This is a genomic window from Lysinibacillus sp. UBA5994 (assembly GCF_002429725.1).
Taxonomy (GTDB): domain Bacteria; phylum Bacillota; class Bacilli; order Bacillales_A; family Planococcaceae; genus Lysinibacillus; species Lysinibacillus capsici.
In genome coordinates, this window is record NZ_DJAU01000031.1 from 1 (window position 1) to 57,671 (window position 57,671).

52 protein-coding genes, 1 pseudogene, 1 riboswitch and 1 other annotated feature (1 of these 55 running past the window's edge) are annotated in these 57,671 nt (G+C 37.4%); of the genes and pseudogenes, 15 read left to right on the forward strand and 38 right to left on the reverse strand.

Translation table 11 applies throughout. The features are described from left to right. Window positions 1–59 precede the first annotated feature (59 nt). From argS to speB, 5 genes are all read right to left on the reverse strand, one after another. Window positions 60–1,727: an arginine--tRNA ligase gene (gene argS / locus B3D98_RS10775; protein WP_048393759.1), complete on the reverse strand. Its 1,668-nt coding sequence runs from the start codon at window positions 1,725–1,727 to the stop codon at window positions 60–62. Further along, window positions 1,727–2,158, reverse strand: a complete 432-nt coding sequence (locus B3D98_RS10780) for a DUF1934 domain-containing protein (RefSeq protein WP_288582938.1) — start codon at window positions 2,156–2,158, stop codon at window positions 1,727–1,729. The genes argS and B3D98_RS10780 overlap by 1 nt, the downstream gene beginning before the upstream one ends. A gap of 157 nt (window positions 2,159–2,315) precedes the next feature. After that, window positions 2,316–2,948 carry a membrane protein insertase YidC gene (gene yidC, locus B3D98_RS10785; protein ID WP_288582940.1) on the reverse strand — a complete coding sequence of 211 codons (633 nt, stop codon included), beginning with the start codon at window positions 2,946–2,948 and terminating at the stop codon, window positions 2,316–2,318. Between the two features lie 24 nt (window positions 2,949–2,972). After that, window positions 2,973–3,248 (reverse strand): hypothetical protein, encoded by a 276-nt coding sequence (locus tag B3D98_RS10790; RefSeq protein WP_288582941.1) that lies wholly within the window; start codon window positions 3,246–3,248, stop codon window positions 2,973–2,975. 164 nt (window positions 3,249–3,412) lie between these two features. Continuing rightward, on the reverse strand, window positions 3,413–4,285 hold the full coding sequence (speB, locus tag B3D98_RS10795; protein ID WP_004231519.1) for an agmatinase: 873 nt from the start codon (window positions 4,283–4,285) through the stop codon (window positions 3,413–3,415). A 301-nt stretch (window positions 4,286–4,586) separates the two neighbouring features. Here speB and B3D98_RS10800 point away from each other — a divergent pair, with 301 nt between their 5' ends. Next, entirely contained in the window at window positions 4,587–6,641 is a 2,055-nt protein-coding gene (locus tag B3D98_RS10800; RefSeq protein ID WP_048393764.1) for a transglycosylase domain-containing protein, read from the forward strand. A 353-nt stretch (window positions 6,642–6,994) separates the two neighbouring features. Here the strand turns inward: B3D98_RS10800 and B3D98_RS10805 are convergent, their stop codons facing one another. Next, window positions 6,995–7,513 carry a YwhD family protein gene (locus B3D98_RS10805; RefSeq protein ID WP_004231517.1) on the reverse strand — a complete coding sequence of 173 codons (519 nt, stop codon included), beginning with the start codon at window positions 7,511–7,513 and terminating at the stop codon, window positions 6,995–6,997. A gap of 166 nt (window positions 7,514–7,679) precedes the next feature. On the opposite strand from B3D98_RS10805, the gene B3D98_RS10810 reads away from it, so the two are divergent. Both B3D98_RS10810 and B3D98_RS10815 read left to right on the forward strand, forming a co-directional pair. Continuing rightward, window positions 7,680–7,865, forward strand: coding sequence for a 2-hydroxymuconate tautomerase (locus B3D98_RS10810; RefSeq protein WP_004231516.1), 186 nt, complete (start codon window positions 7,680–7,682; stop codon window positions 7,863–7,865). A gap of 121 nt (window positions 7,866–7,986) precedes the next feature. Further along, on the forward strand, window positions 7,987–8,655 hold the full coding sequence (locus B3D98_RS10815) for a class A sortase (RefSeq protein ID WP_054548575.1): 669 nt from the start codon (window positions 7,987–7,989) through the stop codon (window positions 8,653–8,655). A gap of 55 nt (window positions 8,656–8,710) precedes the next feature. Here the strand turns inward: B3D98_RS10815 and B3D98_RS10820 are convergent, their stop codons facing one another. From B3D98_RS10820 to B3D98_RS10830, 3 genes are all read right to left on the reverse strand, one after another. Continuing rightward, window positions 8,711–13,936, reverse strand: coding sequence for a collagen binding domain-containing protein (locus B3D98_RS10820; RefSeq protein ID WP_288582948.1), 5,226 nt, complete (start codon window positions 13,934–13,936; stop codon window positions 8,711–8,713). A 354-nt stretch (window positions 13,937–14,290) separates the two neighbouring features. After that, the gene (locus B3D98_RS10825) at window positions 14,291–15,598 is read right to left on the reverse strand and encodes an HD domain-containing protein (RefSeq protein ID WP_004227654.1); all 1,308 of its coding nucleotides are present in this window, start codon (window positions 15,596–15,598) and stop codon (window positions 14,291–14,293) included. 201 nt (window positions 15,599–15,799) lie between these two features. Then, on the reverse strand, window positions 15,800–16,024 hold the full coding sequence (locus tag B3D98_RS10830; protein ID WP_004227652.1) for a DUF1450 domain-containing protein: 225 nt from the start codon (window positions 16,022–16,024) through the stop codon (window positions 15,800–15,802). A gap of 235 nt (window positions 16,025–16,259) precedes the next feature. Between B3D98_RS10830 and B3D98_RS10835 the strand changes: the two genes are divergently transcribed. Continuing rightward, complete coding sequence (locus tag B3D98_RS10835; RefSeq protein WP_004227650.1) at window positions 16,260–16,910, forward strand: RsfA family transcriptional regulator; 651 nt, start codon at window positions 16,260–16,262, stop codon at window positions 16,908–16,910. Between the two features lie 36 nt (window positions 16,911–16,946). Here B3D98_RS10835 and B3D98_RS10840 read toward each other — a convergent pair whose 3' ends face one another. Next, window positions 16,947–17,780: a lipoate--protein ligase family protein gene (locus B3D98_RS10840; protein WP_288582954.1), complete on the reverse strand. Its 834-nt coding sequence runs from the start codon at window positions 17,778–17,780 to the stop codon at window positions 16,947–16,949. Window positions 17,781–17,936: 156 nt separating this feature from the next. On the opposite strand from B3D98_RS10840, the gene hemQ reads away from it, so the two are divergent. After that, on the forward strand, window positions 17,937–18,686 hold the full coding sequence (gene hemQ, locus B3D98_RS10845) for a hydrogen peroxide-dependent heme synthase (RefSeq protein ID WP_036078203.1): 750 nt from the start codon (window positions 17,937–17,939) through the stop codon (window positions 18,684–18,686). Between the two features lie 462 nt (window positions 18,687–19,148). On the opposite strand, the gene B3D98_RS10850 is transcribed toward hemQ, so the two are convergent. Beyond that, complete coding sequence (locus B3D98_RS10850) at window positions 19,149–19,319, reverse strand: hypothetical protein (RefSeq protein ID WP_004227634.1); 171 nt, start codon at window positions 19,317–19,319, stop codon at window positions 19,149–19,151. Between the two features lie 245 nt (window positions 19,320–19,564). Between B3D98_RS10850 and B3D98_RS10855 the strand changes: the two genes are divergently transcribed. Both B3D98_RS10855 and gerQ read left to right on the forward strand, forming a co-directional pair. Then, on the forward strand, window positions 19,565–19,990 hold the full coding sequence (locus B3D98_RS10855) for a cell wall hydrolase (protein ID WP_004227631.1): 426 nt from the start codon (window positions 19,565–19,567) through the stop codon (window positions 19,988–19,990). A gap of 22 nt (window positions 19,991–20,012) precedes the next feature. Next, complete coding sequence (gene gerQ / locus B3D98_RS10860) at window positions 20,013–20,348, forward strand: spore coat protein GerQ (protein ID WP_004227629.1); 336 nt, start codon at window positions 20,013–20,015, stop codon at window positions 20,346–20,348. A gap of 82 nt (window positions 20,349–20,430) precedes the next feature. Here gerQ and B3D98_RS10865 read toward each other — a convergent pair whose 3' ends face one another. The 5 genes from B3D98_RS10865 to B3D98_RS10885 all read right to left on the reverse strand — a co-directional run bounded on the left by B3D98_RS10865 (window position 20,431) and on the right by B3D98_RS10885 (window position 23,372). Then, the gene (locus B3D98_RS10865; RefSeq protein WP_103117407.1) at window positions 20,431–21,606 is read right to left on the reverse strand and encodes a M20 family metallopeptidase; all 1,176 of its coding nucleotides are present in this window, start codon (window positions 21,604–21,606) and stop codon (window positions 20,431–20,433) included. Window positions 21,607–21,769: 163 nt separating this feature from the next. Continuing rightward, window positions 21,770–22,150 carry a DUF423 domain-containing protein gene (locus tag B3D98_RS10870; RefSeq protein ID WP_103117406.1) on the reverse strand — a complete coding sequence of 127 codons (381 nt, stop codon included), beginning with the start codon at window positions 22,148–22,150 and terminating at the stop codon, window positions 21,770–21,772. Window positions 22,151–22,176: 26 nt separating this feature from the next. Then, window positions 22,177–22,443: a YwdI family protein gene (locus tag B3D98_RS10875; protein ID WP_288582960.1), complete on the reverse strand. Its 267-nt coding sequence runs from the start codon at window positions 22,441–22,443 to the stop codon at window positions 22,177–22,179. Next, complete coding sequence (locus tag B3D98_RS10880) at window positions 22,443–22,619, reverse strand: uracil-DNA glycosylase (protein WP_288582961.1); 177 nt, start codon at window positions 22,617–22,619, stop codon at window positions 22,443–22,445. The genes B3D98_RS10875 and B3D98_RS10880 overlap by 1 nt, the downstream gene beginning before the upstream one ends. Window positions 22,620–22,694: 75 nt before the next feature. Next, window positions 22,695–23,372 (reverse strand): uracil-DNA glycosylase, encoded by a 678-nt coding sequence (locus tag B3D98_RS10885; protein ID WP_288582963.1) that lies wholly within the window; start codon window positions 23,370–23,372, stop codon window positions 22,695–22,697. A 175-nt stretch (window positions 23,373–23,547) separates the two neighbouring features. Here B3D98_RS10885 and thiD point away from each other — a divergent pair, with 175 nt between their 5' ends. Further along, window positions 23,548–24,378 (forward strand): bifunctional hydroxymethylpyrimidine kinase/phosphomethylpyrimidine kinase, encoded by an 831-nt coding sequence (gene thiD / locus B3D98_RS10890; RefSeq protein ID WP_281216980.1) that lies wholly within the window; start codon window positions 23,548–23,550, stop codon window positions 24,376–24,378. Window positions 24,379–24,423: 45 nt separating this feature from the next. Here the strand turns inward: thiD and B3D98_RS10895 are convergent, their stop codons facing one another. Then, window positions 24,424–24,972, reverse strand: a complete 549-nt coding sequence (locus B3D98_RS10895; protein ID WP_054548581.1) for an acyl-CoA thioesterase — start codon at window positions 24,970–24,972, stop codon at window positions 24,424–24,426. 196 nt (window positions 24,973–25,168) lie between these two features. On the opposite strand from B3D98_RS10895, the gene B3D98_RS10900 reads away from it, so the two are divergent. From B3D98_RS10900 to bshB2, 3 genes are all read left to right on the forward strand, one after another. After that, window positions 25,169–25,450 carry a hypothetical protein gene (locus tag B3D98_RS10900; RefSeq protein ID WP_048393429.1) on the forward strand — a complete coding sequence of 94 codons (282 nt, stop codon included), beginning with the start codon at window positions 25,169–25,171 and terminating at the stop codon, window positions 25,448–25,450. Window positions 25,451–26,010: 560 nt separating this feature from the next. After that, window positions 26,011–26,361 carry a YojF family protein gene (locus B3D98_RS10905; RefSeq protein ID WP_004225428.1) on the forward strand — a complete coding sequence of 117 codons (351 nt, stop codon included), beginning with the start codon at window positions 26,011–26,013 and terminating at the stop codon, window positions 26,359–26,361. Between the two features lie 13 nt (window positions 26,362–26,374). After that, complete coding sequence (gene bshB2, locus B3D98_RS10910; RefSeq protein WP_048393426.1) at window positions 26,375–27,064, forward strand: bacillithiol biosynthesis deacetylase BshB2; 690 nt, start codon at window positions 26,375–26,377, stop codon at window positions 27,062–27,064. 41 nt (window positions 27,065–27,105) lie between these two features. On the opposite strand, the gene B3D98_RS10915 is transcribed toward bshB2, so the two are convergent. Then, on the reverse strand, window positions 27,106–27,849 hold the full coding sequence (locus tag B3D98_RS10915; RefSeq protein WP_054549126.1) for a TerC family protein: 744 nt from the start codon (window positions 27,847–27,849) through the stop codon (window positions 27,106–27,108). 289 nt (window positions 27,850–28,138) lie between these two features. Between B3D98_RS10915 and ilvA the strand changes: the two genes are divergently transcribed. Beyond that, window positions 28,139–29,401, forward strand: coding sequence for a threonine ammonia-lyase IlvA (gene ilvA, locus B3D98_RS10920; RefSeq protein ID WP_259949396.1), 1,263 nt, complete (start codon window positions 28,139–28,141; stop codon window positions 29,399–29,401). Between the two features lie 519 nt (window positions 29,402–29,920). Here ilvA and B3D98_RS10925 read toward each other — a convergent pair. The 3 genes and pseudogenes from B3D98_RS10925 to B3D98_RS10935 form a co-directional block, all read right to left on the reverse strand. Beyond that, window positions 29,921–30,715, reverse strand: a complete 795-nt coding sequence (locus B3D98_RS10925) for an ABC transporter ATP-binding protein (RefSeq protein WP_288582969.1) — start codon at window positions 30,713–30,715, stop codon at window positions 29,921–29,923. Then, window positions 30,708–31,737: pseudogene (locus tag B3D98_RS10930) on the reverse strand (ABC transporter permease). The gene B3D98_RS10925 and the pseudogene B3D98_RS10930 overlap by 8 nt, the downstream one beginning before the upstream one ends. An 84-nt stretch (window positions 31,738–31,821) precedes the next feature. Beyond that, window positions 31,822–32,844: an ABC transporter substrate-binding protein gene (locus tag B3D98_RS10935; protein WP_054549123.1), complete on the reverse strand. Its 1,023-nt coding sequence runs from the start codon at window positions 32,842–32,844 to the stop codon at window positions 31,822–31,824. Between the two features lie 321 nt (window positions 32,845–33,165). Further along, window positions 33,166–33,210, forward strand: a riboswitch (PreQ1 riboswitch). Between the two features lie 6 nt (window positions 33,211–33,216). Between B3D98_RS10935 and B3D98_RS10940 the strand changes: the two genes are divergently transcribed. Then, entirely contained in the window at window positions 33,217–33,699 is a 483-nt protein-coding gene (locus B3D98_RS10940; protein ID WP_048393417.1) for a QueT transporter family protein, read from the forward strand. A gap of 68 nt (window positions 33,700–33,767) precedes the next feature. Then, window positions 33,768–33,967: a binding site (T-box leader), on the forward strand. A gap of 58 nt (window positions 33,968–34,025) precedes the next feature. Continuing rightward, a complete protein-coding gene (trpB, locus tag B3D98_RS10945; protein ID WP_288582972.1) occupies window positions 34,026–35,189 on the forward strand; it encodes a tryptophan synthase subunit beta in 1,164 nt (387 codons plus the stop codon). Between the two features lie 43 nt (window positions 35,190–35,232). Here trpB and B3D98_RS10950 read toward each other — a convergent pair whose 3' ends face one another. From B3D98_RS10950 to B3D98_RS10960, 3 genes are all read right to left on the reverse strand, one after another. Next, a complete protein-coding gene (locus tag B3D98_RS10950; RefSeq protein ID WP_054549133.1) occupies window positions 35,233–36,852 on the reverse strand; it encodes a long-chain fatty acid--CoA ligase in 1,620 nt (539 codons plus the stop codon). 188 nt (window positions 36,853–37,040) lie between these two features. Continuing rightward, complete coding sequence (locus tag B3D98_RS10955; RefSeq protein WP_004225462.1) at window positions 37,041–37,994, reverse strand: L-threonine 3-dehydrogenase; 954 nt, start codon at window positions 37,992–37,994, stop codon at window positions 37,041–37,043. A 351-nt stretch (window positions 37,995–38,345) separates the two neighbouring features. Then, window positions 38,346–40,016 carry a methyl-accepting chemotaxis protein gene (locus B3D98_RS10960; protein ID WP_054549121.1) on the reverse strand — a complete coding sequence of 557 codons (1,671 nt, stop codon included), beginning with the start codon at window positions 40,014–40,016 and terminating at the stop codon, window positions 38,346–38,348. A 234-nt stretch (window positions 40,017–40,250) separates the two neighbouring features. Here B3D98_RS10960 and B3D98_RS10965 point away from each other — a divergent pair, with 234 nt between their 5' ends. After that, a complete protein-coding gene (locus B3D98_RS10965; RefSeq protein ID WP_281216983.1) occupies window positions 40,251–41,426 on the forward strand; it encodes an FtsW/RodA/SpoVE family cell cycle protein in 1,176 nt (391 codons plus the stop codon). Window positions 41,427–41,483: 57 nt separating this feature from the next. Here B3D98_RS10965 and B3D98_RS10970 read toward each other — a convergent pair whose 3' ends face one another. The 14 genes from B3D98_RS10970 to B3D98_RS11035 all read right to left on the reverse strand — a co-directional run. Beyond that, window positions 41,484–42,464 carry an N-acetylglucosamine kinase gene (locus B3D98_RS10970; protein ID WP_288582973.1) on the reverse strand — a complete coding sequence of 327 codons (981 nt, stop codon included), beginning with the start codon at window positions 42,462–42,464 and terminating at the stop codon, window positions 41,484–41,486. A 12-nt stretch (window positions 42,465–42,476) separates the two neighbouring features. Next, a complete protein-coding gene (locus tag B3D98_RS10975; RefSeq protein WP_288582975.1) occupies window positions 42,477–43,478 on the reverse strand; it encodes an asparaginase in 1,002 nt (333 codons plus the stop codon). A gap of 18 nt (window positions 43,479–43,496) precedes the next feature. Then, a complete protein-coding gene (locus tag B3D98_RS10980; protein WP_048393408.1) occupies window positions 43,497–44,648 on the reverse strand; it encodes an ROK family transcriptional regulator in 1,152 nt (383 codons plus the stop codon). A 14-nt stretch (window positions 44,649–44,662) separates the two neighbouring features. Further along, window positions 44,663–45,544, reverse strand: coding sequence for a sugar phosphate isomerase/epimerase family protein (locus tag B3D98_RS10985; RefSeq protein ID WP_048393406.1), 882 nt, complete (start codon window positions 45,542–45,544; stop codon window positions 44,663–44,665). Between the two features lies 1 nt (window position 45,545). Continuing rightward, entirely contained in the window at window positions 45,546–46,604 is a 1,059-nt protein-coding gene (locus tag B3D98_RS10990) for a Gfo/Idh/MocA family protein (protein WP_048393404.1), read from the reverse strand. Between the two features lie 13 nt (window positions 46,605–46,617). Beyond that, on the reverse strand, window positions 46,618–47,496 hold the full coding sequence (locus B3D98_RS10995; RefSeq protein WP_048393402.1) for a sugar phosphate isomerase/epimerase family protein: 879 nt from the start codon (window positions 47,494–47,496) through the stop codon (window positions 46,618–46,620). Between the two features lie 18 nt (window positions 47,497–47,514). Further along, a complete protein-coding gene (locus B3D98_RS11000) occupies window positions 47,515–48,480 on the reverse strand; it encodes an ABC transporter ATP-binding protein (protein ID WP_054549116.1) in 966 nt (321 codons plus the stop codon). After that, entirely contained in the window at window positions 48,473–49,465 is a 993-nt protein-coding gene (locus tag B3D98_RS11005) for an ABC transporter ATP-binding protein (protein WP_054549115.1), read from the reverse strand. Before B3D98_RS11005 ends, B3D98_RS11000 begins: the two co-directional genes overlap by 8 nt. Before the next feature lie 11 nt (window positions 49,466–49,476). Beyond that, window positions 49,477–50,373 carry an ABC transporter permease gene (locus B3D98_RS11010; protein ID WP_288582981.1) on the reverse strand — a complete coding sequence of 299 codons (897 nt, stop codon included), beginning with the start codon at window positions 50,371–50,373 and terminating at the stop codon, window positions 49,477–49,479. Between the two features lie 13 nt (window positions 50,374–50,386). Beyond that, window positions 50,387–51,310: a nickel ABC transporter permease gene (nikB, locus tag B3D98_RS11015; RefSeq protein ID WP_288582982.1), complete on the reverse strand. Its 924-nt coding sequence runs from the start codon at window positions 51,308–51,310 to the stop codon at window positions 50,387–50,389. A 66-nt stretch (window positions 51,311–51,376) separates the two neighbouring features. Then, window positions 51,377–52,960, reverse strand: a complete 1,584-nt coding sequence (locus B3D98_RS11020) for a glutathione ABC transporter substrate-binding protein (protein ID WP_103117391.1) — start codon at window positions 52,958–52,960, stop codon at window positions 51,377–51,379. A gap of 482 nt (window positions 52,961–53,442) precedes the next feature. Beyond that, complete coding sequence (locus B3D98_RS11025; RefSeq protein ID WP_288582985.1) at window positions 53,443–54,795, reverse strand: aspartate aminotransferase family protein; 1,353 nt, start codon at window positions 54,793–54,795, stop codon at window positions 53,443–53,445. Between the two features lie 24 nt (window positions 54,796–54,819). After that, the gene (locus B3D98_RS11030) at window positions 54,820–56,349 is read right to left on the reverse strand and encodes a CoA-acylating methylmalonate-semialdehyde dehydrogenase (RefSeq protein ID WP_288582987.1); all 1,530 of its coding nucleotides are present in this window, start codon (window positions 56,347–56,349) and stop codon (window positions 54,820–54,822) included. Window positions 56,350–56,372: 23 nt separating this feature from the next. Further along, a protein-coding gene (locus tag B3D98_RS11035; RefSeq protein ID WP_048393384.1) for an amino acid permease crosses the window boundary here: on the reverse strand, window positions 56,373–57,671 show its 3' portion. 114 nt of this gene lie beyond the right edge of the window; only the last 1,299 of its 1,413 coding nucleotides appear in the window; the start codon falls outside the window, past its right edge; its stop codon occupies window positions 56,373–56,375.

Below are 57,671 nucleotides of genomic sequence, written 5' to 3' on the forward strand. Positions count from 1 at the left end.
TTTTCAAAAGATACAAAAAAAGCCCCTAACACTTTTCATGTTAGGAGCCTAAAGTTTAATTACATTTTTTCAGGTGCAGATACGCCGATTAAGCGTAATGCGTTCGCAATTGTTGTGCGGACAGCCGTAATTAATGCTAAACGAGCCTCTGTTAACTCTTTATTTGAAGCATCTAATACTTTTTCTGCATTATAGAAGCTGTGGAATGCAGCTGCTGTTTCTTGAATATAGTTTGCGATACGGTGCGGTGTGCGGTGTTTCGCTGCTTCCGCTACCACTTTCGGGAAATCACCAATCTTTTTCAGTAAATCAATTTCCTTTTCTGCTGTTAATAAATTGAGATGTTCTGTTGTAGCAGCAAAGCCTTGTTCATTTGCTGAACGTAAAATAGATGAAATACGTGCATGCGCATATTGTGCATAGTACACAGGGTTTTCATTAGATTGTGATACTGCAAGGTCAAGATCAAAGTCCATATGAGAATCGCCAGCTGTTTTTACAAAGAAGTAACGAACTGCGTCAAGACCAACCTCTTCTACAAGCTCACGCATAGTTACTGCATTCCCTGTACGCTTAGACATTTTGAATTTTTCTCCGTTTTTATAAAGCTGAACCATTTGAATAACTTCCACTTCTAACGTATCTCGATCATAACCAAGTGCTTGAATCGCTGCTTTCATACGTGGAATATATCCGTGATGATCAGCTCCCCAAATATTGATTAATTTATCGAAGCCACGGACAATTTTGTCTTCGTGATAGGCAATATCTGGTGTTAAATATGTGAATGACCCATCATTTTTAATTAGCACACGATCTTTATCATCACCAAATGTTGTAGAGCGGAACCAAGTAGCACCATCCTCTTCAAACACATGTCCATTAGCTTTTAATTTATCTAAAGCTACTTCGATTTTCCCGTTTTCATATAGAGACGTTTCAGAATACCAGACATCAAAATTTACACGGAAGTTTGCTAGGTCTGTTTTTAATTTATCTAATTCTAAAGCTAAACCGTGCTGACGGAAGAAGGCAAAACGCTCATCATCTGATTTTGCTAAAATTGCATCCCCATGCTCTTTTGCTAATTTACCCGCAATATCAATAATATCTTGCCCATGATAGCCGTCTTCTGGCATTTCAGCTTCCATTCCTAATGCTTGTTTATAACGAGCTTCTAATGAATAAGCTAAGTTATTAATTTGATTACCTGCATCATTAATATAATATTCACGAGAGACACTGTAACCAGCCATATCCAACACATTACATAAGGAATCACCAACAGAAGCGCCACGAGCATGACCTAGGTGAAGATCTCCAGTAGGATTTGCTGAAACGAACTCCACTTGAATCTTTTCCCCAGCACCAGCATTTGAGCGGCCATAGTCCGTACCTTGCTCAAGCACCTGTGTCACTACCTCTGTTAGGAAATCTTTACGCACTGTGATATTCATGAAGCCTGGGCCAGCAATATCAATCTTTTCAATATCAGTGCCTGATGGATCAAGATTTTCTAAAATAGCTTCGGCGATAGCACGTGGTGGCTTTTTAGCTAACTTCGTTAATTGCATCGCAATGTTTGTTGCATAGTCACCATTTGCTTTATCCTTTGGTGTTTCTAGGTGAATCGATAATTCTGTGCCAGCCTCAACGAGACCAGCTTTTTCAACAGCCTGCACGATCGCTGCTTTAATAGCCTGTTGTACTTGTTCTACTGCGTTCATCATTGTACCTCCGTAAATGTAATATCTAATGTATAGTTGCCAACGGATTGCCCACCCATTAGTAAATCGTACTGTACATGGAAATCTCCGCTTGTTGCCAGTTTTGTAAACGTCATATTTTTCGTATCAATCACAAGGGGCATAGAACCGAACTCACTTTCATAATGCCCTTTTTGTTGTTCGATTATGTTCAGCGGTAATCGCATATTAACCGCTCCAGTACGCATAATTAGTGCCTTCTCATGACCTAACTCCATCGTTGTGCGGACGATTTTATCCTCCTGCACATCATCATATTTCAAATACAAGCTTCCTGCCTTTTCAAGTAGCTGCCCTTTGAGCCACATTTCATAACTTTCGGACTCCCCATCACTTGGACGAATGGTAGAAATGAGCTTTATGTTCACATGCGATCTTACTTCGTTCGCCATAACGGATGCCCCTTTTTAAGTCTTTTACTATAACCTTTTTATTATAGGATGAATACTTATGGTTTTTCAAGATAGAAGTGATGTAAAGCTCCTCAACAAGTTTATTCGAGAAAATAAAAACCCTCTCCTTCCAATAACGGAAAGAGAGGATTTCATTTTATCTATACCATTTTTTTATAATCAATTGTTGAACTATTAACAATAAAGCACTAACAGTCCAATAGATCGGGATAATCGCTGGATTGAACAGACTAAAAATGAGGATCATGAGAGGATTAATAAATACCATTATCTTCATATTTAATGGTTGACTTTTCTCTAGGGCTATACAACTTTGAATGAAATAAATCAAACAAGCAATCATCGAAACCCCAATATTAATCGTCCCTAAATTCATCCAAAGGAAATTTTCACTGGCAATCACTGAATCTAGCTTAATCGCGTAGTACAGTGAAAATAATATCGGTAATTGAATAATGATTGGTAAACAACCTAGTAAAGAGCTTTTCAATGAATCTGAAGTTAGCTCTTGGATTTGTTGCTGTACCATTCTTTTTTCAGATTCGCTTTGACTATTTTTATATTTGTCTGTAAGCGCATTTAATTCAGGCTTAATGGTAGTCATTAATTCTTTTGAGTGCTTTTGGTGTTTTGCCGATCGAATAAATAACGGCATAAGAATTAATCTAACTGCAATCGTAATACCAATGACACTAAGTGCGTAGCTACCTGTAAAAGAATGGATGAAATGAATGAGGTTAATAATAGGTTGTGCTAAAAATGTTAACAATGGTTGTCCTCCTAGTTTTAAAGTTTAAATCAAACTAGGAGCTACACTTTCTTCCTCATTGTCTTCGGATATTCTAATACATAGAACAAACCACGTTAGCATAGGTGGAGTCCAAGTATTCGTGATATTATAGTCAACTTCAAACTCCTCGTCTTTCACATCTTGAACGGTTATTTTATTGACGAGATACAGATGCAAATGAACACTTAATACAGTTAAAACCAAAGATGCTAATAGCCAAAAGTATTCCATTGTACTGAAAAAAATGAAAAAATCATTCATGAGAAGTGACCAAATCATAATACTCCTCCTCCCTTTATTAAAATTGAAGAAACATACATTTTACCTAACTTATCTACGCTACAAAGTAAAATAAGTTTCAATTTTATGCTAAGGCTCATTCTTCATTTCAAAAATATAAAATGGGGCTAGCTCATAGCTAAACCCCATTCAACCAATCTTATTTATTTTACCCAGCCTAAAATCATTTCCCGTAATAATTTTGAAGCTGTGTTTGCTGTCATTTCTGAAGAATCGTAGATCGGTGCTACTTCAACTAGGTCGAAACCTACTACATTTACACCACTTGCTGCAATAGCATGGATGGAAGCGAGCAATTCTTTCGAAGTAATACCACCACAGTCTACTGTACCAGTGCCTGGTGCGTGTGCTGGATCTAAAACATCGATATCAATTGTTACATACACATTGCGTCCAGCTAGTGTTGGTAGGACCTCTTTTAACGGTTCAAGTACTTCAAATTTTGAAATATGCATGCCGTTTTCCTTTGCCCATTCAAATTCCTCTTTCATACCTGAACGGATACCAAATGAATAGACATTTTTTGGTCCTATATGTTCCGCAATTTTACGGATTGGTGTGGAGTGCGAAAGTGGCTCTCCCTCATATTCCACACGTAAATCCGTATGTGCATCAAAGTGAATAATAGCAAGATCATCATATTTAGCTGATACAGCCTTCATTACTGGCCAAGACACTAGATGCTCGCCACCCATGCCGACAGGAATCTTGCCATCTGCTAATAATTTCTCTATAAATTTCTCAATTTCATCTAAAGAACGCTGTGCATTACCGAATGGTAGTGGAATATCCCCTGCATCAAAGTACTTTACTTCCTCAAGCTCACGATCTAGATATGGACTGTACTCTTCAAGACCAATGGATACCTCACGGATACGCTGTGGACCGAAACGTGATCCTGGACGGTAACTTACTGTCCAATCCATTGGCATACCATAAATTACTGCCTGTGCGTCGTCATATGTAGGATGACTTTTTATAAAAACATTTCCTGAATAAGCTTCATCAAATCTCATTGCTAGCCCTCCATATATTTAATCATCATTTTTCGTCTTCTTCTATTATGGCTTACAGGATTGTAATGAAACCTGTATCCTTTTATCCTCGTATACATTATTGGAACCTCTAGCAAATTTCGATTAAAATCTACAAGGTGCGATTTTTTTGTCGAATGCCAGCATTTCAAGTAGTACAAAAAAAGTATAGATGTTTTTGAATAAAGTGCAATAGTTTTTAGTTAGAATTTCGATTAAAGATGAATGTTCGAACACATACTAAAGCTAAGTTCGAAGTTGTGAGAAAACGAGGTGAAGTCGGATGAAACGAAAAAGCTATCATCGAAAGCAACAACGTGTAAAGCGCACACGCAAAAGCCTTACGTTATTCGTGGCCTTTACATCTGCAATTGTCGTAGCGTTTGTCGCACTCCGCATCTATGTTCAAGTGGCTGGTGCACCGCCTTTAACCGTACCAAAGGCTTCTATTTTCTTAGATGAAAATGAGAACCAAATTGGGGATCACTTTACAAATCAACGACGATATTGGGTCGGCCTCGATGAGATGTCACCTTATTTAAAGGAAGCAGTTGTTGCTGTTGAAGATAAAGATTTCTATCAACATGGCGGTTTCGACTATTCACGTATTGCTGGTGCCATTTTAGTGGACATTAAGGCTGGCGGTAAGGTTCAAGGAGCTAGTACCATTACGCAACAATATGCTCGTAACCTTTATCTATCCCATGAAAAGTCTTGGACACGTAAATTAAACGAAGCCCTGTATGCTTATAGATTAGAAGTTTTTTATGACAAGGACGAAATACTAGAGGGCTATTTGAATACGGTATATTACGGTCATGGCATGTATGGAGTAGAAGCTGCAAGTCGTTTTTATTTCGGAAAATCTGCTAGTGATTTAACGCTTGCTGAAGCAGCAATGCTAACAGGCGTACCAAAAGGACCAAGTATTTACTCACCAATTGCTAATTTAGATAAGGCTACCAATCGTCAACACGTTATTTTAAAACTTATGGCAGACCAAGGTGCCATTACACAAGAAGAAAAAACGCGTGCTGAAAATGAACAGCTCGTCTTAAAAAATGATAGCTGGGTTGCAACCAAATCTGTTGCTCCATATTTCCTGGATGTGGCTTGGCAAGAAGCCAGTGAAATCTTAAAATCAAAAAACCTTGATATTAGTGAAGGTGGCTGGACAATTCAAACAACGCTTAATCTGGAGCATCAAAAAGCAGCTGAAGAAGCAGTAGCCAAAAATATGCCTGCCAATGATCTGCAATCTGCGTTTGTAAGTATGGAATCTAAAACAGGAGCTGTCACTGCACTAGTTGGTGGTCGTGATTATTCAGTAAGCTCATTTAACCGAGTTACACAAGCCAAACGTCAACCAGGCTCTACGATTAAGCCGATCTTATATGCAGCGGCGCTAGAAAATGGTTACACGCCACTAACTTTTTTAGATGTTGGTGAAACAACTTTTACGTATGATAATGGGCGTGGCACTTATGCACCTAAAAACGTCAACGGTCAATTTGCAGATCATGATATGACGATGGCACAAGCTATTGCTATCTCAGATAATATTTACGCAGTAAAAACCTTAGAGGACATTGGCTTCAAAGAGTTTCATGATATGGCAAACCGTTTTAATGTAGGAATTGGTGCGAAGGATAATTTATCCATTGCACTAGGAACGATTGAAACGACATTATACGAAATGACAAATGCATATAATATTTTGGCGTCGCAAGGACAGCAAACAACACCAACAACCATTGTATCCATTAAAAATGCACATGGAGATGTTATTTATGAAAACAAAGATGTAGCAAGCAAAGCTGAAACAGCCATTTCTAAAGAAAATGCATACATCTTAACAGAAATGATGACAGGTATTTTTGATCCTGTTTTCAGTGACTATTCACCCGCTACAGGAATCAGTATTCGTTCACGTATGACACACACATATGCTGCTAAATCAGGTTCTACGAATAGTGATCAATGGTTAATTGGTTTTACTCCAAAACTAACTGCTGGTGTATGGAATGGCTATGATCAGGGTAAAAACCTTACCACGAAGGAAGATACTGCTGCAACAAAGCAAATCTGGATTGACTTTATGGAAACTGTCAACAAAGGTACAAAAAATGAGGATTTCAAAAAACCTAAAGGTGTAGAGGGCGTTGTCATTGATATTGAAACAGGTAAATTAGCGACTGACGCTTGTCCTAAACAACGTCTAGTCTATGTAGAGTCGAAGGATGTACCTACTGAAAAATGTACAAACTTCGATATTCTCGACAGTAATACATGGGGAGAATTTTGGAATATGCTACCATTCTCTATATTCAAGGACTAAAAACAAGATAATTTCGGAAACCTTTTTAATCCTAATACGTTTTAGCTATGAAGGCTCTCGACAAAGTAACTGATATACTAAAAATAAGAAAAGCTTTCTCTTCCCCGGAGACGTGTCCGTGGGAACAGAAAGCTTTTCTTTTTTTATGGTCCGCGAAGTATGAGCATCATGGGGCATTTGGCTTGGGTTTGGGTTGTTCAAATGCCACATAGCGCTCATCACATTCGCGATACCAAGTGTCCTAGCTTACTAAAATGTAAGCTCTGCATCAAGTGTACTTTGTTTCAAACACACTTTCAACCTAATATCGAAAGCGATTGCAAAATGTCACAGATTGTTCAATCATTACGAGTCTATTCGACAAATAAGTCTTGACGCAATTGCTCCTCACTACGTTCCCACAATTCTGGATTAAGTTGCTTAAGGAAAGAAGCTAACACTTTTTTAGACGGTGCATCCATATGCTCTACAATAATATGACGTTTCATGGATTTATCCATTTTATTTACATGATCAGCTAGAATTTTATAGCCACGTCGTTTTTCACGATTTACAACCATCTCACAGGCTGTAACCCCTGCATAATATGGCCCATTTTCTTTATGGTCTATCGTCACCCACACGAGCCAATACGGTTTCCCGCCCTCTGAATCAGCACGGTCCATTGTAAATTTAATACCACGCTCTACGTCACTTCTTGCATGCATGGCACCAATTTCAACAGAAGCCGTCCCCTCTTCTACGTCCACTATTACAGGCGATACATTCTCTAATGAAAGTGAACCGATACCAAACCCTTTATGTCCATCTGTTGGATCGTTTTTTATAATGGTAAAACCCATTTTTTGTTTTGGTTTTTCTTCATTTGTCATACTTAAATATCCTCCATTCTGCTATTATAAAGGAAAGCATATCAACGCATATTTTATCGAAACAATCACTATTTTCGCCATTGCGTATATGCCTCAACGCAAGTAAGAAGTTTATACTTTCTTATAAACTAACTATACAACATTATTCTATAAAGGAGGCAATATTATGCCATACGTAACAGTGAAAATGCTTGAAGGTCGTACAGAGGAACAAAAACGTGCTCTTGTAAAAGAAGTAACAGAAGCAGTATCTCGCACAGTTAATGCACCTGCAGAAAATGTAACAGTTTTTATTGAAGAAATGTCTAAAAACCATTACGGCGTTGCAGGCGTTCGTTTTAGCGACAAATAATAGTAAGTTGGATAGAGCAAGCATCTTAACGCTCTATCCATTTTTTTGAAATGGTCATAAGTTAACCATCTTTTGCTGGAATAAAACCTTCTATTTCAAAAACAAGGATGTGATCTACGACATGAATAAACTGAAGATAATATTGCTCATCACTATGCTCGTCCTTGGCCTAATACTTGTATTTATCAGCCCCATTCAAAATGCGATCATTGCCCATTTAAGCCATCAATTAAATACTACTGAAATCAGTGTAGAAGAGATTGAAAAGAATAATCAGGTTAATGCAGATTATGTATTTGAGGATGTACAATCGCTGTCCATAGCGGAGGTATTAAAGGCTCAAACAAAGGCCAATAAAATGCCCATAATTGGTAGTATCGCCATACCAAGTGTTGACATGCAACTTCCGATTGTCAAAGGTGTTGGAAATGCTGCACTTGCCGTTGGGGCAGGTACCATGAAGCCAAATCAAAGCCTCGGGCAGGGAAATTACGCCTTAGCAGGACATTATTTTGAAGAAAAGGATATCTTATTTAGTCCTCTATATAAAGCAAGTATAGGAGATACAGTCTATGTAACGGATTTAACCAATATTTATGAATATCATTTAGCTTCTAAGAAAGTCATTGCGGCAACAGATATTTATGTAATCGATGATATTCCAAATAAAACTGTTTTAACACTCATTACATGTGCTGATAATGGATCAAAGCGTCTTGCCATACAAGCTGATTTTGTTCAACAATATCCATTTGATAAAGCACCTGAAAAGCTATCAGAAGCATTTTAGAAATAGGTGAAGCCCCTAAGATTTAAGAGTCTTAGGGGCTTCTTCTTTTAAGTAATTATTTAACTTCAGCGTTGCGGCGACGTAAGAAGTATAATGCACCAAGAATAAGTGCTACTCCAATCAGCATTAGTGCTGTTTGATCGGCACCATCTGTCTGAGGTAATTTACCTTGTGCTTTTAATTGAGCTTCTAATCGTTTTGCATCCGATTTAATTTTGTTAATATCAAGTGATTCTGCAACAGCTTCCTGTTCCTCTTTAGTTAATTGACTATATTTATTCAAGAAATCCTTATAAGCATCTAATGTATCTTTTGTAGCTTTAGTTGGATTATAAGGCGGTAAGTTTTTCCCTTGATCAATGACACCTTGAACAGAAGGTTTAGATCCCTCAGTTTTTCCAGGATTGGCCGAATTATTTGAATCTGGATTTGGTTTGTTTGGTTCTACAGGATTCTCTGGATCTGGATTTGGTTTATTCGGATCCACCGGTTTTTCTGGATCTGGATTTGGTTTGTTCGGATCCACTGGTTTTTCTGGGTCTGGATCTGGATTTCCTGGATTAGTTGTAGGAGGTGTTACTGGTAGACTTGGCTGAATTTTAGCCTCGCATGTATTACCCACGATAACTGTACCAATAATTGTCTTACCATTCTCCCTTACAATATACTTACCTGGCTTAATAATTGAATTATTGATCGTAATTTGACCCTTACTATCTGTTATAAACTCTGTTGAACCATTATCTTCAACCTGTATACCATCTTCACCTGTTATTGTTACTTTTACGCCTACACGTGGTTGACCAAACATATTGTTAATTGTCAATGTAAAGGCTGGACAAACTGGTGCAATTGATAATGTAATTTCACAAGGAACACTCGCATAAGAAACTTCTATCTCACCTAAGTAAATATTTTTATCATATACATCATATTTACCCGCAGGAGTTGTTTTAGATACAAATGTTAAATTTCCATCTTTATCCTTATTTGTTGAGATTACTTTTCCAGATTTATCTTTAATAATGACATCGTTACCTGGCTTGATGATGCCAGTATTATCTTTGATTATTACTGTGAAGTTTTCACATTTTGGTGTTGGTTGAACGCTCGCTTTACAATCGATATTGCTTTCAAACTCATCAATTTCTTCTCCATCAACTACAACTGTGTAAACACCTGGCTCTAAATCACTTAATTCAATTACACCGTCTTTTGTAGTTTTTGTAGCTATAATGTTACCTGTATCTTTATTTTTAACCGTTACTGAAGTACCATCTGCAACTAAATTACCATCAACATCATAGACAGTTAATTCAAACGTTTCACATTTTGGTGCTAACTGTACTTCACTTTGGCAATTATCATTGTGATACGTAACATTTACTTCACCTAAATACTGGGTACCCTCATATAGCTTATATTTTCCTGCTGGAGTTGTTTTATCAATGATGAATTGACCATCACTATTTGTTGTGCCAGTAGCTATAACAGTATTACTTAGATCTTTAAGTGTAACTGATACATTTGGACGTGGATTTCCATTCTCATTTTTTACAGTAATTTTAAAGTTAGGACATGAATTTGTAGGTTGGACTGTATCTTGACATTCTCCAGTACCATATTTAACGGTAACAGTACCTAAAGGAATGTCATTTTCGTCCACTAATGTATACACGCCTGCTTGGACTTCTTTACCACCTGTACCAGGTCGCTTAATATCTGATACTTGCCCCGCAGCATTTGTTGTGCCCGTGTATTTTGCATTGCCGTTGCTATCAATTAATTTAATATTTTTATTAGCAATAGCATTACCATCAATATCTTTCACTGTTAATGTGAATGCTGGACAGGCATTTGTAGCATCAAATTGCTCATTATTAACTAATTCAATAACTTTAGTAGCATTTTTAGCCAATGCAGTGTCAGTATCTTCATTTAATTTAATTGGAAAGTCTGACATAAGATCATAGCCTAATTTTGCTTCTTTTTCTTTAAGAATATAGTTTGCATAGTTAACATTTTCAAATACTACATTACCATCTTGATCTGAAATCGCTGTTGCTACAACATAAGGTGATCCCTTAACCATTTTAACTAATTCAAATTCTATATCTGATAATGGTTTTTTAAGACCCGTCAATGTGTTTAAGCCTACCTTATTAAATTTCAAATTTCCTTTTGTTAACGAGAAGTCTGCATCTGATGCACTAAAGCTAAAGCTACCACTGTATTTCGCTTCTTGCTCTTGGTTGTCAGCAGTTGCAAAACCAAAATTTATTTTTGCGTCATTGCTAAAAGCGTCATCTTTTTTACCAAGTACAAGAGTTTGATATTGAATTTGATAGCTTTCTTTGTTTAATACTCCAAAGTCAATTTCAAATCCGCCACTTGCTGTAAATGTAACAGTAAATCCTAAAGAAGCAGGTGTTGACCAACTTCCACCAGAAGAGATGCCTGTATCCTTATTCACAGCATTTTTTCTTACTTGAATTGTCTCTTTTAACAGCATTTGATTCCCTGATGGTACATCCTCAACTTTGACTTCGCCTAATGTAGATAATGAACGATTGACATTTAGCATCCACGTTAAACGCTCAGTAGTAGAGTTACTACTAGGAGCTGTTGTAGTCTGATTGCTGTTAAAACTTGGATTACCTTTTTCAATTAATTTATTCGCATAGTTTACAGGAACAGGTGTTGCAGGTAGATTGTAAACTTTAGGACTTCCACCCACATTTGTCGTAAAGGTTGCCGTGTTTGTATATAATTTGTTCTTGTCTGCTTTGTTACTAGACTCAATACCAATGATATTGTCAGAGTCCCTAGTTTGGTATTTAACAATATATACTTTGTTATTCGCAACCCCTAAATTATTAGCTAAAGTAAGTGTAAAGCTTTTATTATCAGACGGAATATCTAAAGAATATAAGCTATCTGGTAAATCTGCTCCTTCAGTACCATTTTCATCATTATCTGTAGTATTCAATGTAAATTCTTTTACCTTAAATGTACCTGGTACAATTACATGCCCTTCACCAATTATATCTTGAAGCACTGCATTGTTAATGTTTTGCTTATTAATATTGACTTTAATATCCCAGTTAAACACTTGATCAACATAGTCATACTTACCTTGTTTCCGGCCGTTGTTAACTGAGTTTGATTCAGGTTTGTAGTGAGCTAATTTCTCAACACTATACAGTTTATCTGTTGTCCAACTAGCAATTGCTTTATTGCCATAGCCTTGCTCATGAACAGAACCATCTGGCAAAATTTCATAGGCCGTTTTATAAGTGATTGTCGCTGTTTGTCCCTTAGACACTGTACCACCAGTTAATGTAAAGCCATTGGCATCAATAGAAATAGTTTGCCCTGTCATATTCGATACAGTAATATCAGAGTCATTTATTACACTGTCATTATTTGCATCCACTAGTGTATGCGGTGCATTGTGAGATCCCTCTGTAAATGTATCGGCAATTGTTAAACCAGTAATATCTTTTCCATCGGCAGTATTATTATCTGCCTTTACAGTAATTGTCCATGTGATTTCTTTTTTATTTGTATCTACAGTACGGGATTTTGTTAAGATTCCTTCTGTCAAGGTATGTGTAGCGGTTTTTGCTTGTGCTCCAGAACCGCTAATGACCGAGTTTGTCATCTTTGTTGTTGTATTATTACTATAGAAATCAGTTGGTAATTTTGCATCATATGTGATGCGATATGCTTTTGTAATAGAATTGTTAAATTCTAGTTTAAAGCCATCTGTATGCCCATTATTTATAATAGGATTTACTTGATATTCTGTCGCATCAATTTCTGTGCCTGCTCCAGTAGCCGTACCTGTATCATTCACTGTCATTGCATATACTTTAATCGTATTTGTATCAATGACATGACCTGTTGGTAGTGTATCTTCTACCCAAGCATCTGCTTGGTCAATCGCTGCTTGATTATAGTTGTAACGAACTTCCCATGAAGATATATAGTTATTGCTTGTTTTTGTGCCATCTAAACTTTTTTCTAATGTCTTGCCATACGTAGTTGATGCTTTTTCAGTATCTGAATCTTCATAGGTAGGATCAGTTAATTTAATTGAATTCGAAAATTCTTTTGTTCCCTCTTGCTGAGAAATTGGTAAATTCACTTTCGTTTGATATTTAATTTTATATGCATTTCTACCATCTAGTACAATATCTTCGAAATTTTGGTTTAATTGTGTTCCTGCAGCTGTTGTTGCTACACCATTTAATCCCACTTCATATGTCTCGATTGTAACAGAATTTGGCACGAGTATATGACCTGGACCCGGTGTATCCATAATTGTCGCATTAGTTAAATTTTTACCTGCTTTATTAACCCATACTTCCCAATCAATCGTACGTTCACCGTTTATAACGGTTACTTCTAAAGATTTTTTGGTTACCATTTTTTCATTGCTAGTAGATGGAAGAAATGTCAGTTTAACAACATCTGTCCCACCACCAGCTAAAGGTATTTCTAAGTCCTGTTCTACATTATTGCCAAGCAGATTAAAACCAGAAGTAAAGTTCATTTCAAATCCAACATTATTAGAACCAGCAATATCCTCAGATGGATCTTCAGTTATTGTGACTGTTACCTTATTTCCACTAGTATGCCAATCAAATGCAGGTGAAATAGGGGTTGCAGGTTTTTGTCCATTAAATGCACTATTAAAATCTATTAATGAGGCTGGCAATGAGTAGGTGAAAAAATCTCCAGCCTTCACATCACCTGGCAAATCAACCTTGAAAATAAATTTCCCATTTGCTTGTTGATTTTGTGCTAACTCTGTTGTAAAAGCTGGTGGTACTACATCAGTACCATTAATTTTCAATTCAAAAACATCTAATTTTACTGAGCTAGTTAAATCTGTAGGAGGCAATGCAGATGCCTCTAATGGCTCTATTAATGGTTTAGTTTGGTTCTCTGGAACCATTCCATTATCTTTATCACCAATTGAGATACCTGTATCTTCTCCACCATCACCATTATCATTTCCAGTTTCTTCTTCAGGATTAGTTGGTGATGTTACTGATGGTTCACCTCCAAAACTAGTTCCTGCATCTTCTTCAGATGTAGCTGGTGGTGTTACTGGGAGCTCACCCTCGTCTCCTAAATTAGTTCCAACGTCTTGGCTAGACTCATTTGAAGGAGTCACAGGTGGTTGACTCTCGTCGGCAAACACTGAAATTGGTGAAAGTACTGTTTGAAATACAAGTAGCAATATAATAATCGCTATGTTTAATTTTTTCATGTTTCTCTCCTTTTTTAGTTAGAGAGATACCTGATACTGTTTGCTACAAAGATTGATCCTTTCAGTTTTAGGAAAGGAATGAACAAACAATAGGTCACTCTCTCTTTCCTTTAATTCTTATGGAAACATCTCAAATAAAACTCAACCATTATCTTAATATAGGTCATTAGAATCACTCAAATATGTTTCCACATATCTTCACGGCACTTTTGTATCACAACAATCAATTTGCACCACCTCCATTTCAAAATTATTGATTAATTATATCTAATTCAACTTAACAGTTTCTAAACAATTATCTAAAAATAATAAAGCAGTAAANNTTTACTGCTTTATTATTTTTAAAATTTATATTTATTTATTGTCTTTCCTTAATAACATTAATATTTGTTTTTTTACAGTTGAGTTTGTTGAATCGTCCTCTAAGAAATCTAATGGGAAATAGATTTTATGATCTCGTTTCATACGCCCTGAGATAGCATCCACAATAATGGATTCACGTGAAAGCTCCCGTAGCTCACCATTTTTCATTTCTAAAAAAATTGGTACACGCACTTCTTCCTCTCCTGGTCTATAAAAATCATATGGCAGATCTGCTGTTGTATCATGTACAAGATAATAATCGGGGTCTAATCCTGCCTTTTTGAAAAGCTCTTGGAGTTTTTGATATTTATTGAGCTCTACTCCAGGGTCTAAATCAATGTATTGAAATAGCTTACGATTCACAAAGCGGCGGCTTAAATCACTTAGAATGGCATCCTCCTCTTGCATCCATAACTGAAAATATGTAAAAAGTATACTCTCGTCTAACGCAAGATAATCCTCTAATGTAATAACATTTCGGAAAAATGCTAGGAAATGAGTAGGCTCATGCTTAAATGTATAGCCCGCTAAGCTTAATTGTTTTACTCTTTTTAATATATTATTTAAAATTACCTCTGCACTTCGTGAAACAGGATGGAAATAAATTTGTAAGTACATTTGATAGCGACTCATTATATAGTCTTCCACCGCATGCATGCCTGTTGCTTTGATTACTACTTGGTTTTTTCTTGGACGCATTACTCTTAAAATCCGTTCCATATCAAAATGACCGTAGCTTACACCTGTAAAATAAGCATCACGTTGTAAGTAATCCATACGATCTGCATCAATTTGGCTCGAAATTAAACTAATTACTTGCTTATTTGGATATGTCTTTTCAATTACTTGGGATACCTTTTCAGGAAAATCAGCTGCCACTTTTTTTAAGATCGCATTTACTTCCGTATCTCCCAACAAAATTTGCCTTGTAAAATATTCATGATCAAGCTCAAATACATTTTCAAAGGCATGGGAAAATGGGCCATGACCTAAATCATGTAAAAGGGCTGCACATAACACTAATAATCTTTCACTTTCATCCCAATCTGGACGCCCTACAAAGATATCATCTACTATGCGACGTACAATTTCGTAAACCCCCAGAGAATGACTAAAGCGACTATGCTCTGCTCCATGAAATACTAAAAATGTGGTACCTAGTTGACGAATTCTACGTAAACGCTGAAATTCTCTTGTACCCACTAAATCCCATATCACTTGATCTCGAACATGTACATAACGGTGTACTGGATCTTTAAATACCTTTTCTTCTTCTAATTTAGCGTTTGCATATGTCATTTGGATAGCACCCCCATTTTGTTATAGTTCTATTATATGCGATAAATCTAGGACTAGCATACTTATTGCCATTTTTCTATAGATATTAACAACCTATTTCGATTACCTTTATCATTATTTTTATATTTATATTGGTCTAATTTCTCAACATATAAAAAAGCAAAACAAAAACTATCCCCCAAGTAGAGATAGCTTTTAGTTTTACTTTTTTAATTTTGCTAAAACCTTTTCCATTAGTTCATCTTCTGTTAATGCAGCAACAGGTCGGCTATTTACAAAGGTAAATGTCTTTTTGCGTCCTGGACCACAGTAAGAATGACAGCCAATTTCGATGGTTGCATCAGGATCGATTTCCTTTAATTTTGGAATTAACGTTTTTAAGTTAACGGCCTGACATTCATCGCAAACTTTAAATTCGTTTGCCATTTTGTCAACAACCCTTTCTATATAGTATTTTTCAAACATAATCTCGCTCTATTGCACACATGACTTTCACATATTTAAGTATGCAGCATGTGCGCAAACCTACATCGGGTATTGTATCGTACTTTTCCCCTTCTATTCAAGCATAATTCCTTCTACATAGATGAATAAAAGGTTAAAAGATTGGTCATGCTAGTCTTAAATAACAAGTTCCAGATAAAGGTGGGAGGATTTTAATATGAGTAAAGTAAGACAAGATGCTTGGTTAAAAGAAAACGATGAATTACTAGCAGAGGCTGTAATCCGTCATGTAACAGAAGGAAGCACACAGCTTAATGCCTTTGAGGAAGCAGGCGATGCATTAAATCGTACTGCAGCAGCCTGTGGTTTTCGTTGGAATGCCGTTGTTCGTAAAGAATACGAGGAACAATTAGCAGAAGCTAAAAAGGAAAGAAAAGAGAGAATGCGAGTGTTGGGAGCGCCAGCAAGACGCCGTGCTTCTAGTATGTTTACCGTAAATAATAGTGCTGCAGAAGGAAAATCAATTCCGCTATCTGCCCTTTCTCTTGATATTGTCATAGCTTATTTACTACGTTTACAGCATTCTGGTGAAGTAGGAAATGAATCTTCAAAATGGCGACAACTTGTACATGTAACATCTGAGAAAAATAAAAAACTAGAGAAAACCATTACAAAACTAGAAGAGGAAAATCGAGCGATTCGCAAAGATTACGAGCAATTTGTACAAATTATGAATCGTGCTAGACGTCTTGTTACGCTTGATGAAGAGGAAGAGCGAATTGCACCTGTTTTTAAAATGGAGAAGAACGGAAATCTTGTAACTAGCAGTTCTATTTATCAACCAGAAAATGGCGATGCGCTAAATTAGCCGCATCGCTTTTTCTGTTTCATATAATCAACCAGCTTACTTACGTTCAAGCATTTTGGTGTTGCGCTCAAAAACGCGCTGTAAATAAAAACCATACAACGTTAATTCTTCGTCGTAAAAGGACTGTGGACGTACTTCCTCGGCCCACTGATTAAGTAGTTGCTGAAGACGAATAACAACCGCTTCTACTGTTAAATGGGGGTCCACAAGCTCCGATAGCGAAGCCATGACTTCTGGCACGATTTGAGGGTAAGCGAATTTTGTTTCCTCTTGTTGCAAGCTCTCTTCATAAAAGTCACGGATAAGTGCCGCGCGTTGTGAGCCACTCCCCTCAATACATAAATAAATTTGCACTGCCACCCCTTGACGTAAGCGTCTTTGTGAAATACCAGCAAATTTTTTCCCATCAATACTTAAATCATAAGAACCTGGGCAATAAGAGCCCACTATTTCATAAGCCTCAATTTTTTCAGCTACTTCTGAGAACAATCCCTTCACAAGGTCTACCATTACATCATAGCCATCGTTTATACTGAGCGACTCTTTTTGTTCAGACAATACAATGGAAATATTAAGAATCCCTTCATCTAGCACAACCGCTAGTCCACCAGAATTACGAACAATAGGATGATAGCCTCTAGATTCTAGTAATTCCATACCTTGCTGAACATAAGGTAAACGATGGTCTTGAATACCTAGCACAACAGATGCCTCATGAACCCATGTACGAATTGTTGGAGGAGACATCAATTGGCCAACTAATTGGCACAATGTATCGTCCGTCGCAAAAGATTCAAGCGGTGATCTTTGCTTCGCACTAATGGATTGATCATAATAACGCCAAATTGGTTGTTGTAAAATATGTTTCATTTTGGAACTCCTCTTATTACATCTCTTCTCTTTAGAATACATGATCTTTAGATGGTGTCAAATTCGTGAATTACTATCATGAACTTAGGGTTTTTGTACAAACTATGATAAACTAATTTTTGAATGGTATTCACTTATAAAGGAGTGTTTTCAATAATGAATGAAGCAGCAATTACGTTAGATGGTTGGTACGCTTTACATGATTTCCGCTCAATTGATTGGGCATCTTGGAAACTTGTATCTGCTGAGGAACGTCAAGCAGCAGTAGAGGAATTTATTGCTTATTTAGAAAAACTGAACGAAGCAGACGTAGCTAAAACAGGTGCTCATGCTTTCTATGCAATCGTTGGTCAAAAAGCTGACTTTATGATTATGACATTGCGTGAAACAATGGATGAGCTACAAGAGCTTGAAGCAGAATTCAATAAATTAGCTATTGCAGATTTTACAATTCCTACATATTCTTATGTATCTGTGGTAGAGCTTTCAAACTATTTAGCTGGCGAATCAAATGAAGATCCTTACCAAAATCCACATGTACGTGCGCGTCTATATCCTGAACTTCCGCGCGCTAAATATGTATGCTTCTATCCAATGGATAAACGCCGTCAAGGGAACGACAATTGGTACATGCTATCAATGGATGAGCGTAAATCATTAATGCGTTCACATGGAATGATTGGTCGCGGCTATGCTGGTAAAGTAAAACAAATTATCACTGGCTCTGTAGGCTTCGATGATCACGAATGGGGCGTAACTTTATTTGCTGATGACGTACTGCAATTCAAAAAATTAGTATATGAAATGCGCTTTGACGAAGTGTCAGCACGCTATGGCGAATTCGGGGAATTTTTCGTCGGAAACCTTCTTGATAAAGAAAAATTGGTTAAATTCTTAACTGTTTAATATCTAATTAAAAATGCGAGTCCGTCAATATGGACTCGCATTTTTAAATTTCGTTTTCTTCTGCATTCTCGGATTCGAATATTAAAATAATAATATGAATAAAAATCCCAGTTAGAATCATAAGAAAAACTAAATACCAATTATATGGTTGATGATAATATTCTGCTATTCCAACTGCCAGAAAAGCGCTGATGATGATCGCTACAAACATACTAAAAATACGCATGGAAACGCTCCTTCATAAAAGCAAAAATAAAGTCAATTTTAGTATGTCACGCTATATTTTTAATATACTTACTAGGCAAGAATAATTATGTCTTATTGGATATCAGCTAAAACAAGCATTGTAAAGGCATTTTTCCTGAAGCTCTGCTTTCCACACTATTACTCACAATATAAAAAAGTGCCATCTTTTAGCGATGACACTTTCTTAACCTCAACACGTTTCTTCTATATACCTCATTAAGAGCTCTCGTTCTTTACTTTTAAAATTAAGATAACCGTTTGAATAAAAAAACCAATCACTATAATAACAATAAAGAGATACCAGTGGAGCGGCTGTCCATAAAACTCCCCTAATAGAAAAGCCAGTACTGCACTTAATAAGATCCCAAACCAAACGCCAATTTCCATAAGCCATCACCTCACATGTATTAGATACACATGCAATTCATTGATCTCACGTTCCCCTAAATCTATTTTTTTCTATTTACCCTTTTTGCTATAAAAACTATCGGCCCTTGCAGGATTTGAAGTATTTTCTACGTACTTGTCGTTATTACTACTATATGCATAGTAACTTTAATATGTGATTGTCTTTCTTAACAAAATTGAACATGACTACTATACCTTCGTGCATATACTGTCTGCGAGGAGGTATGAAAATCGCTGTTATTAAGACGAATGATGCACAGACAGCCCTACTTGCAAGACTAATGCGTGCCGAAGCAGAAGGCGAAGGAGAGTTAGGTATGCTGATGGTTGGGAATGTTGGCGTTAATCGTGTAAGAGGTGATTGTTTAGATTTTGGTGATATTCGAACAATTGAACAAATGGTTTATCAGCGTCCGGGAGGCTTTGAGGCAACACAAAAGGGTTATTTTTATCAAAGAGCACGTGATCAAGATATCCGGTTAGCTAAAAGAGTAATTCAGGGTGAAAGATTTCATCCAGCTACTCGCTCTTTGTGGTTTTTCATGCCAGCAGGTGATTGTCCTGCACAATGGTATGGCCAATGGAATACTGGCAGGTTCAAATCCCATTGTTTTTTCTCGCCAACTGAACAAGATTGTCCTCAAATTTAAAAAGAAAGTAGGTTGATAATTGATGATGCCTTATTATTGGACACCAACAACGCAACAACAAATGACTCCTCCTCCAGTCACACTTCCGAGCGGACGACCACCTGGCCGTGAGGAGTCCTATATAGAAAATATTTTACGTTTGAACCGTGGAAAACCAGCTACCTTCCATTTTTCTTTTGAGCACGCAGTAGAGCAGGGAAAAAACACAAAAACTGTTCGTGGTGTGGTAGAAGCAGCTGGTCGAGATCATGTCATTATTCGTGAGCTTAAGTCTAATCATCGTTTTCTTTTCCCTATGATTTATTTCGATTTTGCTGAGTATGATGAGGAAATGGCTTACTTTAATCAAAATCCATAATTCTATCTCTAAGTAAAAATCCGCAATACACTCACTGACCAAAAGTCGATGGGCGTATGCGGATTTTTATCATTCGCTATGTTCAATTTTCTTTTAAATACGTTAAGGTTGCTTTACCTAAGGTTTTTGCTGCAATTAGCATAGCACGTTCATCAAAATCAAAGCGTGCATGATGATGCGGGTAGGCCGTTTCCCATTCTGGCTTTTTAGCTCCTGTGAAGAAAAATGTGCCTGGTACTTTTTCTAAATAATACGCAAAATCTTCCCCAATCATAAATGGCGGACATGTTATTACTTGATCTACCCCTGGTACAGTCGACGCCAATTGTGCCAAAAACTCGGTTTCTCTCTGATGGTTATAAACAGGTGGATAACCCCTTGTGTAACGATATTCGTAACTTGCCCCAAATGCCAGACAAGTCGCATTTAATACTGCTTCTAACTCTTGTTCCATTTGTATGCGTACTTCTTCTTCAAATGTACGAATTGTCCCCGCTAAAACTACCCGATCAGCTATAACGTTAAACGGATTAATTGCCTCAAAATGACCGATTGTTAAAACAGCTGATTTCAATGGGTCAATTCGTCTTGAAACAAGCTGTTGAGCATTAACGACAAATTGGGAGGCTAGGGTAACTGCATCAATAGAATGATGAGGCTCTGCGCCATGACCACCCTTTCCTTGTACCGTTATTTCTACTTTATCCGCGGCAGCCATGATGGCTCCATCTTTCACTAATATTTCTCCTAATGGTGTAGGTGCCCATAAATGTGTACCAAAAATAACATCTACACCTTCTAAACAACCATCCTCAATCATCGGCTTAGCTCCACCTGGAGCCACTTCCTCTGCATGCTGATGAATAAATACGACATTGCCTTCAATTTGGTCCCTCATCGCATTCAATGCCTTAGCTAGCCCAAGCAATGTAGCTGTATGTCCATCATGTCCACATGCATGCATTTTTCCAGCTATTTTAGATTTGTAAGGTACATCATTTTCTTCTTGAATCGCTAATGCATCGAAGTCAGCTCGTAAAGCCACCGTTTTGCCCGGCTTTCCGCCACGTAATATCGCTACGACACCACGTCCTCCCACTCCTTCCCGAACCACATGACCCAATTCTCTATGAAAAGTAGCTATATAGGATGGCGTTTCGACTTCTTCAAAGGATAATTCAGGGTATTCATGTAAATGGCGACGAATCCCTACCATCTCATTATAGTTAGCATCCAGTAATGTAAATAGTTTTTCCATACTACGTAACCTCACTTTTGGTATTTTCGAAATATTGCAAGTAATATTAGTAGTGTACTATAAATTCTTACAAAATGGATAGGATTTAAATCCCTTTCTTTGAAAGATGACTCATAACAAAGAAAAACCCCCCTACAAATAATGTAAGAGAGTCAGCTTAAAATTAGCGAGCATGCTTGAGAGCAGTTAAAATAATAAGTAGCCATCCAGCTAAAAATAGTACGCCACCAATTGGTGTAATAGCTCCTAATACTTTAATACCACTTATCGCCAGAACATATAAGCTCCCAGAAAAGAAAACAATACCAAGGTTAAAGAAAATACCTGCTAGATTTAATTGTTTCACTTCACCTAATAGTTTAGAGCTCATTAACAGACCAATGATTAGTAATCCTGTAGCGTGAAACATTTGATATTGAACAGCCGTTTCCCAAATACCTTGACTATATTCATCTAAAATTTCCTTTAAAGCATGTGCACCAAATGCACCGAATGCTACTGCTAATAGGCCATGAAGAGCACCTGTCACGATAAATCTTTTCATTTTCGTTACCCTACCTTTAAAATGGATTAAAAATCAAAAATGGAATCGCCATTGGCTCCATCTTCTTCAATCTTTGCTGTATATAAAGTGGATGGTTTTGACTCTGATACAAGCATTTGCGGTACATGCTTATGAGGAGTGATAGATGGTGCATCACTTGAAGAATCTAACACCACATCACATAATGCTCGAATGGCTGTAAGTGCCTCACGAATTTGCTGATCATTTACCGCATTTTTTGCGTAAGATAATTGTTTTTCAAGTTGCTGTATAACGGCTTGATAAGAAATCATTACATTCTCCCACTTTCTACTTTTCGTACGAATTTTAAACAATCTACACCCGAGGATTGCTTCACAACAACGGATGGTATTTGCTTTGTTTTAAAGCCATAAGCTGCACATGCTCGTGGGTTTTGAGGGTCCCAGGTTACTTTAAAAAATTGACACTTAAAACAATTCACCTTCATCAATGTCCCTCACTTTCTTCTATATTAAATGTAACATGATTGCTAAAGCGTATAAAGCAAACGATTTGTGCCAATCTATGCTAAACACCAATCAATCGGCTGCTTGCCCCACTCCACTAATTGTTGATTTATCTTTGAATAAGGTTTACTACCAAAGAATCCTCGATAAGCACTTAATGGACTTGGGTGTGGCGCTTCGAGTATGACATGTGGTGTTTTATATTTTCGGATTAATTGCTTTTTGCGTTGCGCTGGTTTGCCCCACAATACAAAAATTAGTGGTTCTTCCCTTGCAGCTAATAGATCGATAACAGCATCGGTAAATTGCTCCCACCCTCGTTCTTTATGGGAATTCGCTTGTCCTGCTCGAACTGTAAGCACCGTATTTAATAGCATAACACCCTGTTCAGCCCACTTTGTTAGCGTTCCATTTTGAGGAATTGGACAGCCTAAATCATCCTGTAGCTCTTGAAACATATTCCGTAAGCTAGGAGGATGTGGAATACCTGGTTTAACAGAAAAGCTTAGCCCATGCGCTTGATTAGCCCCATGATAAGGGTCTTGTCCCAAAATAACAACCTTCACATCATGATATGCTGTTGTATAGAATGCGTTCATCACATCATTGATTGGTGGATAAATAGTTTGTGTCGAATATTCATTTGCGACAAATTGACGTAGTTTTTTATAATATGGTTTTTCTAATTCTTCTTTGAGTACTTCTTGCCAATCATTCGGGAATACTTGTTTCATCGTTCTTTAAGCCCCTTTCTCTTCTTACAACGGTACAAAAAATTAAAGATGAATTCAAGCATCAGTTGAAACTGACCATATAAAAATATAGTATTCTGGCTATTTTTATAGAATCAGAATCGGACTATACTAGATGTTAATTTTATAACTCTTAACGATAAAGGAGATCCTTTACATGACTCTAAAAAAAACATTAACAATTGCTGGTTCAGATACATCAGGCGGTGCAGGAATGCAAGCTGACCTTAAAACATTCCAAGAGCACGGTACATATGGGATGGTGGCATTAACAGTTGTCGTAACAATGGACCCTAACGGCTGGACACATAACGTCACACCTTTGCCAACTGATTTACTACAAAAACAAATTGACACAGCACTTTCCACAGGAATTGATGCCATTAAGACAGGAATGCTCTCAACAGAAGAAATTATTCGTATTGCTGGAAAGGCTATTGCAAATTCAGGGACTAAAAATGTTGTCATCGATCCTGTTATGGTATGTAAAGGTGACGATGAAGTACTGAATCCAGGTAACACAGATGCCATGATTCAGCATCTTTTACCACTAGCAGCGGTAACAACACCAAACCTTTTTGAAGCTGGACAATTAGCTGGCACAGGTACACCAAAAAACATTGACGACATGAAGATTGCTGCTCGTAAAATCCATGAACTAGGAGCTAAAGCTGTTGTCATAAAAGGTGGAAAAGCCCTAGCTACCGAAAAAGCAATAGACTTATTCTTTGATGGTGAAACATTCTACTTATTAGAATCTGAAAAAGTCGCATCTACAAATAACCACGGTGCAGGCTGTACATTTGCTGCTTCTGTGACAGCCAATCTTGCGAATGGTCTTACTATTAAAGATTCTGTTATTGAAGCAAAAGAGTTTGTATCCGCAGCTATTGCACATGGCTGGGCGTTAAATGAATATGTAGGTCCTGTCATGCATGGAGCGAAATCTCGCTTTGGTGCTCCACACGTAACAGTAACAGAGATATAAGGATGAAAGGGATGTCTCAAAGTCATTTGAGACATCCCTCTTTTTTTACATATAATTCTCCATCATTTCTAGCCGATAATCCCATGGATCATTCATAGATATAAATTGTGCTAATGCTTTACTTTCCTTTTTACGTTCAGCACGCGCCTTCGCTCGTTCTGAAGCTGTTTCATGCAATTTTGTCTCTTCTACTGTTTCAGGTATTACTCGTGGGACCAGTGCTGGTTTGTTATTTTCATCCAATGCCACGAAAGTTAATAATGCAGTCGCTGCCACCTTTCTCTCCCCAGTTTTCAAGTTTTCAGCAATGACTTTAACAAAAACCTCCATAGAAGACCTCCCCGTCCAAGTTACATAGGATTCGAAATAAACCGAATCTGTTGGGCGAATGGGATGTAGGAAATCGACTGAATCAGTTGAGGCTGTAACACAATCTCTTCTGCTATGCTTTGCAGCTGAAATGGAAGCAACTTGATCAATATCGCTCATCAATCGTCCGCCAAATAATGTATTATGATTATTCACATCGTTTGGAAATACACGACTGGTACGCATCACTCTTGATTCCTTACAATATTTAAAGTCCTTATTCACTCTAATTCCCCCTCTAAACGTCTTGTTTATTCCTACTATAATGCTATATTTAAATGGAAAAATCAATGTAATTATTAGAAAATTACAAATACTAAACAATTATTTAATGATGAGTATTTAGCTGATAAAGATTAAAATAGGACAAGATACGTTAATGCCTCATACCCCATATATTAGCTGTATGGGAGGGGAAAAAATGAAAAAAAACAAGGTAGAAGACTTAACGGAAGAATCAGGTTTACTAGCTGGAGAAATCACCTCTTCAAAAGTTGAAGTAATTGCCTCCATCATATTAACACTTGGTTACTCATTATCCACCCTTGCCACAATATTAGCTCTGCAGGAGGAGGAAGAATTGGCACAAGCCAAAACTACTGAAACCCAAGATCAAAATCTTTATATGAAGCAAATGTTTAAACAATTACAAAATGTTAATAATCGTTTAGATACAATAGAACGAAAGCTCAATCGATACTAACAAATACATAGCCTACATTAATTTTTAATAAAAAAAACCGCGACTCTCCGTCATAAAGAGAGTCGCGGTTTTTATTATACTATGATAATGAGCTTCATTTTTCTTCCCTTTTTCACAGCTACCTTGCATAACCTGTTCAAGGAACGTCATCTATTGTACCAAGATAGAATTCATTATTTCTGAAATAATACTACCTTCAACAGGTGGAGCTGTCTACACACACAAATTAGGAAGAAGTCATGGTTGCAATATCTTTTCAGATGTGAAAACGGATACAATGCGAAACGACACAGTTTGTACATATTTATTTTCACACTCCCTATATTGATACATTACAATAATTTTTTCAAGAATATTGCTTAAGAACTTGTCATAGATTTAGAGATGATGATTTATTTCTCTGGATGCTACGATTCATTTTCACACTCTCAAAAATTTGGACCAAATGGCGCTAAGGTTTGTAAATATAAATCATCAATTTTTTTATCAAAGCAATCAATTTCCCTTTGCGAATTTTTTTTACTATACTTAAAGGAGAAATGATCGAGAGGAGTGTTAAGATGCAAGAAGTACAAGTAGAGACGTTGCAAAAATTGCTGAATTCTTTCGCCAACAAAGACGTTTATATTCATCTTGAGACGACAAACGGATCTTATGCAGCACACTATGATGAACAGTTTTTTAATGCAGGTGCTTTTATTCGCAATGCTAAAATTAACTATGAGCTTGCTAAGGTTGTAGATAATGCACCTCATCGTGTGGGTTTAAAATTACCTCATGGCTGGGTTTATGCTCAAGGCATTACACATTTTGAATTAGATGATTTAGGCCGTTTATTAATGGCTGGACTAGACTACTCTGGAAAATTGGCGATTGCGCTTGAAATTAGTGAAACGCCATTTACTTACTAAGGGGGACGACTATTTGAATTTACAACCACAACGTCATATTTTAATTGTGTACCCTCACCCAGATGATGAGGCTTTCTCAGTTGCGGGGACCATCGCCTACTATACAAAGAAAATGAATACACCTGTTACATATGCCTGTTTAACATTAGGCGAAATGGGACGTAATTTAGGTAATCCACCCTTTGCTACACGCGAGTCTTTACCTGAAATCCGTCGTAAGGAATTGGTTGCAGCGGCAGAGGCAATGGGTATTCAAGATTTACGCATGCTTGGTCTACGTGATAAAACAATAGAATTTGAAGATGATGAGAAAATGGTAAAATTAATGGAAGGGCTAATCGAAGAACTAATGCCTTCTTTAATTTTCACATTTTTACCTGGCTTTGCTGTTCACCCAGACCATGAAGCAACAGCACGTGCTGTAATTGAAGCTGTACGTCGTATGCCAAAGGCTGCTCGTCCACAAATATTCGGTTGTGCCTTCGCCAATGATACGATTGAAAAAAATGGTGAACCACATGTGGTCTATGATATTCGGGAAATGCGAATGGACAAATTAAAAGCATTACAAGCCCATGCGTCTCAGACTGGTTGGATGATGCAGGAGACTGAAAAACGTATTGATGACGGCGAACCAATGAGCGAGAGCTGGCTTAATGTTGAAAAGTTCTATATTGTTGACCCAGATAAATATGTAAAATAAATAAAGTACTGTTCTCATTTTTGGAGAACAGTACTTTTTAATTAGGCAGATCTTACTCTCTTCATCATATGCACAATGATCGTGATGAAAAAAGCAATCACTAAGAAAAGGAAGAATAAATAATGAGGGATGTGGATATTGAAAACACTTACTAACATTTTTAAGCCTATGACACCTATAATTATGAAGGCTGTTGCTTCAAGCTCTGGTATTTTTTCAATGATGATTAAAAAAACACCTGCAATCGTCCTCATCATTAATATTCCTAACATCCCTCCAATTAAAAGCACCCAGACCTGATCTGATATCGCAAACGCAGCAAAGATTGAGTCAATTGAAAAAGCAATATCCATTAGCTCAACAGAAATGACAGTTGCCCAAAACGTGCCGAAAAGACGCACCATCCATCCTGACCTCTTTACCTCTTTTACACTATCCTCATTCCCTATGTGAAGGAAATGAGCTACACAAAGCCAACCTAAATACAAAGCACCTAATACTTTAATAAACCAAAATTCTACTAGATAAACACCTATGCCAATAAATAAAAATCTAAAAAAATAGGCACCTAGCATACCATACATTAATGCCCGTTTTCGCTGTTTATCTGGTAAATGTTTCACCAGTACCGCTAATACCAGTGCATTATCTGCCGACAGCAAACCTTCTATAATAATTAATGAGGATATTAGTCCCCAGGAGACAGGGTCCATTAGTACTTCTTGCCACATCGCCAAATCAAAAAACTTCCAATATGTTGATAAAATTCCTTGAATGATTTCCACTACATACCCTCCTACTTGTCCTAAGCTAATCTAGTATATGCTTGACCATTTTTGTTATGAGAGTAGTATTTTTTAGATTTGAAACAACAGATTTTCTCCCCTTAAATTGAGCTAATTCTAGGTCTGAGATATTGCTTCTTTATAAAATAATTAGCTATATCAAGATAAAACGCTTACATCATAAAATAGACACGGAAAATTTAGAATTTACTAAAAATTAATCACAAAAAGCAAATAAAGTGTGCTATCATAGATAAATGTTTTAAACGTATAACGGAGGATGAATACTATGGAAGTTGCTGATACTAGAACCGTGCAAGTGGAGAATGTCCTGATTGCACATCATTTTTTAAAAGATGTAGTTGTGCACACACCACTACAAAAAAACGACTATTTATCCGAGAAATACGGAGCTAATATTTATATTAAACGCGAAGATTTACAGCATGTACGCTCATTCAAGCTTCGTGGTGCCTATTATAAAATTAAAAAAATCGAGGATGAAGCGCGCAATGCTGGGGTTGTCTGTGCAAGTGCAGGCAATCATGCACAAGGTGTAGCTTATGCCTGTGCCCAATTAAAAATTCAAGCAAGCATTTTTATGCCACAAACAACGCCGAAGCAAAAAATAGACCAAGTACGTATGTTTGGACGTGAATATGTGGAAATTATTTTAGCAGGAGATACATTCGATGATTCTGCTGAAAGCGCGTTGAGCTATTGTGAAGAGCATGGTAAAATCTTCATTCATCCATTTGATGATTTTGATGTCATTGCTGGTCAAGGAACGGTAGCGGTAGAAATTATGAATGATATGGAGGAGCCAATCGACTACATATTCGGAAGTATTGGCGGTGGTGGCTTAATGTCAGGCGTGTCTGCCTACATTAAAAATCTCTCTCCTACTAGTAAAATTATTGGTGTGGAGCCTGCTGGTGCTGGTAGTATGAAGGCTGCCTTTGCTGAAGGTGGCGCAGTTGCTCTTGATTGGATTGATAAATTCGTTGATGGTGCTGCAGTAAAATGCGTCGGTCATCATACTTATGATGTTTGTCGTCGCTATTTAGATGATATTGTTCTTGTACCTGAAGGCAAGGTATGTACAACCATTCTAGATCTATATAATAAACATGCGATTATCGCTGAGCCTGCAGGAGCATTATCAGTGGCAGCTCTTGATTTTTATAAAGAAGAAATTAAAGGTAAGTCAGTCGTTGTCATCATCAGTGGTGGGAATAATGACATTGGACGAATGCAGGAGATTAAAGAAAAGTCACTTATACACGAAGGATTACTTTACTACTTCATCGTCAGCTTCCCTCAGCGTGCCGGAGCATTACGTCAATTCCTCACTAGTGTACTTGGACCAAACGATGACATTACTACCTTTGAATATACCAAGAAAAATAATAAAGAAAGTGGCCCTGCACTAGTCGGCATTGAGTTAGGTGATCGTGCTGAATATGAAGGACTACTTGCCCGAATGGATGAATTCGGCTTCAAATACAAAGAAGTAAACAACGATATTCAACTATTTGGCTTACTCGTTTAAAATGAAGAGCCTCACTTCTCTGAAAGTGAGGCTTTTTTATGCGATAAAGTTTATCGATCGTTTAATTTCCCTAAATAAAATTATTCAAACTAGTGCATGAGCGTTTTATATGATGTTGAAAAAACAATATCGTCTGCGGAAAGAGACATTCTGGCAAGGCGAGAGATTGATATCTGTTCCGCCAGCGTCCAGGTGGCGTCTGATGAGCCGCTAAATCCCCTAAAGGGCAACTCCTCTCCAATCAACCCTTTTAAAACTGTTCCTTTATTTTCTATCATACTAACAATGCGGAAAAACGATGTGTGACAACGCCCTTCCATAAAGAGTAGTGAGGACCTTTGCTAAATTAATGTGCTGGATTGGAAGGCTACTAGACTCCCATAAGATAGATCGGCACCCCCCACACATGAAATTAGGGAACCTGCAACGGTCATTCATTTACACTATTCATAAAAACACTATTGATGAAATTTTTTACACTATGAAAAACGCCCATACAAGTGTATGAGCGTTTCGATATTAACCTAATAGAGCACGGTCTGAATTCATTTTTTCCCCACGAATACGTTCAAACTCGGACATTAAATCAGGAATTGTTAATTCATGTTTGCGATCTTCACCAACTTCTAAAATGATTTGGCCTTTGTCCATCATAATAAGACGATTCCCTAAATCTAATGCTTGCTGCATATTGTGCGTTACCATTAATGTCGTTAAATTATCTTTTTCCACTAAATACTTCGTAATACGAGTAATTAACTCTGCACGTGATGGATCAAGTGCAGCCGTATGCTCATCCAGTAATAAAATAGATGGCTTTGTAAAGGTAGCCATTAAGAGCGACAAAGCTTGACGTTCCCCACCTGAAAGTAAGCCTACCTTAGCAGAAAGACGATTCTCAAGATTCAAACCAAGCATCGCTAGCGATTCTTTAAAAAATTCACGACGCTTTTTGTCCACACCATTGCGTAGCCCTCTATGCTTATTTCGAGAGTATGCTAATGCTAGATTTTCTTCAATTGTCATCGTAGGTGCAGTTCCTGCCATTGGGTCCTGGAAGACACGCCCAATGTATTGAGAGCGTTTATATTCAGGCAAACTTGTCACATCATTACCATCAATCATTACTGTACCGAAATCGGGTGTTAAAGCACCTGAAATCATATTCATCATCGTTGATTTACCTGCACCATTACTACCTATAATTGTCACAAAATCACCGGGCTTTAAATGTAGGTTTATCTCCGCAAGTGCAATCTTCTCATCAGGTGTTCCTTCATTAAATACCTTATTAATACCATGTAATTTAAGCAAGGCCATTACCTCCCTGCTCTACTTTTTTTACTTGTGAAAGTTCTGCAGCACGTTTAGCTTTACGTTTACGTTCTTTACTCTTATTTATAAATTGCGGTAAGATCAGCGCCAAAATAACGATGATCGCTGTAATTAATTTCATGTCTCCTGAATCAAGGAAATCTACACGTAATGCTAAAGCTAATATAATACGATAAATGATGGCTCCTGCAATAACTGCAAACGTTGTACGGATAATAGTTTTAGTCCCAAAAATAGCTTCACCAATAATAACGGATGCGAGACCGATCACAATCATACCAATCCCCATACTAACATCAGAGAACTTCGAGTATTGTGCGATTAAAGCTCCAGAAAATGCGACAAGCGCATTGGAAAGACCTAGCCCCAAAATGATAAGTGTATCTGTATTTGCAGAGAAGCTGCGAATCATTCGTTTATTATCACCAGTTGCTCGGATAGCTAGCCCAACCTCTGTCTTTAAGAACCAGTCTGCTATTAACTTAATTAAAATCGTGATGATTAATACAACAATCAGCACACTCCATGTACCTGGTACATGCTGAAAGCCTATGCTTTTTAATAGGTTATTGATAGCATCATCGATCCCTAAATTACTCCAAAAAGATTGAAACTTTGAAAAGATTGTTTCAGAGTTTAGTAGTGGAATATTCGGGCGACCTATCGTATTTTCTGCAGTTAACCCCATGATACGTAGATTAATCGAGTATAAAGCAATCATCATTAAAATTCCTGATAAAAGCGGATTAATCTTTCCTTTCGTGTGAAGAATTCCTGTCATACATCCAGCAATAAATCCAGCAACAATTGCCACTAAAGTCGCTAAGATTGGGTGGTAGCCAAGCAAAACCATTGTTGCTGCAGTTGCCGCCCCTGTTACAAAGCTTCCATCAACCGTTAAATCCGGAAAATCTAACACCCGAAATGTTAAATANNACACCAAGTGCCATAATTGCATAGATGATTCCTTGCTCCACTGCGCCAAATAATGCTAAAAACATCGTTGAATCATCTCCTAAATCTCTTTATTATTTATATCACTTGTAAAATGAAGATAAAGCGGGGATAGTGCACCCCGCTTCGTTTTACTGTTCTAGAATTTCGGCACCCCAAGAATCTTTAATTTCGATGCCTAAATCATCTGCAACTTTTTTATTGATTAATAATTTCAGATTTTGTGGGTATTGTGCTGGTGTATCGGCAGGTGTAGCTTCACCTTTTAAAATTTTCACAGCCATTTGACCTGCTTCATAACCGATATCGAAATATTCAAAACCATAAGCTGCTAAACCGCCACGTGCTACAGAATCTAGTTCTCCTACAATTAATGGTAATTTATTAGTATTGGCAACATCAATTACCGATTCTAATGCAGAAACAACTGTGTTATCAGTAATAATATAGAAAGCGTCTACTTTACCAATTAGAGACTCTGTCGCTTGTTTTACATCCGCTGAAGTAGATGCTGATGCTTCTACCACCGCTAAACCTTGTTCGTCCATAACCTTTTTCACTTCTGAAACTTGTGCAACTGAGTTTTGCTCACCCGCATTGTAGACCATCCCTACTTTTTTCGCACCAAGTTCTTTTAGGAATGCTACAGTTTTAGAAATCGTTTCTGGATGTAAATCGATTGTGCCTGTAATATTTTTCCCTGGCTTCTCCATTGAGTCAATTAGCTGTGCACCAACAGCATCTGTAACAGATGTAAAAATAATTGGAATATCACTTGTTGCTGTTGCAGCGGCTTGTGCAGAAGGTGTAGAGTTTGCAAAAATTAAATCTACGTTTGCACTTACTAGATTGTTAGCAATTGTTGTGTTAAGGCTATTATCTCCCTGTGCAATTTGTGGATCGTAGTCAACTTTTAAACCAGCATCTTCAATTGCTTTTTTAAAGCCTTCCGTTGCTGCGTTTAACGATGGATGCTCAACAATTTGAGTAATCCCGATTTTATATGTTTTATCATCTGCATTTCCGCTCTCACTTGCATTGTTTTTTTCATTTCCTTTTGAATCTGCTGTACCTGAGCCACCGCTACCACAAGCAGCAAGAAGCAACACTAATCCAAAAAGAAGGAATGACAACTTCTTTACATTGCTTTTCACAAATAATCCCCCCGATTATATTCTCGAATATCTATCGCACTTTATCCAAACAAAGTGTGAATGTATCGCTATATTATCGTTATTATCGAGCTCCGTCAACAACATTATGAATGTTCTGACTTTTAAAAGTGACAAAATATTTTAGTTTTTCATTCAATTTGGCGCTTTAAACCGCTAAACTACGCTGTTTTAGTTAATCGATTTCTTTTTTCAACATAGTAAAAAATATTTATGACAATTTTGCGACGATAGGACATTATAGACAAAGTCTGACATTTGACTTCTACTAGATATCTATAATAGAATATTTACTTGTGTGAAAGCACCGTGGTTCGTAACCATCCCACGAAAAAAAACTAAGGAGAAATGAATATGAAGATAAAATTTTTAGCAGCAAGTGGTATCATTGCGGCTCTCTATATAGCTGTAACCATGCTTGTTGCCCCATTTGGTTTTACAGAGGTACAGTTCCGAGTATCTGAGATGTTTAACCATTTAGTGGCCTTTAATCCACGCTTTGCCGTAGGGATTATTATTGGTGTATTGATCTCTAATCTCTTTTCACCACTTGGCATTTACGATTTAGTTTTTGGTGTAGGTCATTCAATGATTACACTTGGCCTGTTTATTTTAATCTGTAAATTTGTCAAAAATATTTGGGCACGTTTAATTATTAATACATTGCTCTTTACATGTACTATGTTTATCATTGCCTTTGAGCTGAACTTGGCTTTAGAGTTGCCATTTTTCTGGACTTGGCTAACAGTCGCGGCGGGTGAATTTGTTGTATTAGCTGTAGGTGCACCGATTATGTATGTATTAAACAAACGCCTTCACTTTAAAAATTTGATTTAACTGACGGATCTTTTTAGATTCGTCTTTTTTCTTGACACTATTCTGAAAATACTCTACAATTCTTTCTAATAAATGCAAGGAAGAAGAGTAGTAGCAAGCATTGTTACTTTTAGAGAGCTGGTGGTTGGTGCAAACCAGTAGTACAGACTTGTGAATGGACTTCAGAGCAGCCTTATCAAATGTAAGGCCGTTTCGCTCCCCGTTACCGGAGCAGGAAAGCGCGCAAAAATTGCGAATGAAGGTGGCACCACGGTTACTCGTCCTTTTTATGAGGGATTGGAGTGGCTTTTTTTTTGGAAAAATTAGCATAGAGGAGTCGAGTTAAGATGAGTACAGTAGTAGAAAAAAAGGGATATTTCGGTGAATTTGGTGGAAGCTTTGTTCCAAAGGAGCTTCAAAATGTTTTAAATAGACTAGATGAGAATTTTCAAAAGTATAAAGAGGATGATGATTTTAAGCAAGAATTAGATTACTATTTCCGTGAATATGTCGGTCGTAAATCCCCTCTTTATTTTGCAGAGAATTTAACAAAGCAATTAGGTGGCGCAAAAATCTATTTAAAACGTGAAGACCTTAACCACACAGGCTCCCATAAAATCAATAATGTATTAGGACAAATCTTACTAGCTAAACGTATGGGAGCAAATCGCGTGATTGCCGAAACAGGGGCAGGTCAACATGGTGTAGCAACAGCTACAGCGTGTGCCATGTTTGGAATGGATTGCACGGTTTATATGGGCTTGGAAGATACAAAACGCCAGGCATTGAACGTATTTCGCATGGAACTTCTCGGAGCGAAAGTTGTAGCTGTCGATAAAGGGCAAGGCCGCTTAAAGGATGCAGTAGATGAGGCATTCGCTGATTTAGTAGAAAACTATGAAACAACCTTCTATTTATTAGGCTCAGCAGTTGGACCACATCCCTTCCCATCAATGGTTAAACATTTTCAATCAGTGATTAGCCGCGAAAGTCGTGAACAGATTTTAGAAAAGGAAGGAAAGCTGCCGACAGCTGTTCTTGCCTGTGTAGGAGGCGGTAGTAATGCCATTGGGGCATTTGCTGATTATATTGCAGACGAAGATGTTCGTCTTATTGGAATAGAGCCAGACAAAGCTGCTACCTTAAACGAAGGAACACCAGGAGAGCTACACGGCTTCAAATGTTTAGTACTTCAGGACGCAGAAGGTAACCCACTCCCTACCTATTCAATAGCAGCTGGTTTAGATTATCCAGGTGCGGGGCCTGAGCATAGCCATTTGAAAACAATCGGTCGTGCTGAGTATGTGACCGTGACAAATGAAGAAGTTTTAGATGCCTTCCAAGTACTTTCTAAGGTTGAAGGTATTATTCCTGCCCTTGAAAGCTCACATGCAGTCGCACATGCTCTAAAATTAGCACCAACTTTATCATTTGAGGAAAGCATTATTATTAATATTTCTGGTCGTGGCGATAAAGACGTTGAACAAGTCTTCCACATGCTAACTAAATAACTCAAAAAAGAGCGACTTCCATTTACGGAAATCGCTCTTTTACCTATACCAATGATTTAGGAGAAATTTCTGCTACATTATCTCGCAGCTTCGCTTTCAGGAATTTTCCGACAGATGTCTTTGGAATTTCTTCTAGAAAGACAACTGCATCTGGTACCCACCATTTGGCAAATTGATTTTCTAAAAAAGCAAGAAGCTCTGGTTCAGTTACTGATTGTCCCTCTTTCAATACAACACAAGCTAATGGACGCTCCTGCCATTTAGCATGGGGCATGGCAATGACAGCCGCTTCTAAAACGGCATCATGAGTCATCAGCGCATTTTCCAAATCAACAGAGGAAATCCATTCCCCACCTGATTTAATAAGATCCTTCGTACGGTCCGTAATTTTAATAAAGCCATCTGCTGTTCGTACAGCAATATCACCAGTATATAACCAACCATCTCGATAGGCATCTGCTGTTCGCTCATCACGATAGTATTCGTTGGAAATCCATGGGCCTTTTAAACGTAATTCCCCCATTGTTTCGCCATCCCAAGGTACCTCACCCGCCTCATTAATAATACTAGATTCGATACCTGCCATTGTCATCCCTTGCATCGCTCGAGCTTCAATACGTTTTTCAATCGGCCAATCTTCCATCCATGACATATAATTAGACAATGCCACGATTGGTGTAGTTTCCGTCATGCCATAGACAACAATATAAGGAATACCATATTTTTCTTCAAATGTCCGAATGAGTCGAGTTGGTGAAGCCGATCCACCACAGCATATCGCTCTTAAAGAACTAATATCTCGTTCTTTCTTTTCCTGCTCCTGTAAGGCACCTATCCAAATGGTTGGAACACCAGCAGTTAATGTAACCTTTTCTTGTTCGATTAAATCCATTATTAATGCTGAAGTGAATTGCGGACCTGGTAGAACTTGTGTAGCACCCACATTGACACTAGCAAAAGGCAAGCCCCATGCATTTGCATGAAACATGGGTACAATCGGCATCACGACATCTCTTTCCGCAATTCCCATAGAGTCAGACATACTCAGCATGATACTGTGTAGTACTAAACCCCGATGGGAATAGACAACCCCCTTTGGATTCCCTGTTGTGGCGCTTGTATAGCACATACCGGCAGGTGCTTCTTCATCAATATCCTCTGGAAATTGAAATTCTTCATCAGCAGTAGCTAATATGTCCTCATAGGATAAAACATTTTGTAATGTAGTCTTTGGCAAAGCTGGTTCATCCGTCATAATGATATAGTGTTTCACTGTCTCAAGTTTTGGCGCAATATTTTCAATGATCGGTAATAAATCTACATCGACCATTAAAATCTCATCTTCTGCATGATTAATAATATAGATCAAATGCTCTTCTGATAAACGAATATTTACCATGTGTAAGATTGCCCCTGAGCAAGGCACAGCAAAATAAGCTTCTAAATGTCGATGCTGATTCCACGCAAAGGAGCCGACTTTTGTTCCTCTTGTCATCCCAAGCTTCGTAAGGGCATCTGCTAAACGACGCGTTCTTTTTGCCCACTGCCCATATGTTAAACGATGTATTTTGTGTGGGCTTGTCCGTGAAATAATTGATTTTCTTGCAAAATAGCTCTCTGCTCGTTTAAAAAAACTAGTTAAAACTAATGGTGCTTGCATCATAAAACCCATCATCCCTTCATTTGTGAATTTCCCCTTGTGAAATTATCATAGCATTAATTTAACTGAATACTATTAATATTCCGAATATTATTATATTTTAATTTCATAATTTAATCTATATATTCCAATAATTTTCTTTTATATATAAAAAAACGGATGAAGTCTAGTCTTCACCCGTTGCCTACCTATTATGAAATTGCTTTTTTATGCAGTTTAATTTTCAATTTTTCTAACATATCTACCGTCATTTTAGCTAAATCATATTCTGCTTTGAAGCCCCATTCTTTTTGAGCCGCTTCAATATTTAAAGAGTTTGGCCAGCTATCTGCAATGGCTTGACGAACAGGATCTACCTGATAGCTCATTGTGAAATTTGGTAAGTGTTTCTTGATTTCAGCCGCGATTTGCGAAGGTTCGAAGCTCATGGCTGTAATATTAAAAGCATTGCGATGAACAAGTTTACTACCGTCTGCTTCCATTAAATCTACAATAGCTTGTAAGGCATCTGGCATGTACATCATATCCATAAATGTACCTTCCTGAATATACGATGTATATTTGCCTTGTTCGATGGCTTCATAAAAAATTTCTACTGCATAATCTGTTGTACCACCACCAGGAGGTGTTACATAAGAAATTAGCCCTGGGAAGCGTACTCCACGTGTATCAACACCAAAACGATTGAAGTAATAATCGCATAATAACTCACCCGCTACCTTATTTACCCCATACATAGTTGTTGGTCTTTGCAAAGTATCCTGTGGTGTATCTTCCTTTGGTGTAGACGGACCAAACGCACCAATCGAGCTTGGCGTGAAAAATTGCATATTTAACTCACGTGAAACTTCTAACGCATTCATTAATCCACCCATATTTAAATTCCAAGCTAACAATGGATTTCTCTCTGCTGTAGCTGATAATAATGCTGCTAAATGCATCATCGTATCTGCACCGAAGTCCTTTGCTAAATCATGCATTCTTTGTCCATCTGTCACGTCCAATATTTCAAATGGGCCCTTAGTATGTTCAAGCTTTCTAATGTCTGTAGCAAGTATATTGTCCTCTCCATAAATACCACGAAGTTTTTCTACTAGCTCAGAACCAATTTGACCAAGTGCTCCAGTAACAATAATCTTTTTCATTTCCCAAAACCTCCACATGTGAACAATTGTACTTTCTGAAAGTACAAAAATACATTAATAAACATTGATTTAATAACACTTTCAATGAAATTCATTATAATGTGTTCGTTTTGAAAATACAACAATTATATTAATAATATTCCATACAAAGAACATACAATCCCTTATTCACAGTATATGAGAACATGAAAAATATTGTGCTACAAAAATATACAAAACACATTTGTACATCTCAAAAACACAAATTATTTACACTTTCATAAGCTAGTTTTGTAACCATGCAAAAAAAAGAATCTTCTTTGCTATTTTTGCAAATAAGACCCTTTTTGAATATTATTCTTTAATATTAAATTATATCGAAAAACGTTTGACAGCTATTTGCAAAACTTTTGATACTTTGCGCAATTCCTTAATATAATTATGGAACTGTTGCTGAGCTGTTAATTGATCAGCTGTTAACGTAGCAACATGCTTAGTAGACACGGCATTCGTATCGGATAAGGCTGTCAGCATACCCGCATCTTCACTTACCTTCTTCGTGTGATTGGCAATCTCTTGAACCGTAGTAGATACTTCCATAATATATGGCTTAATAGTATGTACTTTTTCTAAAATTTGATCAAAACTTGACGCAGTTTGTCCTGTAACAGCTACACCTTTTTCAGTCGCTACTAAAACCCCTTCCATCATTTGTACCGCATAACTCGAATCTAAATGGATGTTCTGTACAATGGATGTAATCGTTTGTGTCGATTGAACAGTTTGCTCTGCAAGCTTACGAACCTCATTAGCCACTACTGCAAAGCCTTTACCATGCTCTCCTGCTCTAGCGGCTTCAATTGAAGCGTTTAAAGCCAGTAAATTAGTTTGCGCTGTTATTCTTTCTATTACCTCAATCATTTGATCAATCGATGCAGCCCGCTCTACTAAATTAAAGATAGCTGTATTAGATTTTTCAACCGCCTGCTTAATAGCTTGCATTTGTGTTAAATTAGCCTGTACAATTTCAGTTCCGCTTTCTGCATCTCTGGCCGTTTTTTGTGCAAAACTTTCTACAACCTGAACCTTTTCTAAAATAACCTGTACATCATTTAAAACCTCCTCTAAGGAAGCAGTATTCGAAGCTAATTTACTAGAAGAAGCAGACGTTGACTCTGAAATAGATTGTACATCCTTCGCTATTTTTAATGTCGTTGTTGATGATTGCTCAGAGGATTTCTGCAATTTCCCTGTCATTTCTTCTACTTCATAAGCACTGTCTGTGACAGTATGGAGTAGTCGTTTCACCTCTGTTACCATTTGATTGTATGACAGAACTACTTCACCAAGCTCATCATGAGCTACATAACTTGCACTGGCAGTGAAATCACCTTGTTCTGCTCGTTTTAATAATGACTTTAGTTGACGGGTTGGCACATTGACTGCCTTCGTTGCAATAAAGCCGATAAGGATAACAAGCAAGACAACCGCTAAGCATACGCCACCTAGTAACCAGTAGCCAAATTGTACATCTTTTTGATAAGCCTGCTGTTGGTCTTTTGCTCGTTGAACCAAATAATTTTGCGTGTCTTCTAATAATGCATGACTCTCCTGACTAATTGGTAAAAATGTTTGCACATAAAACTGATCTAGCTCACCATGGTTCAATTGCTTAAAGTTCTCAATGGCTTCTTCCTGCTTCTTAAGCAATGACTTATACTTCTTAATTTGATGACTCATCTTCTTGTCAATTTCTTGGCTATCTAGATGATCTAAAGGCTGCGCCATGTTTTGTAAAATGGCTGTCATTTCTTTATCGTCACCCTTCGAATCTACTATAAAATCTAATCGACGCTGTGATTCTTCTAGCTCATTTAGCCATCCAATTGGGACCAGTCCCTGTGTGTAACTCTCACTTGCATGCCACGACATTTTCCTTAAATAATCTACACTGAATACACCTAGCAATACATTCGATAATACACAAACAATCATGAGTACAAGTAACTTGTCCTTCACCTTAATGAAACGGAAAAAATGCATGATCCTTGGCTCCTCCTCCAACTCTTACCAATAATGATAGTATAGAGATATAAAGCCAGTGTTATATTTTTGTAAATTTTAATCGAAATATTAAGAATTTATACCCATCATTTAGTTTTATTTAGGTAATTTAACTCGCTAAATTAGCCAGATTATTGCTACTTATTCATACTATTTTTAGAAAAACATTCGCAACCTTCCATACATTGTAAGCGTTCATACTAGAGAATGGAGGTGTTACATTTGACGCAATTCAAGAAGTTAGATTGGAGTTTAGTAATAAGTCTTCTTTTACTCGGCGCTATTAGTTGCCTTTTTGTCCATTCTAGTAGTGTAAATTTTGAACAGTATTCAAGCTCCTTTATTATCAAACAGTTTTTATTTTATGTCATCGGATTAACCATCATGCTTGGAATATCCTTGCTTGATATTGAGCAGTTGAAGAAGATTGGATGGCCATTTTACTTCCTAATAGTTGCTTTAACGGCTGGTCTTATTGTTGCTCCTGAAAGCATTGCTCGAACGATCAATCAGGCAAAATCATGGTATCAAATCCCGTTTTTAGGTTCTCTCCAACCCTCGGAATTTTTAAAGTTCGCTTTTTTAATAGTTGTGAGTAAGGTCATTATTGCTCATCAAGAGAAAAATGTCCGCCCCTCCTATCTAGCAGATTTTTGGTTACTTATAAAAATCGGGCTAATTGTCCTTCCTCCTACGCTACTCGTTTATAGACAACCCGATACAGGTATGGTCATGTTGTATATGGCAATGATTTTACCGATGATTTTCTTTTCAGGTATTCATAGAAAGCTTCTTGTCGTATTTACGGCTGTTCCTCTAGTTATCATCAGTACGCTGGTAGTGCTCTATGTCAGATTTAATGAATTTTTTACAGAGAAGGTTTTAGGTGCTCTATCAGGACATCAGATTTCTAGAATTTATGGATGGCTTCAGCCTTATGAATATACAGATTCTTCTTTTCAAGTACGCCAAGGCTTTATGGCTATCGGGTCAGGAGAATTTGTGGGCAAGGGCTATCTACATAACAATGTCTATGTACCAGAAAAACATACCGATTTTATATTCTCTGCTATTGCAGAAGAGCTAGGTTTTATTGGAGGAGCATTTGTAATCGCGCTACTTTTTTTTGTTATCTATCGTATTGTCGTTATTACGGTAGTAGCGCGAGACCCCTTTATGACTTTAATGGGGGCAGGTATTTCAAGCTTACTAGCCTTTCAAATTACTCAAAATATCGGCATGACCATTGGGCTTTTACCTGTCACAGGTGTCACCCTACCCTTTTTAAGCTATGGTGGAAGTTCGTTATTATCCAATTTTATGCTTATCGGAATCGTCATGATCATTCATCATTCATATAAGGGGTATATGTTTAAAGTAGGAGACTGACAAAATGCAAGTAGAGACATGTATATGCTATTCTCTACTTGCTAAGTTAAGGGGGGATTAATTCGTTAAAAACTTATTCATACTTGCATTATATTGATCGATAAATAGCTTTGCCTCATTATATGGTAATCTTAAAGCAGCTAAAGCGGCACCACCTACCGGTAAGCTATAAGCACCCACGAAGTCATATTGATTACTATTCTTTTTATCAATAGCGATTAATTTTTTAGTAAATAGCTCCAATTCATTAAAAACGCCACCAGCTAGCACTACTTTGACTTGCTTATGTGCAAACGGGTTTTTTTTGTAACAAGCGTTTATACTTTGATAAAAAACATGGCACACTTGATCAATAATTGTATTGGCTTCTCCATCACCACATTTAGCGCATTCAATTGCAACCTTACTTAAAGGTGATATGGTATCCCGCGGATGTCCTTCGCCATATACCACTTCAATTATCTGCGGAACGGATTGTAATCGAAAATATTCTAATACTGCTGCTGTTAGAAGCGTTTCAGGACCTCTTTTGTCGAATGCTTTAAATACCGCTTTTAATGTGCGAATGCCAATATCATAGCCACTGCCCTCATCATCAAAAATATAACCCCATCCTGCTGTACGCTCAATTCTTCCAGATGCATCTATACTAAGTGTAATCGCACCCGTACCAGAAATTTGAACAATGCCTGGCTGCCCCAAGGTTCCCGCATACAGCGCGTTCATTCCATCATTCGATAGTGATAGTTGACAGTCTTTCGGTAAAAGCGAGGTTAATAATGCATAGGTAATTTTCTCATTATTATTTTCTGTTACACCAGACAGGCCAGCATGGCACTTTGTAATGTGTTGAAATTCGTGAGGCTGTTGTCTTTTTAAATTATTTATTAATTCTGTTATCGTCTCTGTAAAATGCTCGAAGCTCATGGATGTGGGATTACTTTTGCCTGTTTCTGCTAGCGCCATAATTTGCCCATGACATGTTGAGATTGTTGCAATCGTTTTCGTCCCACCGCCATCTATTGCCAAAACATGCAAGTGCCTTCACCTCTATACAATTTTAATTGTAGATACAATTTCTCCTACCTCTACCCCTGCATCATTACGCACAAATGCAGGAGACAATGCTTTAATACGCTCAATTGTTTCTTGATTTGTATACTGCATTTGTTCCAATACAGAAGCAATTACATTGGGCCACGGACTTTCGGAGCCATTCATAATTTTCAAGGCAAAACTTACTCCTTCATTTCTTAGAGCAAAACAGTATACACCCTGTGCTCCGCCCTTCGCCACAATATTAGGGTCCTTTAATAATGCTGTACAAATAAAGTTTTGCGCTGCAATGATATGACTCTCTTGATTCATTACTGCTGTAAGTTTTATTACTGCTTCACGAATTAGTTCATCATCAATCAATTCTGGTCGTGCTAACTTTAAATAGGCAATGGCCATGTTTTTTAGCGGAATCGCAAAGACAGGCGCACCACAGCCATCAATCCCTGTACGAATTCTCTCTATTTCATATTCACTTAAATAAGCAATATATTTTTTTATCATCTGTTGCAGTGGATGTTCTGGATGACAATATTGCTTGACATCATAGCCATTTGCTAAACATGCAGTTAAAAATCCTAAATGCTTGCCCGCGCAATTATGAAAGAGTTTCCTCTTTTCAAATCCCTGTTGAATATACTGTGTTTTAGGTTCCTCATTTAATGGATAGGATGCTGCACAAATTAAATCATTTTCATTAATAGGGAGTTTTTCCAGCAAAGAGATTAATGCCTCTTGATGATAAATTTCGCCTCTTTGTGAAGCCAGAAATAATGCACTTTCATTTGAAGTAATTCCGTATTTTTCTATAAAATCAGACATAAAAATGGGAATGGCTTGAAATGGTTTTGCTGCAGAACGAAAATACACAGGCTCATAGTCTTGACCTACAGAGACGAATTCTTCCTTCGTTAGATTCACAGCACTCATTTGTCCATAATGCACATTTTCCATTAATCCTGAACGATACTCCTTTAAAAATTCTGAGTAAGCCACGAATCAACCAACCTTTCTTTAAACAGACAGCAACTGCTTTTGTGCTTGTAATGCCGCTCCTTTAACAACCCCTTCTTTTAATTGATTGGAAAACTGCAAATCAAAGTAGGGTTGTAATTCCTTCCATATATACTGTTTACACTTTTCACTAAGTAGTTTTTGAAATGTCACATTGTGCTCAATAATTTCTCCACTGACGATGACAGCCTCTGGTTCGTATAAACAAACTAGATTATTGATGGCTATAGCTAGAAAAGTAGCTACATCTTGTTGAATATCGATCGCCCATTGCTCACCTTGATCAACACACTGCAAAATCTCTTCTATTGATTGAATATTAAGATTTTTAGGCGTTCTTTTTAACAGCGTAACTTCAGAAACATACATCGATAAGCATCCTCTTTTACCACAGTGACACATTTCACCAAAGGGATTAATCGTTATATGACTTATTTCTCCAGCTTTATTTTGAATGCCACGATACACTTCTCCATTTAATAATATGGATGCTCCTATTCCCGTTCCAATTCCGACTAAAATACAATTTGAATACAGTGGCGTATAGATATCACCAATTTCAGCAATGATTTGCATTTTTAATTCATTATCTACGATGACTTCACAACCAAAAACACCATTTAAATCTTCTCTTATATGGCAGTTTTCCCACTTCAATTGCTCAGAGGAAACGATAATTCCTTCCTCGTTATTGATTACTCCTGGAATTCCTATCCCAATGCCTAGTAATTTATCCTGAGCAATCTGATATTCTGTCATGATATTTTCTATAGATCGTTTAAGTAGATATATAGCTTCTTCGTATTGATGCTTGATGCTACATTTGACTTCCTGAAAGGCAATAAGCTTCCCTAAGAAATCTAGTATACCTATTCGAATAGTAAAACAGTCAATTTCTATCCCAATCGTATATAAAGCATCTTCTCGCATATGAATTAACGTAGGACGTCTACCAATGGCTGTTTCTTCCGATACCCCTTCAAGAATAAAGCCTTCCGCTTCTAGCTCCTGCACAATACGAGTAATAGTCGTAGGGCTCATTTTTGTATATTTTGATAATTGAATTCTTGAAATTGGCGCCATCTGCCTTATTGCGTCAAGCACAATATATTTATTTTGTCTTCGCATTTGTACTTGATCTTGCTTTTTCAAATTAGATTCAACCCCTATTTAAACTTTTCTATGAATTGTACAGCTTCTTTGATGTCTTTTTCGGGATTTGATCTCACTTCTCGTTCAATAGTTAAATAGCCATTGTATCCGATTTCTTGTAAAGCTGAAAAATAAAGCTCGAAATTGACATCTCCATGACCTAATGGAAGTTCTCTGAAAAACTCTCCATTTTCCACCATTTCTTCTATTTTATCATGAGATGTTCCAGAATCGTATCCTAAGTACCCGTACACATCTTTAGGATTCGTTGACTGCAGTTGAATACCATCCTTTACATGTGTATGTACAATATATTTCTTTAATAGTTTGACTCCAGCTACAGGATCATCTTTTGTTACCATCACCATATTGGCTGGATCAAAATTAACCGATACACCGTTCGTTGATAGCTTATCTAAAAACTCTTTTAATGTTTTACTCGTTTCTGGCCCTGTTTCAATCGCAAAATAAGCATCTAATGATGTAGCATATTGTCCTAATTCTTCACAAGCTTCCAGCATTGTTTGATAGATTGGGTCATTTTCATCTTCAGGAATAATACCGATATGGGTTGTAACAATGGATGTTCCTAGGTCCTTGGCTAATTGCAGTATTTCTTTTGATTTTTTTATTTTTCTGGCATTTTCTGCTTTATCTTGGAAGCCATGTCCTCCTAAATCTCCACATAAGGCGGAGATTTCTAGACCTAACCCTAAAATATACGCCTTCAATTCTGCTCTTTGTTCAGCATTTAGGTTATCGGGGTCCAGCTCACCTGAAACGGCATACATTTGTACCCCCTGTGCCCCAACTTCTTTCGCCTTTAACAAACCTTCACGAATAGGTATACGAAAGCTGTCTACTATCACACCGATTTTATTATCCAATTTCACCATTTTAATAAACAACCTCCTTTCCTTCAGTTGCAGAAATATAAATACCTTCTAAGATTTTCATAATTTCTACCCCATCCTCCACAGGTGCAACTGAATCATAATGATGAAGGCAACAATCAACAAATGAATTAATTTCATTTTGAAAGGCAGTTGCAAAATCAAAAGTTAGATCGTTAATTTGAGGATGAATATTTAAAATCGTATTATGCTCTTCACTTACAATTTTTAATTCAGGCTCTAGCTCTGCTCCACCGTTCGTGCCATATAGCTTAATACTTATTTCATCTTTTAAAGCATGTAGTGTATAGGAAACGTCTACCATTAGCGATGCTCCATTCTCAAATGTAATGAGGGCATTTGCTAAGTCTTCTACTGTGTTTTTCGTTGCATCATAGTCTGCAGCCTTGTAGAAGGATAAATTTTCTATATGATTTCGATTTCCTAATTGATTGTAAGTATGACCTGTTATACGTTTCACCTTTGGTCTACCCATTAAGTACCAGCATATATCAATTACATGTACCCCTAGATCAATTAAAGGTCCGCCGCCAGACTTATCAATTTCGGCAAACCAGCCTCCTGGATTCCCTAATCTTCTTAGGCAGGAAGCTTTGGCATAATAAATATCGCCCAATTTGTTATCGTCGATGAAGCTTTTCAGTACTTTGGTATTTGTTGCAAATCGTCTTACATAGCCCACTTGAAATACTTTCTGATGCTTTTCTGCAACCTTTTGGATATTTAGAGCCTCTGCATAAGTCATAGATAGCGGCTTTTCTATTAGAACATGTAAGTCATTTTCCAAAGCAAAAATCGCCAATTCTGCATGCGTATTATTCCATGTACAAATACTGACAGCATCCACATTTTTATCTGCGAATAGCTCTTCTTTTGAAGAAAAAACATGTGTTGCTCCAAATTGGGCTGCTTTTGCTTTGCCTCGTTCAATGGAAGCATCATACACGCCATATAATTCAACGTATGGATTATTCGTATAGGAACCTAAGTGAAAATCTGAAATAGAACCTGTGCCAATGACACAAACTTTTAATTTATCCATGTGCTTTCCCCCTTTAGAGCTTGCATTCATTCCATAAACGACGTACATTATCCATCCCTATTTTTGAACCAACTTGGCAATCTTCCATCCCTTCAAACTCAATAGTAAGATAGCCATCATATCCACTGCCTTTTACGAGTTTAATAATTTCTCGAATATTTATATCACCATGCCCGACAATAGCACCTCTGATGTAGTTGTTATGAACTGTACGGAACCACTCGCCCTCACCTGGATTTTCATAATAAGGACGAATATAAAAATCTTTGAAATGCACTGTAGCAGCATAAGGAATGTTTTTCATAACACCAATGAGAGGCTCTTCATCAATACATAAAAAATTACCGATATCTAAAGTTGTTTTAAAGTTGTCTCTGTTTACCGCATGAATTAATTGTTGTACACGATCACTTGTTTGAACATTAAAGCCATGATTTTCAATCGTTGTCGTAATATTAAATTGTTTCGCGTAATCTGCAATTAACTGACAGCCTCTAACCATTTCTTCAAAATGCTCGTTGTAATAATGAATGGATGTTTGCTCCTTTGGTAAGGTAAAGAGAGTAACGTCATGGCGCATAATGTGAATACCCATATGATGTACTACATCAATATGTTTCTTTAAACGTTCAACTTCTTCTAAAAAAGCTTCCTCCGTATCATGAATAAAGTTAGCTGGTAACGAATAGGCGGATAACTCTAATCCTAGCTCTGCTGCTTTATCTTTAATTTCAGTTGCAAGTTCATAGTTATCTACAACCGTAAATTCATAGGGCACTAATTCTACATGCTGACCACCGTTGTCTGCTACCCATTGTAAAACATCTAGAACATCCATCTCTCCCTGTCTCATTTTTTTAACCATGCTGTATGTGCTTAACCCTATTTTCATTTATAAACATCCTCTCCATTAGTTAACAAAGTGACATGCAACACTTTGCTCTTCGTTAATTTTCCTCATTTCTGGTATAGCTTGCTTACATATATCTGATGCAAAGGGGCACCTTGTGTGGAAGGTACAACCACTCGGCGGATTTTTAGGATTTGGAATATCACCAGTTAAAACGATCTTCTTTTTTCGTAATGTTGGGTCTGCAATCGGTACGGAAGCAATGAGCGCTTGTGTATAGGGATGCTTTGGTTCATTAAATATGGTTTCTTTACGCCCAATTTCTACAATGGATCCTAAATACATAACCCCAATATAATGGCTAATATGTTCTACAACACTTAAATCGTGAGAAATAAAGAGATAAGATATTTTATATTCTTGCTGCAATTGCTTTAATAGATTCAATATTTGTGACTGTATAGATACATCCAACGCAGACACAGGCTCATCAGCAATAATTAATTTTGGCTTTGTTATTAAAGCACGGGCAATACCCAAACGCTGTCTTTGTCCACCACTGAACTCATGTGCATAGCGATCAGCATGTTCAGCATTTAATCCAACGACTTCCAGCATTTCAAGCACTAGTTTTTCACGCTCTGCTTTCGAAAGTTTTGTATGAATTTCTAAAGGCTCTCCAACAAGCTCCTTGACCTTCATTCTTGGATTCAATGAGGCATATGGATCTTGAAAAATCATTTGAACAGTTTGCCTTAAGTGCCTTAATTCAGATGGCTTTGCAGTAGCTACTTCTTTCCCATCCACAACGATACTTCCATTCGTTGGTGCTATCAATCTAGTAATTAATCTGCCCGTAGTAGATTTCCCACAACCACTTTCCCCAACTAAACTAAATGTCGTACCTTCTTCTATTTCAAAGGAGACATCTATAACTGCGTTAACATATTGCTTTTTTTGAAATAACCCTCCGGCTATTTGAAAGCTCTTTTTTAAATTCTCCACTTTTAATATACTGTTAGGCATTTACTTCCACATCCTTTTTCACATATAGCCAGCAGCTACATTGGCGTGTAGCCGAAATTTTTACTGTCGGTGGACTCTCCTGATGGCATATAGACATCGCTTGATTACAACGTGGAGCAAATTTACAACCATTCGGCATATTTTGTGGGGATGGTACTTGACCATTGATAGAATCTAATACTTCTTTGTTATCACCAATTTTCGGTACAGATGCAATTAAACCTTTTGTATAGGGATGCTTGGGGCTAGCAAATAATTCAAAGACATCTGCTTCCTCTACAACCTGCCCTGCATACATGACCACTACCCTATCACACATTTCCGCCACAACACCTAAATCATGTGTAATTAATAAAATAGCTGTCTCATTTTCTTCCTTTAGCTTTTTCATTAGCTCTAAAATTTGAGCTTGTATCGTGACATCAAGCGCAGTGGTTGGTTCGTCAGCAATAAGTAAATTAGGGTGGCAGGCCATAGCCATTGCAATCATTACCCGTTGGCGCATTCCTCCTGAGAGCTGATGTGGATATTCATAAATGATTTCCTCGGCTCTTCCTATGCCCACGCTTTTTAACATTTGGATTGCATGATGCTTACTTTCGTTTTTCGGCAGCTTCAAATGCATCTCAATTGCTTCCATTAACTGCTTGCCTATTTTTAAGACAGGATTTAAAGAAGTCATGGGCTCTTGAAAAATCATGGCCATTTGCTTGCCACGAATCTTCCGAATTTCTGATTCGGACATTTTCGTCAAGTCATGTCCATTAAAATGTATAGAGCCATTGACGATTTTGCCTGTAGTACCGTGAAATAATTGCATGATGGATAACGATGTTAAGCTTTTTCCACTGCCCGATTCTCCCACTAAGCCTACTATCTCTCCTTTACGGATGGAAAAATTGACACCTCTTAAAATTTTGATTTCCTTATTATCACGCGTAAAGGACGTTTCTAAGTCAATTACTCGTAATACATGTTCTGGCATAGGCATTCTCCTTAATTATTTTTTATTTTTGGATCTAACACATCTCGTAATCCATCACCTATTAAGTTAAATGCTAGTACGGTTAAAAATATGGCAATACCTGGCATTATGACTACATGCGAAGATGTCCCTAAATAGTCGCGCCCACTACTTAGCATTACTCCCCACTCAGGCATTTCAGGGCTTGCACCTAAGCCTAAAAAACTTAAACCAGAAGCTGCTAAAATGGCTGTCCCTATACGCATTGTGACAAAAATGATTAACTCACTAATTGTTTCAGGGAAAATATGTTTCCACAGCACTCTAACATGCGATGCTCCCATAGATTGTGCTGCTTCTACATAGACATTCTCCTTCGCATTCAATGTAGCACCTCTGACTAAACGAGCAAAAGATGGCACACTAAAGATCATCACAGCAATGATGACATTATTAATACCAGGGCCCAATAAGGCTACAATGGCAATCGCTAATAATAAATCAGGGAATGAAAACAACACATCACAGCTACGCATGATGATTTTGTCAACCCACCCACCGAAGTAACCGCTAATTAAACCTAAAATAGTTCCTAGTATTAAGCCTAAAAATACGGCACTGAAACTCACCATTAAGGATATTTTTGCGCCTACTATTAAACGACTAAAAATATCTCGACCATACTCGTCCGTTCCTGCCAAATGACTTGCACTTGGTCCCTCTAATAAAGCATTATAATTCGGTACAAAAGGATCGTAAGGTGCGATATAAGGGCCAATAATAGCGATTACAATTAACAATCCTATAAAGATACTTGCTACCAAAGCAGCCTTTTGTTTTTTAAAAGACTTCCAAAATTCTTTAAGAGGAGAGTATTTTCTTTGTGTATTTTGCACTTGGCTATTTTGCACAGTAGTTGGTGAAGTCATTTTGTTCCCTCCCTTAAGAATTTAATTGGATTTTTGGATTTAACACGGTATAAAGCACATCAACGATTAAATTGACTAAAATAAATTCAAATGCAAATAACAGCAGTGCAGACTGAATGACGGGATAATCTCGAAAGGCAATCGAATCAATTAAAAGTCGTCCCATTCCTGGAAAACTAAAGACTGTCTCCACTACCACCGATCCTCCTAAGAGAAATCCGAATTGCAGACCTGCTACTGTTACCACAGAAATCAAGGAATTTCTTAAAGCATGGGTAACAATAACGGAGTGTTCTTTCAATCCTTTTGCTCTCCCTGTTCTTATAAAATCTGCTTGTAACGTTTCAAGCATGGAAGAACGAGTAAATCGCGCAATCATTGACATAATGCCAGCCCCTAAAGTCAAGGAGGGCAAAATATAACTAGAAAAGCCATCTAATCCACCTGTCGGAAATAGCCCTAGCTGCACTGAAAATAATTGAATTAATAATAAGCCCAACCAAAATCCTGGAATTGAGATGCCAGAAACAGCCGTTACCATACCAAAATAATCAGGCCATTTGTTTTTATTGATGGCAGAAAGAACACCAATCACCAAACCCATTAATGTAGCCCAAAACATGGAAAGGAAAGTAAGATGAAGAGAAGGCATAAACCTTGTTTTAAACATATCTATGACAGGTAGTCCTGTTGTTAAAGATGTTCCAAGCTCACCCGTCACAAGATTTTTCATATAATCCATGTATTGTTTAAGAATGGGTTTATCTAAACCTAACTCATGGCGTACATTTTCAACATCTTCTAGCGTGGCATCCTTACCAGCTACTAATCTTGCAGGGTCACCTGGTATGAAATGAATAAATAAGAATGTTAATATAGAAATGACAATTAATATCGGTATCATTTCAACAATTCTTCTTGCTATATACTTCCACATGTGGCCTTCCTCCTTTCTATTTTTATGGAAAAGGAATTGACGAGCATCAATTCCTTTTACTGTTCATTACTCCACTTTGGCATTCTTCACATCAAGCCCACCTGTAGGGTTTACTAGCACACCGCTCACATTTGAACGTACACCATATACAACTTCATCTACCCCTAAGAAAATCCAAGGTGTATCTTGATAAACGATTTCCTGTAATTTTTCATATAATTCAGCTTGGCGATCTACATCTGAAATGGAGTTAGCTTCATCCATTAATTGATCTGCCTCCGTGTTATGATAGTAAGCTGTATTTGCACCATTCGGTGGGAATGATACGCTATGGAAAAGAGGCTTTGTTGCATTCGTTATATCCGAAGCATATGCTGACCAACTCACATACCACATTTGTAATTTCGCATCATCTGGTGTTTGTGCTCCATAGATTTCGTCTGATAAAGTTCCTTCTTCCATCGATTTAATTTCTACTTTTACACCGATTTGACCTAACTGTTGTTGAATAAACTGCATACCCTTCATCGTATCCGAGTTTGTGTTCCCCCAGATTTCAATATCGAAGCCATCTGGATAGCCTGCCTCAGCCAATAATTCTTTTGCCTTTTCAATATTGTGTTCATACATTTTTTGCTGCTTATAATAAACGGTTTTGGAAGGAATAATAGAGTCTAATGGTAAACCAAGCCCTGCATTCACCACTTTTAAATAAGCATCCTTGTCCACGGCGTAGTTAAAGGCTTGTCGAACTTTAATATCATCCAAAGGTTTTTTATAGGTATTTAATGAAACGTAATGTGCAATTGTAGAAGGAACCTTATTTACCTCTACATCTTTACTATTAGAAAGCTCATCAATATTTTGTGCTGGCACAGGATAGATAACCTGAGCATCGCCCGCTTTTAGCATCGCTACGCGCGAGCCGTTTTCTGGCACTGGTTTATAGGTGATTTTAGCAACACGTTCTCCACCATCCCAATAGCCATCAAAGTTTTCAATTGTTAAATGGTCTCCTTGTACCCATTCAACAAATTTATATGGTCCTGTACCAACAGGTTTTTTAGGTATGTCTGCTGAATTTTCTTTAATCATTTTTGGACTAATCATTTTGGCAACTCCGAAACGTGTAATCATTGGTCCATATGGTTCTTTTAAAGTAACTTTAATTTCATAGTCGCCTAGGATTTCAACATCGCTGATTAAGCTAAAACCACGAGAATATAAACGTAAGCTTTCATCATTCATGATTCGTTCAATGTTGACCTTTACAGCTTCAGCATTAAACTGCTCCCCGTCATGAAAAGTAACCCCTTCTTTAAGTTTGAATGTATAGACTAGCGCGTCTTCACTAATTGAATAGTCATCTGCTAGAACCTTAATAATTTGACCATCTGCATTAAAGCCTAACAATCCTTCTAGCATTGTCTCCTGTACAGAACTCGAATTCGTATCCCCTGTGTTATGTGGATCCATTGAAATAAAGTTTTCATTTACAGCGATAACAAGTTCATTTTTTGAACTAGCTGTACCTGAATCTGTAGTAGACTTGTCCCCAGTATTTGATGCGTTAGAATTGTCTTTCTCTGCGCATGCTGCTAAAAGCAATGTACATAGAATTACAAAAACCAATTTTTTAACATAATTCATCTCATCTACTCCCTTTGTAAAAATCTATAAAAATATTTCTTAAAACTTAAATTAAGAAATATAATTACCAAAAAATATTTATTTTCTCCACTGATGAAAATAAGTAGGCAAAAAATAAACTATATTTTCTTACGATTAGACAATTCAATTCAGGAAAAATTGCTCCCTCAACTATCACAATTGCTTTTAATCAGAAAGTATAGTTCAAAATACAAGGTGTATTTATTCCACTGCTGAAAATAAATGAGTAAAAAAATATTCCCTCTCAGGACATTTTTATTATCAGAAAATTAATTATTTTTTAACAACTATAAACTATGAAATCTATTATTTCCACTATTTTTTTAATAAATTTCAGAATTTTATAATTGTTTTTATTGAACTATAATAATTATCCCTAGAGTTTTTGTTGCCCCAAAGGCCAATAATAAAAGTTCTAAAAGCCCTTATTACATGGCTTTTAGAACCTACATGAATAGTTGCTATAGCGTATTTATACTATTCACAACCACATTTAGTATGCGGTCAAGATCTTCTTGTGAAATATTAAGTGGTGGTGATAACGTTAAGACATTATTAAACCCTGCTACAGTAGCTCCATTTTTCCCAATGATGACCCCTTGCCCTTTACATGCTGCAATGACAGCATTCACTTTCTCTACAGGTAAAGGTTCTTTCGAAACTTTATCTACCACTAATTCAATTCCAATCAATAAGCCTTTGCCTCGTACATCTCCTACATTTGGGTGATGCTGTAATTCTTGTTGCAGTGTTTTTAGTGTTGCTGCACCAATTTCCTTGGAACGGTCAAATAAAGCCTCTTGCTCAAGAATCTCAATATTTTTTAATGCGACTGCACATGCCACCGGTGAGCCACCGAATGTATTTACATGGCGGAAATAGCCGTATGCATCTGATCCAGTAAACGCCTCATATATTTCACGCTTTACCGCTGTAGCTGATAATGGTAAATAGGCACTTGTAATTCCTTTGGCCATTGTAATAATATCAGGCTTTACACCATAATTCATAAATCCAAATGGCTTCCCTGTTCGACCAAAGCCACAAATAACCTCATCCACAATCATTAAAGCGCCGTGTTTTTTGCATACTTCTTCAATACCTTTTAAATAGTTTTCTGGAGGCATAATGACACCACCACCTGTAATAATAGGCTCTAAGATCATTGCTGCAATTGTATCGCCCAGCTCCCAGGTCATCGTTTTGTCTACGGCCTTTACACTCGCTAAATCTAATGGTGCAATAGTCTCACTTTCATGCTCACGATATTGATCAGGTGGTGCAACATGGATAAAGCCAGGTGATAGAGGCTCATATTTATATTTACGCTCCGCCTGCCCTGTTGCCGCTAATGCACCGAAGGAGTTCCCATGATAAGCACGGTAGCGAGAGACGATTTTATAGCGCGAGCTTTGTCCTTTTTGCTGATGGTATTGTCGAGCTATTTTAAAAGCTGTTTCATTCGCTTCTGAACCACTGTTAGAGAAGAAAATAACATAATCTCCACCAAGCATTTCATTAAGTTTTTCGGCTAGTTCCACGGCTGGTAAATGTCCCTGAGATAAAGGTGCATAAGCATTTTTCATCATTTGTTCATGGGCTGCATCCGCTAATTCTTTACGACCATAGCCAACATTGACACACCATAGCCCAGCCATCGCATCAATATATTCCACACCATCTGTATCAGTAATTCTTGCACCATCAGATTTCTCTACTACATACGTGGCTTGTGGATTATAGGGTTTCATCGAATGCCATACATATTGCTCATCCTTTGCTAATACATCACTTTTAAGATTGATCTGCGTCATCGCCAAACACCCCTCATTATTATTTTAGTTTTTCGCATCGTTATTACTTGGGAACGCAAAGGAGCTTGCTGTATCCTCTGTCTCATCGGGCCAACGTTCAGAAATCGTTTTTGCCTTTGTAAAGAACCTCGCCTGATCTGGACCAAACATATGCCCTTCACCAAACTTAGAGCGTTTCCACCCACCAAAGTTATGATAGCCAACTGGGATTGGGATTGGCACATTTACTCCTACCATACCCACCTCTATTTCTTCTTGGAATTTACGCGCTGCCGCACCACTGCTTGTAAACATTGTGACACCATTGCCAAGCTCATGATCATTTATTAAATCAATAGCCTCTTGTAGTGAATCAACCCCTACTACAATACGTGCTGGACCAAAGACCTCCTCTTTGAAGATCGTCATTTTTGGTGTGACATGATTAAGTAATGTAGGACCAAGATAAAAACCATTTGACGATTCACATACTTTTGGATTTCTTCCGTCGATGACAAGATTCGCTCCTTCACTGACTGCCCCATCGATATAACGTATAATCGTTTCCTTTAATTGTTTAGTGATAACAGGACCAAAATCGACGTCTTGCTCTGTATAAGGCCCTACCTTTAGTTCGGAAATTTTATTTTTCAATATTTCCGTAAATCGTTGCTCCGTATCCTTCCCTACAACGAGTGCACCAGAAATAGCCATGCAACGCTGAGATGCTGCGCCATATGCTGCTCCTAAAAAGGCATTTGCTGTCTGTTCTAAATTGGCATCAGGCATAACAATCATAAAGTTCTTTCCACCACCAAATGCAGCGACTCGTTTATTGTGCTTTGTCCCAGTTTGATAGATATATTCAGCAACAGGCGTTGAGCCAACAAATGAAATTGCTTGAATCTCTTTATTTTCTAATAGTTCATCGACTGCCTCTTTATCTCCATTAACCACTGTCCAAATACCGTCTGGTAGACCTGCCTCTTTCCATAATTGGCTCAAATATAATGCTGAAATAGGTACACGTTCAGATGGCTTTAGAATAACTGCATTTCCTACCGCAACAGCCATACTTGTAATAGCCAGTGGTACCATAACAGGGAAATTAAATGGTGCAATGGTTGCTACTACACCAAGAGGCGATTTGGCAGAAAAAGCATTAATATTTCCACCTACATTGACGGAATACTCTCCTTTTAGCATTTGTGGGGCACTGATCGCCATATCCACAGATTCAATACCACGAACAATTTCACCTTTCGCATCTTCCTTAGTTTTTCCACTTTCTTGGCAAATCACATTGATAAGTTCTTCCTGTCTTTCTACTAACAGCTGACGGAAACGATGTAGCACTTCTACCCGCTTCCCAATTGATGTTTTTTTCCATGCTGGAAAGACTTCCTTAGCTAACTGAATAGCATGCTTTACCTCGGCTCTTGAAGCAAGGGGTACTCTTGCAATAACCTCACCTGTTGACGGATTATATACTTCAGAGAATCTGTTACTTGTACCTACTACCTCTTCTCCTTTGATAAAATGTGTTAGCGTTTTCATTTCTTGTTGAACTGTCATAATGGACCACTCCTTTATTCGTCTTATTGTTCAAAATCAAACTTGTCTTTTGTGAAAAGGGAACTTGATTCATCGGCTTGTTTGATCACCTTTTTCTTTTGAGTCAGCATATAGAAAATCATCACAATGGCCACAATAACGCATGTAAATAAAATTTGTGAGCGCATAGACTCTATAAAGAACATCGCAATGAGTAATGCTGTTGTTGCTACTATTGTTAAATATGTTAAATATGGAAATAGCCACATTTTCACCTTTAATAGCTCTGGATTTTCTTGCTCAATCTTCCGTCGCATTCTTAACTGTGAAAAGGCAATGATTAAATAAAGAATCAACGTAATAGCACTACAAGAACTTAATAAAAACATAAATACTTTATCTGGCGACACATAGTTCATAATGACCGCAATATATGAGAAAAATGTTGCGGCAAGTATGGCATTAACAGGTGCACCATTTTTATTTAATTTTAAAAATGCCTTTGGTGCTTCTCCTTTTTCCGCTAAAGAAAATACCATTCTTGATGTAGCATAAAGTGCTGAATTTAGGCATGATAATACAGCAGTTAAAACAACAAAATTCATAATTTGTGCGGCTGCAGGAATACCAATATAATCAAGTACCGCTACATAAGGACTTGTTAAAATATCTGAGGAATGCCAAGGCAATAGCGTCACTACAACTGCAATAGAGCCTACATAGAAAATTAAAATACGCCAAGTAATAGAATTGGTAGCTTTTGTGACAGCGGCTAACGGTTCATCCGATTCACCAGCAGCAATCGCAACGATTTCTGTCCCCATAAATGAAAAAATAACGATAACGACACCCATTAGAACAGCGCCAAAACCATTTGGCAAAAAACCACCCTGTTCAACTAAATTGGTCATACCAACAGCATTAAAGTTTGGAGCAATACCAAAGATAATAAAAGCACCAAGACCTAGAAAAACGACTATACTTGCAACCTTAATAAGAGAGAACCAATACTCAAACTCACCAAAAGCTTTGACAGAAAGAACATTTGTTAATGTAAGTGCTACAGTTAATAACAGACTTAAAAGCCATAAAGGAATCCCATCGTACCAATATTGAATAATGGCAGCTGCTGCTGTTGCCTCTAAAGCAATGGCAATCACCCAGAAAAACCAGTACAACCATCCAATCATAAAACCTGCCCACGGACCAATGGCTTCATGTGCATAGTGAGCAAACGATCCACTCGTTGGATTGACTGCCGCCATCTCACCTAGCATACGCATAACTAATACAACGATAATTCCTGCAAATATATACGATAAAATTGCCCCTGGACCAGCTAG

Bases quoted from the DNA above. Each gene is read 5' to 3' on its own strand.
- B3D98_RS10840 (WP_288582954.1), bottom strand. From the start codon at position 17,780: ATGAAACATATTTTACAACAACCAATTTGGCGTTATTATGATCAATCC.
- B3D98_RS10985 (WP_048393406.1), bottom strand. From the start codon at position 45,544: ATGGTGAAATTGGATAATAAAATCGGTGTGATAGTAGACAGCTTTCGT.
- B3D98_RS10800 (WP_048393764.1), top strand. From the start codon at position 4,587: ATGAAACGAAAAAGCTATCATCGAAAGCAACAACGTGTAAAGCGCACA.
- B3D98_RS10865 (WP_103117407.1), bottom strand. From the start codon at position 21,606: ATGGAAAAACTATTTACATTACTGGATGCTAACTATAATGAGATGGTA.
- speB (WP_004231519.1), bottom strand. From the start codon at position 4,285: ATGAGATTTGATGAAGCTTATTCAGGAAATGTTTTTATAAAAAGTCAT.
- B3D98_RS10875 (WP_288582960.1), bottom strand. From the start codon at position 22,443: ATGATTTCTTATCAAGCCGTTATACAGCAACTTGAAAAACAATTATCT.
- gerQ (WP_004227629.1), top strand. From the start codon at position 20,013: ATGATGCCTTATTATTGGACACCAACAACGCAACAACAAATGACTCCT.
- nikB (WP_288582982.1), bottom strand. From the start codon at position 51,310: ATGTGGAAGTATATAGCAAGAAGAATTGTTGAAATGATACCGATATTA.
- ilvA (WP_259949396.1), top strand. From the start codon at position 28,139: ATGGAAGTTGCTGATACTAGAACCGTGCAAGTGGAGAATGTCCTGATT.
- B3D98_RS11020 (WP_103117391.1), bottom strand. From the start codon at position 52,960: ATGAATTATGTTAAAAAATTGGTTTTTGTAATTCTATGTACATTGCTT.
- B3D98_RS10950 (WP_054549133.1), bottom strand. From the start codon at position 36,852: ATGATGCAAGCACCATTAGTTTTAACTAGTTTTTTTAAACGAGCAGAG.
- B3D98_RS10995 (WP_048393402.1), bottom strand. From the start codon at position 47,496: ATGAAAATAGGGTTAAGCACATACAGCATGGTTAAAAAAATGAGACAG.
- B3D98_RS11030 (WP_288582987.1), bottom strand. From the start codon at position 56,349: ATGACAGTTCAACAAGAAATGAAAACGCTAACACATTTTATCAAAGGA.
- hemQ (WP_036078203.1), top strand. From the start codon at position 17,937: ATGAATGAAGCAGCAATTACGTTAGATGGTTGGTACGCTTTACATGAT.
- B3D98_RS10815 (WP_054548575.1), top strand. From the start codon at position 7,987: ATGAATAAACTGAAGATAATATTGCTCATCACTATGCTCGTCCTTGGC.
- thiD (WP_281216980.1), top strand. From the start codon at position 23,548: ATGACTCTAAAAAAAACATTAACAATTGCTGGTTCAGATACATCAGGC.
- B3D98_RS10855 (WP_004227631.1), top strand. From the start codon at position 19,565: ATGAAAATCGCTGTTATTAAGACGAATGATGCACAGACAGCCCTACTT.
- B3D98_RS10790 (WP_288582941.1), bottom strand. From the start codon at position 3,248: ATGATTTGGTCACTTCTCATGAATGATTTTTTCATTTTTTTCAGTACA.
- argS (WP_048393759.1), bottom strand. From the start codon at position 1,727: ATGAACGCAGTAGAACAAGTACAACAGGCTATTAAAGCAGCGATCGTG.
- B3D98_RS11025 (WP_288582985.1), bottom strand. From the start codon at position 54,795: ATGACGCAGATCAATCTTAAAAGTGATGTATTAGCAAAGGATGAGCAA.
- B3D98_RS10870 (WP_103117406.1), bottom strand. From the start codon at position 22,150: ATGAAAAGATTTATCGTGACAGGTGCTCTTCATGGCCTATTAGCAGTA.
- B3D98_RS11000 (WP_054549116.1), bottom strand. From the start codon at position 48,480: ATGCCTAACAGTATATTAAAAGTGGAGAATTTAAAAAAGAGCTTTCAA.
- B3D98_RS10820 (WP_288582948.1), bottom strand. From the start codon at position 13,936: ATGAAAAAATTAAACATAGCGATTATTATATTGCTACTTGTATTTCAA.
- B3D98_RS11005 (WP_054549115.1), bottom strand. From the start codon at position 49,465: ATGCCAGAACATGTATTACGAGTAATTGACTTAGAAACGTCCTTTACG.
- B3D98_RS11010 (WP_288582981.1), bottom strand. From the start codon at position 50,373: ATGACTTCACCAACTACTGTGCAAAATAGCCAAGTGCAAAATACACAA.
- B3D98_RS10825 (WP_004227654.1), bottom strand. From the start codon at position 15,598: ATGACATATGCAAACGCTAAATTAGAAGAAGAAAAGGTATTTAAAGAT.
- B3D98_RS10940 (WP_048393417.1), top strand. From the start codon at position 33,217: ATGAAGATAAAATTTTTAGCAGCAAGTGGTATCATTGCGGCTCTCTAT.
- B3D98_RS10955 (WP_004225462.1), bottom strand. From the start codon at position 37,994: ATGAAAAAGATTATTGTTACTGGAGCACTTGGTCAAATTGGTTCTGAG.
- B3D98_RS10885 (WP_288582963.1), bottom strand. From the start codon at position 23,372: ATGAAACAAGTATTCCCGAATGATTGGCAAGAAGTACTCAAAGAAGAA.
- B3D98_RS10810 (WP_004231516.1), top strand. From the start codon at position 7,680: ATGCCATACGTAACAGTGAAAATGCTTGAAGGTCGTACAGAGGAACAA.
- B3D98_RS10960 (WP_054549121.1), bottom strand. From the start codon at position 40,016: ATGCATTTTTTCCGTTTCATTAAGGTGAAGGACAAGTTACTTGTACTC.
- trpB (WP_288582972.1), top strand. From the start codon at position 34,026: ATGAGTACAGTAGTAGAAAAAAAGGGATATTTCGGTGAATTTGGTGGA.
- B3D98_RS10830 (WP_004227652.1), bottom strand. From the start codon at position 16,024: ATGGCAAACGAATTTAAAGTTTGCGATGAATGTCAGGCCGTTAACTTA.
- B3D98_RS10780 (WP_288582938.1), bottom strand. From the start codon at position 2,158: ATGGCGAACGAAGTAAGATCGCATGTGAACATAAAGCTCATTTCTACC.
- B3D98_RS10905 (WP_004225428.1), top strand. From the start codon at position 26,011: ATGCAAGAAGTACAAGTAGAGACGTTGCAAAAATTGCTGAATTCTTTC.
- B3D98_RS10990 (WP_048393404.1), bottom strand. From the start codon at position 46,604: ATGGATAAATTAAAAGTTTGTGTCATTGGCACAGGTTCTATTTCAGAT.
- B3D98_RS10805 (WP_004231517.1), bottom strand. From the start codon at position 7,513: ATGACAAATGAAGAAAAACCAAAACAAAAAATGGGTTTTACCATTATA.
- B3D98_RS10880 (WP_288582961.1), bottom strand. From the start codon at position 22,619: ATGAAGGTGAATTGTTTTAAGTGTCAATTTTTTAAAGTAACCTGGGAC.
- B3D98_RS10850 (WP_004227634.1), bottom strand. From the start codon at position 19,319: ATGGAAATTGGCGTTTGGTTTGGGATCTTATTAAGTGCAGTACTGGCT.
- B3D98_RS10900 (WP_048393429.1), top strand. From the start codon at position 25,169: ATGAAAAAAAACAAGGTAGAAGACTTAACGGAAGAATCAGGTTTACTA.
- B3D98_RS10835 (WP_004227650.1), top strand. From the start codon at position 16,260: ATGAGTAAAGTAAGACAAGATGCTTGGTTAAAAGAAAACGATGAATTA.